The 56,919-nt window shown below is 70.0% G+C and carries 52 protein-coding genes and 1 pseudogene (2 of these 53 cut by a window edge); 36 read left to right on the top strand and 17 right to left on the bottom strand.

The annotated features are described in order from the left end of the window. The 4 genes from metH to ACLLJJ_RS05725 all read left to right on the top strand — a co-directional run. On the top strand, positions 1-125 hold the end of the coding sequence (gene metH, locus ACLLJJ_RS05740) for a methionine synthase (RefSeq protein WP_434588168.1). The gene continues 3,391 nt to the left of window position 1, outside the view; the window shows 125 of its 3,516 coding nt (coding positions 3,392-3,516); the start codon falls outside the window, past its left edge; it ends in the stop codon at positions 123-125. A 97-nt stretch (positions 126-222) separates the two neighbouring features. Continuing rightward, complete coding sequence (locus tag ACLLJJ_RS05735) at positions 223-924, top strand: HAD family hydrolase (RefSeq protein WP_434588167.1); 702 nt, start codon at positions 223-225, stop codon at positions 922-924. Between the two features lie 500 nt (positions 925-1,424). Beyond that, a complete protein-coding gene (locus ACLLJJ_RS05730; RefSeq protein WP_434588165.1) occupies positions 1,425-3,023 on the top strand; it encodes an ABC transporter substrate-binding protein in 1,599 nt (532 codons plus the stop codon). Positions 3,024-3,109: 86 nt separating this feature from the next. Further along, complete coding sequence (locus ACLLJJ_RS05725; protein WP_434588164.1) at positions 3,110-4,699, top strand: ABC transporter substrate-binding protein; 1,590 nt, start codon at positions 3,110-3,112, stop codon at positions 4,697-4,699. A gap of 80 nt (positions 4,700-4,779) precedes the next feature. Here the strand turns inward: ACLLJJ_RS05725 and ACLLJJ_RS05720 are convergent, their stop codons facing one another. Together ACLLJJ_RS05720 and ACLLJJ_RS05715 are read right to left on the bottom strand one after the other, a co-directional pair. Continuing rightward, on the bottom strand, positions 4,780-5,451 hold the full coding sequence (locus ACLLJJ_RS05720) for a response regulator (RefSeq protein WP_434588163.1): 672 nt from the start codon (positions 5,449-5,451) through the stop codon (positions 4,780-4,782). Positions 5,452-5,464: 13 nt separating this feature from the next. Further along, the gene (locus ACLLJJ_RS05715; protein ID WP_434588162.1) at positions 5,465-6,346 is read right to left on the bottom strand and encodes a RecB family exonuclease; all 882 of its coding nucleotides are present in this window, start codon (positions 6,344-6,346) and stop codon (positions 5,465-5,467) included. A gap of 154 nt (positions 6,347-6,500) precedes the next feature. On the opposite strand from ACLLJJ_RS05715, the gene ACLLJJ_RS05710 reads away from it, so the two are divergent. The 3 genes from ACLLJJ_RS05710 (at position 6,501) to ACLLJJ_RS05700 (ending at position 9,507) form a co-directional block, all read left to right on the top strand. Further along, on the top strand, positions 6,501-7,751 hold the full coding sequence (locus ACLLJJ_RS05710; protein WP_434588161.1) for a site-2 protease family protein: 1,251 nt from the start codon (positions 6,501-6,503) through the stop codon (positions 7,749-7,751). A gap of 77 nt (positions 7,752-7,828) precedes the next feature. Next, a complete protein-coding gene (locus ACLLJJ_RS05705; RefSeq protein WP_283519011.1) occupies positions 7,829-8,737 on the top strand; it encodes a tRNA (adenine-N1)-methyltransferase in 909 nt (302 codons plus the stop codon). A gap of 203 nt (positions 8,738-8,940) precedes the next feature. Continuing rightward, positions 8,941-9,507: a hypothetical protein gene (locus ACLLJJ_RS05700; protein WP_434588160.1), complete on the top strand. Its 567-nt coding sequence runs from the start codon at positions 8,941-8,943 to the stop codon at positions 9,505-9,507. A gap of 4 nt (positions 9,508-9,511) precedes the next feature. Here the strand turns inward: ACLLJJ_RS05700 and ACLLJJ_RS05695 are convergent, their stop codons facing one another. Next, positions 9,512-9,832: a ferredoxin gene (locus ACLLJJ_RS05695; RefSeq protein ID WP_434588159.1), complete on the bottom strand. Its 321-nt coding sequence runs from the start codon at positions 9,830-9,832 to the stop codon at positions 9,512-9,514. A gap of 242 nt (positions 9,833-10,074) precedes the next feature. Between ACLLJJ_RS05695 and arc the strand changes: the two genes are divergently transcribed. From arc to prcA, 6 genes are all read left to right on the top strand, one after another. Then, positions 10,075-11,841 carry a proteasome ATPase gene (gene arc, locus ACLLJJ_RS05690; RefSeq protein ID WP_434588158.1) on the top strand — a complete coding sequence of 589 codons (1,767 nt, stop codon included), beginning with the start codon at positions 10,075-10,077 and terminating at the stop codon, positions 11,839-11,841. Between the two features lie 247 nt (positions 11,842-12,088). Further along, positions 12,089-13,600 (top strand): depupylase/deamidase Dop, encoded by a 1,512-nt coding sequence (gene dop / locus ACLLJJ_RS05685; protein ID WP_434588157.1) that lies wholly within the window; start codon positions 12,089-12,091, stop codon positions 13,598-13,600. A 125-nt stretch (positions 13,601-13,725) separates the two neighbouring features. After that, positions 13,726-13,944, top strand: coding sequence for a ubiquitin-like protein Pup (locus tag ACLLJJ_RS05680; RefSeq protein WP_434588156.1), 219 nt, complete (start codon positions 13,726-13,728; stop codon positions 13,942-13,944). An 8-nt stretch (positions 13,945-13,952) separates the two neighbouring features. Continuing rightward, a complete protein-coding gene (locus ACLLJJ_RS05675; protein WP_434588155.1) occupies positions 13,953-14,537 on the top strand; it encodes an endonuclease VII domain-containing protein in 585 nt (194 codons plus the stop codon). Continuing rightward, positions 14,489-15,334 carry a proteasome subunit beta gene (gene prcB, locus ACLLJJ_RS05670; RefSeq protein ID WP_434588154.1) on the top strand — a complete coding sequence of 282 codons (846 nt, stop codon included), beginning with the start codon at positions 14,489-14,491 and terminating at the stop codon, positions 15,332-15,334. Before ACLLJJ_RS05675 ends, prcB begins: the two co-directional genes overlap by 49 nt. A 51-nt stretch (positions 15,335-15,385) precedes the next feature. Continuing rightward, positions 15,386-16,135 carry a proteasome subunit alpha gene (gene prcA / locus ACLLJJ_RS05665; RefSeq protein WP_434588153.1) on the top strand — a complete coding sequence of 250 codons (750 nt, stop codon included), beginning with the start codon at positions 15,386-15,388 and terminating at the stop codon, positions 16,133-16,135. A gap of 91 nt (positions 16,136-16,226) precedes the next feature. On the opposite strand, the gene ACLLJJ_RS05660 is transcribed toward prcA, so the two are convergent. Then, complete coding sequence (locus ACLLJJ_RS05660; RefSeq protein WP_434600315.1) at positions 16,227-17,198, bottom strand: LacI family DNA-binding transcriptional regulator; 972 nt, start codon at positions 17,196-17,198, stop codon at positions 16,227-16,229. Positions 17,199-17,411: 213 nt separating this feature from the next. On the opposite strand from ACLLJJ_RS05660, the gene ACLLJJ_RS05655 reads away from it, so the two are divergent. The 12 genes from ACLLJJ_RS05655 (at position 17,412) to ACLLJJ_RS05600 (ending at position 30,257) form a co-directional block, all read left to right on the top strand. Beyond that, positions 17,412-18,671, top strand: coding sequence for an MFS transporter (locus tag ACLLJJ_RS05655; RefSeq protein WP_434588152.1), 1,260 nt, complete (start codon positions 17,412-17,414; stop codon positions 18,669-18,671). A gap of 9 nt (positions 18,672-18,680) precedes the next feature. After that, a complete protein-coding gene (pafA, locus tag ACLLJJ_RS05650) occupies positions 18,681-20,042 on the top strand; it encodes a Pup--protein ligase (protein WP_434588151.1) in 1,362 nt (453 codons plus the stop codon). 186 nt (positions 20,043-20,228) lie between these two features. Then, positions 20,229-21,221: an FKBP-type peptidyl-prolyl cis-trans isomerase gene (locus ACLLJJ_RS05645; RefSeq protein WP_434588150.1), complete on the top strand. Its 993-nt coding sequence runs from the start codon at positions 20,229-20,231 to the stop codon at positions 21,219-21,221. 95 nt (positions 21,222-21,316) lie between these two features. Continuing rightward, positions 21,317-21,691, top strand: a complete 375-nt coding sequence (locus ACLLJJ_RS05640) for an FKBP-type peptidyl-prolyl cis-trans isomerase (protein ID WP_434588149.1) — start codon at positions 21,317-21,319, stop codon at positions 21,689-21,691. Positions 21,692-21,802: 111 nt separating this feature from the next. After that, the gene (locus tag ACLLJJ_RS05635) at positions 21,803-22,759 is read left to right on the top strand and encodes a helix-turn-helix transcriptional regulator (RefSeq protein WP_434588148.1); all 957 of its coding nucleotides are present in this window, start codon (positions 21,803-21,805) and stop codon (positions 22,757-22,759) included. A 26-nt stretch (positions 22,760-22,785) separates the two neighbouring features. Continuing rightward, a complete protein-coding gene (locus tag ACLLJJ_RS05630) occupies positions 22,786-23,742 on the top strand; it encodes a helix-turn-helix transcriptional regulator (protein ID WP_434588147.1) in 957 nt (318 codons plus the stop codon). 42 nt (positions 23,743-23,784) lie between these two features. After that, positions 23,785-24,039 (top strand): hypothetical protein, encoded by a 255-nt coding sequence (locus ACLLJJ_RS05625; protein WP_434588146.1) that lies wholly within the window; start codon positions 23,785-23,787, stop codon positions 24,037-24,039. 17 nt (positions 24,040-24,056) lie between these two features. Then, the gene (locus ACLLJJ_RS05620) at positions 24,057-24,254 is read left to right on the top strand and encodes a hypothetical protein (RefSeq protein WP_434588145.1); all 198 of its coding nucleotides are present in this window, start codon (positions 24,057-24,059) and stop codon (positions 24,252-24,254) included. A 210-nt stretch (positions 24,255-24,464) separates the two neighbouring features. Further along, the gene (gene tatA, locus ACLLJJ_RS05615) at positions 24,465-24,761 is read left to right on the top strand and encodes a Sec-independent protein translocase subunit TatA (protein WP_434588144.1); all 297 of its coding nucleotides are present in this window, start codon (positions 24,465-24,467) and stop codon (positions 24,759-24,761) included. Positions 24,762-24,868: 107 nt separating this feature from the next. Further along, entirely contained in the window at positions 24,869-25,780 is a 912-nt protein-coding gene (gene tatC / locus ACLLJJ_RS05610; RefSeq protein ID WP_434600314.1) for a twin-arginine translocase subunit TatC, read from the top strand. A gap of 82 nt (positions 25,781-25,862) precedes the next feature. Then, positions 25,863-28,679 carry a DEAD/DEAH box helicase gene (locus ACLLJJ_RS05605; RefSeq protein ID WP_434600313.1) on the top strand — a complete coding sequence of 939 codons (2,817 nt, stop codon included), beginning with the start codon at positions 25,863-25,865 and terminating at the stop codon, positions 28,677-28,679. 210 nt (positions 28,680-28,889) lie between these two features. Further along, the gene (locus tag ACLLJJ_RS05600) at positions 28,890-30,257 is read left to right on the top strand and encodes a cytochrome P450 (RefSeq protein WP_434588142.1); all 1,368 of its coding nucleotides are present in this window, start codon (positions 28,890-28,892) and stop codon (positions 30,255-30,257) included. Positions 30,258-30,599: 342 nt separating this feature from the next. On the opposite strand, the gene ACLLJJ_RS05595 is transcribed toward ACLLJJ_RS05600, so the two are convergent. The 5 genes and pseudogenes from ACLLJJ_RS05595 to ACLLJJ_RS05575 all read right to left on the bottom strand — a co-directional run. After that, positions 30,600-31,244 (bottom strand): fasciclin domain-containing protein, encoded by a 645-nt coding sequence (locus ACLLJJ_RS05595; protein ID WP_434588140.1) that lies wholly within the window; start codon positions 31,242-31,244, stop codon positions 30,600-30,602. A 397-nt stretch (positions 31,245-31,641) separates the two neighbouring features. Further along, positions 31,642-33,003, bottom strand: coding sequence for a cryptochrome/photolyase family protein (locus ACLLJJ_RS05590; RefSeq protein WP_434588139.1), 1,362 nt, complete (start codon positions 33,001-33,003; stop codon positions 31,642-31,644). Between the two features lie 63 nt (positions 33,004-33,066). Next, positions 33,067-33,816, bottom strand: a complete 750-nt coding sequence (locus ACLLJJ_RS05585; protein ID WP_434588138.1) for an anti-sigma factor — start codon at positions 33,814-33,816, stop codon at positions 33,067-33,069. Then, positions 33,813-34,397 carry a sigma-70 family RNA polymerase sigma factor gene (locus ACLLJJ_RS05580; RefSeq protein ID WP_434588137.1) on the bottom strand — a complete coding sequence of 195 codons (585 nt, stop codon included), beginning with the start codon at positions 34,395-34,397 and terminating at the stop codon, positions 33,813-33,815. Before ACLLJJ_RS05580 ends, ACLLJJ_RS05585 begins: the two co-directional genes overlap by 4 nt. Before the next feature lie 202 nt (positions 34,398-34,599). Beyond that, positions 34,600-35,445 (bottom strand): annotated as a pseudogene (locus ACLLJJ_RS05575) (hypothetical protein); the annotation flags it as partial. Between ACLLJJ_RS05575 and ACLLJJ_RS05570 the strand changes: the two are divergent. Continuing rightward, positions 35,438-35,887 carry a MerR family transcriptional regulator gene (locus ACLLJJ_RS05570; protein ID WP_434600686.1) on the top strand — a complete coding sequence of 150 codons (450 nt, stop codon included), beginning with the start codon at positions 35,438-35,440 and terminating at the stop codon, positions 35,885-35,887. The pseudogene ACLLJJ_RS05575 and the gene ACLLJJ_RS05570 overlap by 8 nt on opposite strands. 37 nt (positions 35,888-35,924) lie before the next feature. Here ACLLJJ_RS05570 and ACLLJJ_RS05565 read toward each other — a convergent pair whose 3' ends face one another. Continuing rightward, positions 35,925-36,767: a siderophore-interacting protein gene (locus ACLLJJ_RS05565; protein WP_434588136.1), complete on the bottom strand. Its 843-nt coding sequence runs from the start codon at positions 36,765-36,767 to the stop codon at positions 35,925-35,927. A gap of 50 nt (positions 36,768-36,817) precedes the next feature. Next, on the bottom strand, positions 36,818-37,723 hold the full coding sequence (locus ACLLJJ_RS05560) for a 5'-3' exonuclease (protein ID WP_434600312.1): 906 nt from the start codon (positions 37,721-37,723) through the stop codon (positions 36,818-36,820). Between the two features lie 227 nt (positions 37,724-37,950). Here ACLLJJ_RS05560 and ACLLJJ_RS05555 point away from each other — a divergent pair, with 227 nt between their 5' ends. The 4 genes from ACLLJJ_RS05555 (at position 37,951) to ACLLJJ_RS05540 (ending at position 43,216) form a co-directional block, all read left to right on the top strand. After that, complete coding sequence (locus tag ACLLJJ_RS05555) at positions 37,951-39,102, top strand: quaternary amine ABC transporter ATP-binding protein (RefSeq protein ID WP_434588135.1); 1,152 nt, start codon at positions 37,951-37,953, stop codon at positions 39,100-39,102. After that, positions 39,095-41,722, top strand: coding sequence for an ABC transporter permease/substrate binding protein (locus tag ACLLJJ_RS05550; protein ID WP_434588133.1), 2,628 nt, complete (start codon positions 39,095-39,097; stop codon positions 41,720-41,722). The genes ACLLJJ_RS05555 and ACLLJJ_RS05550 overlap by 8 nt, the downstream gene beginning before the upstream one ends. Before the next feature lie 185 nt (positions 41,723-41,907). Continuing rightward, positions 41,908-42,453 carry a helix-turn-helix domain-containing protein gene (locus ACLLJJ_RS05545; RefSeq protein ID WP_434588132.1) on the top strand — a complete coding sequence of 182 codons (546 nt, stop codon included), beginning with the start codon at positions 41,908-41,910 and terminating at the stop codon, positions 42,451-42,453. A 10-nt stretch (positions 42,454-42,463) separates the two neighbouring features. Continuing rightward, positions 42,464-43,216 carry a helical backbone metal receptor gene (locus ACLLJJ_RS05540; RefSeq protein ID WP_434588131.1) on the top strand — a complete coding sequence of 251 codons (753 nt, stop codon included), beginning with the start codon at positions 42,464-42,466 and terminating at the stop codon, positions 43,214-43,216. On the opposite strand, the gene ACLLJJ_RS05535 is transcribed toward ACLLJJ_RS05540, so the two are convergent. After that, positions 43,110-44,252, bottom strand: a complete 1,143-nt coding sequence (locus ACLLJJ_RS05535) for a TDT family transporter (protein ID WP_434588130.1) — start codon at positions 44,250-44,252, stop codon at positions 43,110-43,112. The two genes, ACLLJJ_RS05540 and ACLLJJ_RS05535, sit on opposite strands and share 107 nt — an antisense overlap. A 328-nt stretch (positions 44,253-44,580) precedes the next feature. On the opposite strand from ACLLJJ_RS05535, the gene ACLLJJ_RS05530 reads away from it, so the two are divergent. Further along, entirely contained in the window at positions 44,581-45,459 is an 879-nt protein-coding gene (locus ACLLJJ_RS05530) for a LysR family transcriptional regulator (RefSeq protein WP_434600311.1), read from the top strand. A 36-nt stretch (positions 45,460-45,495) separates the two neighbouring features. After that, complete coding sequence (locus ACLLJJ_RS05525) at positions 45,496-45,852, top strand: hypothetical protein (RefSeq protein ID WP_434588129.1); 357 nt, start codon at positions 45,496-45,498, stop codon at positions 45,850-45,852. A 328-nt stretch (positions 45,853-46,180) separates the two neighbouring features. Here ACLLJJ_RS05525 and ACLLJJ_RS05520 read toward each other — a convergent pair whose 3' ends face one another. The 4 genes from ACLLJJ_RS05520 to ACLLJJ_RS05505 form a co-directional block, all read right to left on the bottom strand. Further along, entirely contained in the window at positions 46,181-47,671 is a 1,491-nt protein-coding gene (locus ACLLJJ_RS05520) for an SDR family oxidoreductase (RefSeq protein ID WP_434588128.1), read from the bottom strand. A gap of 106 nt (positions 47,672-47,777) precedes the next feature. Then, the gene (locus ACLLJJ_RS05515) at positions 47,778-48,482 is read right to left on the bottom strand and encodes a gamma-glutamyl-gamma-aminobutyrate hydrolase family protein (protein ID WP_434588127.1); all 705 of its coding nucleotides are present in this window, start codon (positions 48,480-48,482) and stop codon (positions 47,778-47,780) included. A 38-nt stretch (positions 48,483-48,520) separates the two neighbouring features. Further along, positions 48,521-49,993: an ethanolamine permease gene (eat, locus tag ACLLJJ_RS05510; protein ID WP_434588126.1), complete on the bottom strand. Its 1,473-nt coding sequence runs from the start codon at positions 49,991-49,993 to the stop codon at positions 48,521-48,523. Between the two features lie 141 nt (positions 49,994-50,134). Further along, positions 50,135-50,875: a FadR/GntR family transcriptional regulator gene (locus ACLLJJ_RS05505; RefSeq protein WP_434588125.1), complete on the bottom strand. Its 741-nt coding sequence runs from the start codon at positions 50,873-50,875 to the stop codon at positions 50,135-50,137. 77 nt (positions 50,876-50,952) lie between these two features. Here ACLLJJ_RS05505 and ACLLJJ_RS05500 point away from each other — a divergent pair, with 77 nt between their 5' ends. The 4 genes from ACLLJJ_RS05500 (at position 50,953) to ACLLJJ_RS05485 (ending at position 55,897) form a co-directional block, all read left to right on the top strand. Continuing rightward, positions 50,953-52,326, top strand: coding sequence for a glutamine synthetase family protein (locus ACLLJJ_RS05500; protein WP_434588124.1), 1,374 nt, complete (start codon positions 50,953-50,955; stop codon positions 52,324-52,326). Positions 52,327-52,334: 8 nt separating this feature from the next. Then, positions 52,335-53,711, top strand: a complete 1,377-nt coding sequence (locus ACLLJJ_RS05495) for an aldehyde dehydrogenase family protein (RefSeq protein ID WP_434588123.1) — start codon at positions 52,335-52,337, stop codon at positions 53,709-53,711. Positions 53,712-53,717: 6 nt separating this feature from the next. Continuing rightward, entirely contained in the window at positions 53,718-54,515 is a 798-nt protein-coding gene (locus ACLLJJ_RS05490; protein WP_434588122.1) for a 3-oxoacyl-ACP reductase, read from the top strand. Between the two features lie 110 nt (positions 54,516-54,625). Beyond that, positions 54,626-55,897, top strand: a complete 1,272-nt coding sequence (locus ACLLJJ_RS05485) for a haloacid dehalogenase-like hydrolase (RefSeq protein WP_434588121.1) — start codon at positions 54,626-54,628, stop codon at positions 55,895-55,897. A gap of 41 nt (positions 55,898-55,938) precedes the next feature. On the opposite strand, the gene ACLLJJ_RS05480 is transcribed toward ACLLJJ_RS05485, so the two are convergent. Next, positions 55,939-56,919, bottom strand: the 3' portion of a protein-coding gene (locus ACLLJJ_RS05480; protein WP_434588120.1) for an amino acid deaminase/aldolase. The gene runs 222 nt beyond the window's last position; the window shows 981 of its 1,203 coding nt (coding positions 223-1,203); the start codon falls outside the window, past its right edge — the gene reads right to left on this strand; its stop codon occupies positions 55,939-55,941.

The raw sequence follows: 56,919 nt of genomic DNA, 5'->3' as shown, positions 1-56,919 counted from the left end.
CCGACCTGCTGAAGCCCGAGCGGATCGGCGTCGAACTCTCCGAGGAGTTCCAGCTGCACCCCGAGCAGTCCACCGACGCCATCGTCATTCACCACCCCGAGGCGAAATACTTCAACGCGCGCTGAGCCGTCGAGTCGTACACTGGTCCGTCCAGTGCAGGCCGGCCGCCCTCCCCACCAGGAGGGTGACCGGCCTTCTCGTCCCTCAAGGAGGTGTGCCCGGATGACCAGTACGGTTCCCGCGCCCAGTACCCGTTTGGCCGAAGGCTCCGCCCTGCAGGCCGTCTTCCTCGACATGGACGGAACCCTGGTCGACACCGAGGGCTTCTGGTGGGACGCCGAAGTGGCGGTCTTCGCCGACCTCGGGCACGTGCTGGACGAGGCGTGGCGCGACGTGGTGGTCGGCGGGCCCATGACCCGTAGCGTCGGCTATCTCATCGAGGCCACCGGCGCCGACATCACGCTCCCCGAAATCACCGTGCTCCTCAACGACCGCTTCGAGTCCCGCATCGACCACGGGGTGCCGCTGATGCCGGGAGCGGCCCGCCTCCTGGCCGAGCTGGCCGCGCACTCCATGCCCACCGCCCTGGTCTCCGCCTCGCACCGGCGCATCATCGACCGGGTCCTTGAGTCCCTGGGGCCGGACAAGTTCACCCTCACCGTCGCGGGCGACGAGGTGACGCGCACCAAGCCGCACCCCGACCCGTATCTGCACGCGGCGCTGCGGCTGGGAGCCGACCCGACGCGGTGCGCGGTCATCGAGGACACCGCGACCGGTGTGGCCGCCGCCGAGGCGGCCGGCTGCCGTGTGGTGGCCGTGCCGTCCGTCGCCCCGATCGCGCCCGCTTTCGGCCGGGTGGTCGTGGGCTCGCTCGAAGAAGTCGACCTCGCTTTTCTCAGCACACTGATTACGGGAATGCACTGACCGTTCACCGAGCGTGTTTTCCTGAAAGGCGTCGAGAACTCCCGGCATTGAAATGTGCTTTTTCCCCGCCGGATGGAGCGCGCGAAAAGGCCGCCGATCAATAGCCCGCCCGGCGTGATGTTCATCACGGGCGGGTCGGCCGGTGCGGGCGTGCGCGAGCCCTCGATCGCCGCCGTGAGGCCGATTCCGGCACCCTTGTGTCCGCATTGGTGGAGCGGTGTACGAATCATTCCCGCACCCCGGCGGCGGCATCCCGCCAATCATGATCACCGGCCCATAACAGTCCGGCCGTGCATCGGTCCTGCTTCCTGGGCGATTCCCACTAATCTCGTCGTGAGTACTTCGCCGCATCAATGCGTGCCTCAGCGCTCGACCAGTTGCTGACACCACGGAACCGATCGCACTGCATCCGGCCCGATCGCCCCGCCCAGACCGGGTGGCGGCGGCGGAGTGTCCCGCAATCGCTCAAACTCAGTGCCGGATGAGGGAGAACGTCCAGGATGAACCGCAAGACTCTGGTGCTGCCGGCCGTGATCGGTCTGCTCGCCCCCGTGCTGGCCGCGTGTGGCGCGACGGACAGTGGGGGCAAGGGCGGCGACGCCATTGTTGTGGGTACCACGGACCAGTTCGCCGCTACCAAGGACACCCCGGCACCCTTTGACCCCGCGTTCACGTATGACGCGGGTGTCTGGAACATCCTGCGCCAGACCGTCCAGACGCTGATGCACATCCCGCGCGGCGGCGGTGAGCCGGTGCCGGAAGCGGCCTCCAAGTGCGGCTTCACCGACACCCAGAACGAGAGCTTCCGCTGCAAGCTGCGCAGCGGACTCAAGTTCGCCGGCGGCGAGGCCATGACCGCCGACGACGTGAAGTTCTCGCTCGAGCGCGTGGTGAAGATCAAGGACAGCAGCGGCCCGAGCGGCCTGCTGACCAACATCGACACCATCGAGACCAACGGCGACAGCGAGATCGTCTTCCACCTGAAGACGTCCGACGCCACGTTCCCGTACAAGCTCTCGACGCCCGCCGCGGGGATCGTCGACCCCAAGGCGTACGCGGCCAACAAGCTCCGCGACGGCTTCGAGATCAACGGCTCAGGACCGTACTCCATGAAGGCCGAGACCAAGGGCAACAAGGTCACCAGCGCCGTCTTCACCAAGAACCCCGACTACAAGGGCGACTTGAAGCTGCGCAACGACAAGGTCGAGCTGCGCTCGTTCCCGGACGCCGACGCGATGGAGAAGGCGCTCAAGGACGGCGAGATCGGCATGATGACCCGCACCCTGACGCCCGAGCAGATCGAGCGGATGTCGGAGAACCCGCAGGAGGGCATCGACCTCGTCGAGATGCCCGGCCTGGAGATCCGCTACCTGGGCTTCACCACCGACGACGCCACGGTGAAGGACAAGGCAGTGCGCCAGGCGATGGCCGCCGTCATCGACCGAGGCGAACTCGCGGGCAAGGTCTACCCGGCCACCGCAGAGCCGCTGTACTCCCTCATCCCGGCCAGCATCGCCGGCCACCAGAACTCGTTCTTCAACAAGTACGGCGAGCCGAACCGCAAAAAGGCCGCGAACATGCTGAGCACGGCCGGCATCAGCACGCCGGTCAAGCTCACCCTGAACTACACCACCGACCACTACGGTGCGGCCACGGAGAAGGAGTTCGAGGTGCTCAAGGAGCAGCTCAACGCCACCGGGCTCTTCGATGTCGACACCAAGGGCACCGAGTGGACGAAGTTCCGCGAGAACCAGAACCGCGGTGACTACGCCGTCTACGGCATGGGCTGGTTCCCCGACTTCCCGGACGCCGACAGCTATGTCGCACCGTTCCTGGACGCGGACAACTTCCTCAACAGCCCGTACGCGAACACGGAAATCCGCACCAAGCTCATCCCCGAGTCACGGCGCGCCGCGGACCGGGGCGCGGCGTCCGCGCCGTTCGAGCGGATCCAGGAAATCGTCGCCGACGACGTGCCGCTGCTGCCGCTGTGGCAGGGCAAGCAGTACGTCGCCGCGCGCGACGACATCACCGGGGTCGAGTGGTCGGTCACCAGCTCCGCGGACCTGCAGCTGTGGGAGTTGGGCCGCGGCGTCTGACGACGCCGGCAGTACCCGGCCGCGTCGAGCACGCGGCCGGTGGGCAATTCGGTAAAGGCATTCGGTAAATCAGTGAGGCAAGTTCTGTGAAAACGCGTAACCAGTGGCTGACGGCCCCGCTCGCGGTGGGCCTGGCAGCGGGTCTGCTCGGCGGCTGCGGCTCCGATGAGGGCGGCTCCGGGAGCTCCGGCGGCGAGGTCGTCATGGGAATGTCGGACGAGGTGCTGGCCACCGACCCCGCCTCGGGTTACGACCCGGGATCCTGGCTGCTGTTCAACAACGTCTTCCAGTCCTTGCTCAGCTTCCCCAAGGGCAGCTCGGTTCCGCAGCCCGAGGCCGCCGAGAAGTGCGGCTTCGACAACGGCAGCAGCACCATCTTCCGCTGCACACTGCGCGACGGACTGAAGTTCAGCAACGGCAACACGCTGGCCGCCAAGGACGTCAAGTACTCCTTCGAGCGCGCCCTGAAGATCAACGACAAGGCCGGCCCCGCGCCGGTCATGCTGTCCACGATCGACACGATCAAGACGCCCGACGAGAAGACCGTCGTCTTCAACCTCAAGGTCCCGGACGCCACCTTCCCGAGCAAGATCGCCTCGGGTGCCGGATCCATCGTCGACCACACCGAGTACCCCTCCGACGAGCTGCGCACCGACCACAAGGCCGTCGGCTCGGGCCCGTACAAGCTGGACTCCTTCAGCGAGGCAGGGGCCGGCTTCTCGGTCAACGAGAGCTACCGGGGCACCGCCGAGACGAAGAACAGCGGCGTCACCATGAAGTTCTTCCACGGTGACCAGAAGGCGCTGGCCGCGTCCTTCAAGAAGCGCGACATCGACCTCGCCTACCGAGGCCTCACCGCCGGGGACATCGCGGAGCTCGAACGCTCGAAGGACAGCAGTGACAACGACGTCGAGATCGTCGAGGGCACCAGCGCCGAGGTCCAGCACCTGGTCTTCAATGTGAACGACCCGGTCGTCGGCAAGCTCGGCGTGCGCAAGGCCATCGCCTACCTCGTCGACCGCGACGCACTGGTACGGGACGTCTACCAGTCCACCGCCACCCCGCTGTACTCGATCGTCCCGGCCGGCATCGGCGCCCACAACACGGCGTTCTTCGACACCTACGGCGGCAGCCCGCAGCCGGCCAAGGCCGCCAAGGCGCTGCGGACCGCGGGCATCAACGGCAAGGTCAAGCTCACCCTCTGGGCCACCCCGAGCCGCTACGGCCCCGCCACGGTGCAGGAGTTCGAGGCGATAGCCAAGCAGCTCAACACGAGCGGGCTCTTCGACGCGACGGTCAAGTCGGTCGAGACGGAGCAGTACGAGAAGGACATCGCGGCCGGCCGCTACGGCGTGTACGTGAAGGGCTGGGTCCCCGACTATCCGGACCCGGACAACTTCACCCAGCCGTTCTTCGACAAGGACAACGTCCTCGGCAACAACTTCGAGAACGAAGAGATCACTGGCCGGATCATCCCGGACACCGCCGCCGCCGCGGACCGCACCACGGTCGAGGAGGACTTCGGCAAGCTCCAGGACATCGTCGCCGCCGAACTGCCGCTCCTCCCGCTGTGGCAGGGCAAGCAGTACGCCGTGGCGCACGACGGAATCGCGGGCCTCGAATGGACTCTGGACGCCTCGACCGTCTTCCGCTTCTGGGAAATCAGCAAGGCCTGACAGAACCGGCAGCGGGGACCGACACCGTCGGCCCCCGCTGCTGATCTGCTGCCGAACCCGCTCTCCGGGCCCGGCGTCCGCTACTGGGCGCCGGGCCTGACCAGTCCGCTCTCGTACGCGTACACCGCGGCCTGCACACGGTCGCGCAGACCCAGCTTGGTCAGCACATGACCGACATGGGTCTTGACCGTGGTCTCGCTGACGAACAGATCCGCGGCGATCTCCGCATTGGACAGGCCGCGGGCCACCAGCTTGAGCACCTCGACCTCGCGATCGGTCAGCGTGTGCAGCGTGTCGGGCATCTGCTCCTCGCCCGACGGCAGATGATCGGCGTACTTGTCGAGCAGCCGACGCGTGATGCTCGGCGCCAGCATCGCCTCACCGGCCGCGACCACCCGGATCGCCTGGACGAGCTCATTGGCGGGCGCGTCTTTCAGCAGGAACCCACTGGCGCCCGCCCGCAACGCCTCCACCACATACTCGTCGAGGTCGAAGGTGGTCAGCACCAGCACCTTCGCCGGGCCGTCGCGGCCCGGCCCGGTGATCTGACGGGTCGCCTCGACCCCGTCCATCCGCGGCATCCGGATGTCCATCAGGACCACATCGGGCTGCAGCGCCCGGACCTGGTCGAGCGCCTGCAGACCGTCTCCGGCCTCGCCGACGACCGCGAGGTCCTGCTCGGCCTCCAGAATCATCCGGAAGCCGGTGCGCAGCAGCGGCTGGTCGTCGACCAGTAGGACGCGGATAGCCACAGGTTCTCCTTCTCTAGACCGGGCCCATTCTGCCCTGGTCCTCCCCGGCCGATTCGGCCGGGCGCACCGACAGCGGATACACCGGGGGAGTGCCACCGAATTCCGGACATACCGCTTGGTAGTCGCACCACCCGCACAGCTTCGTCCGGCGCGGCAGCCACTCACCCGTCTCGGTGGCCTCCTTGATCGCGTCCCACAGCGCGAGCAGCTTGCGCTCCACCCGCTCCAGGTCCTCCTCGACCGGGTCGTACGTCAGCACATCACCGCTGCCCAGATACACCAGCTGGAGCCGGCGCGGCACCAGCCCCTTCCACCGCCAGATCACCAGCGCGTAGAACTTCATCTGGAACAGCGCACCCTCGGCATACTCCGGCCTCGGCGCCTTGCCCGTCTTGTAGTCGACGACCCGGACATCGCCCGAGGGCGTCACATCCACCCGGTCGATGATGCCGCGCAGCCGCAGACCCGACTGCAGCTCCGTCTCCACGAACAGCTCACGCTCCGCCGGCTCCAGGCGCGTCGGGTCCTCCAGCGTGAACCAACGCTCCACCAGCTCCTCGGCCTGCTCCAGCCAGTGCGACAACCGCTCGCCCCGCGGATCCTCCGCGAACAGCTCGACCAGCTCGGGCTTGGACTCCAGCAGCCGGTCCCACTGCCCGGGAACCATCGCCCTGGCCCTCGGCGCCGTGCGCTCGGTCGCCGGATCGTCGAACAGCCGCTCAAGCACCGCGTGCACCAGCGTGCCGCGGGTCGCCGCCTCACTCGGTTTCTCGGGCAGCTTGTCGATCACCCGGAACCGGTAGAGCAGCGGGCACCGCATGAAGTCGCTCGCCCGCGAGGGGGACAACGACATGGGGCGTTGGGCGGCATCGGCCCGACCGGTACTCGTAGTCATGACTCAGACCCTACGACCCGCCACTGACAGCGAGCCGCATACCATCGACGACAGACGCATCCGACCCGCATGATCGTAGGGCCGACCGCCCCGGCGGGAGGCGAAGCACCGAGCGGTCCGCACATGAAGCACGACGACCGAACGAAGGGACACCGTGGACGAGAGCGGCGAGAGCGGACAGCCGCAGTCCGGCGCAGGGGACAAGAGCCCCGGCGCCCCGCCCGACGGCGGCAAGCCGCAACGCCCCCGCGAACCGGGCGGCGGACTTCTGATGGGCCGCCCCTTCGGCGTTCCGGTGTACGTCGCACCCAGCTGGTTCCTCGTCGCCGCCCTCATCACCTGGGTCTTCGGCGGCCAGCTCGACCGCGTACTCCCCGAGTTGGGAAACCTCCGCTACCTGGTCGCTCTCTTCTTCGCCGTCGCCTTCTACGCCTCGGTGCTCGTCCATGAACTGGCCCACACCGTCGCGGCCCTGCGCTTCAAACTGCCGGTGCGCCGCATCCAGCTCCAGTTCTTCGGCGGCGTCTCGGAGATCGAGAAGGAGTCCGAGACGCCGGGACGCGAATTCATCCTCGCCTTCGTCGGCCCCCTCCTCTCCCTCGTACTGTCCGGCATCTTCTACGGAGGCATGAAGGCGGTCGAGGCAAGCACCGTCCCGGGCGTCCTGCTGGCCGGCCTGATGATCTCCAACCTGATCGTGGCCGCCTTCAACCTGCTCCCCGGCCTGCCCCTCGACGGCGGCCGGATGCTCCGCGCCGTGATCTGGAAGATCACCGGAAACCCGATGAGCGGTACCGTCGCCGCCGCCTGGGTCGGCAGGGCCCTCGCCGTGACCGTCCTCATCGGCCTCCCGCTGCTCACCCACACCGGCGCCCTCGGAAACTCCACCGCGGACATCGGCGGCATGGAAACCGTGACCGACGCGCTGCTCGCCGCCATCCTCGCGGCCATCATCTGGACCGGCGCGGGCAACAGCCTGCGCATGGCCCGGCTCCGCGAACACCTCCCCGACCTGCGCGCCCGCACCCTCACCCGGCGCGCGGTCCCCGTCGAGTCCGCCACTCCGCTCTCCGAGGCACTGCGCCGCGCAAACGAGTCCGGCGCCCGCGCCCTGGTGGTCGTCGACGGCCAGGGCGAGCCGACCGCGGTCGTCCGCGAGGCGGCCATCGCCGGCGTACCCGAACACCGCCGCCCCTGGGTGGCGGTGAGCGGCCTCGCGCAGGACCTCACCGACGACATGCTCGTCCCCGCCGAACTGGCGGGCGAAGCCCTCCTGGAACGCCTCCGGGCCTCCCCGGCCACCGAGTACCTCGTCATCGAGGAGAACGGCGAGATCTACGGCGTCCTGTCCACCACCGACGTGGAACGCGCCTTCGTCGCGGCCATGGCGAGGCCACAGTCCTGAAGGACCCCAGGTCCGCCCGGCGGTGCGGCGGGCGGCCGGGGTGAACGGGGCCTCAAAAAGGCCGGTAGTCTGGTCACATGTCCGAACCGACCGGTGCCGCCCGCCGACGCGGCCCCTTCAAGGTCGGGGACCAGGTCCAGCTCACAGACCCCAAGGGACGCCACTACACGTTCACGCTCGAAGCCGGGAAGAATTTCCACACCCACAAGGGTTCCTTCTCCCACGACGAGCTGATCGGCCTCCCCGAGGGCAATGTTGTCCGTACCACGGGGAACGTCGCCTACCTTGCGCTGCGCCCCCTGCTCCCCGACTATGTCCTGTCCATGCCCCGCGGCGCCGCCGTGGTCTACCCCAAGGACGCGGGGCAGATCCTGGCCTTCGCCGACATCTTCGCCGGCGCCCGCGTCGTCGAGGCCGGTGTGGGCTCCGGCTCGCTCAGCAGCTTCCTGCTGCGCGCCGTCGGCGACCAGGGCATGCTGCACTCCTACGAGCGCCGCGAGGACTTCGCCCAGATCGCCACGCAGAACGTCGAGCGCTACTTCGGCGGCCCGCACCCCGCCTGGCAGCTCACTGTCGGCGACCTCCAGGACAACCTCTCCGACACCGAGGTCGACCGGGTAATCCTCGACATGCTCGCTCCTTGGGAATGTCTTGATGTCGTCTCCAAGGCGCTCGTCCCCGGCGGCATCCTCTGCGCCTATGTCGCGACCACCACCCAGCTCGCCCGGACCGTCGAGTCGATCCGTGAGCACGGCACGTTCAACGAACCGGCCGCCTGGGAATCGATGGTCCGCAACTGGCACGTCGAGGGCCTCGCCGTCCGTCCGGACCACCGGATGATCGGCCACACCGGCTTCCTGCTCACCGCCCGCCGCCTCGCGGACGGCGTGGAGCCCCCGCTGCGCCGCCGCCGTCCCTCGAAGGGTTCGTACGGCGACGACTACACGGGTCCCGGAAGCGAAAGCGGGTCGGCCTCCAAGGGCTGATCCGCCAACAAGCAAGCGCCGCCGCTGAGTTCTCCGACCGACCGGGGAACTGGGCGGCGGCGCTTTTCCGTTGCCCGGCGATCCACTGCCGGATCCTCCGTCAGCAGCCCCGGAAATCGCTGTGACCCCGCCGCTGCGCCGCGCTGTGACATGTGGCACGATGCTCGCCACCCCACCGGACTGCCCCACAGGAGACATCCCGCGTGCAGACCTCCGTCGTCCCGGACCTCGCGCACACCCGGCCCCGCCCCGTGCACTGGCTGGCCACGGCCGCAGCGATGTGCGCGGTCCTCACGGCGGCCGGACTGCTGCAGCCCGGCGCCGCCACCGCCTCCCAGACCGCGCCAGGCCCCGGACCGGTGAGCGGCGGAGCGCCCGAAGCCGCACCCGACGCCTCCGCCGCCGTCTATCCGCTGGAATGCGGGGGAGCCAAGAGCGTCGTGGTGAAACAGGGCTCGGCCGACCTCGACGGCGACCGCAGGCCCGAGACCGTGGCGGTCGTGCGCTGCGCGTCGGGCTCCGGCACCCCGCCGAGCGGCGTCTACGTTCTGACCCGGCCCGCCCGCGTCGTGGCGACCCTGGTCGACCCGGCGGACCGGCAGAGCATCACGGACTTCGCCGTACGGGACGGGATGGTCTCCGCGACCCTGCTCGGCTACTCGTCGCCCGACGTGCCCCGCTGCTGCCCGGACGAGCAGGAAAAGGTCAAGTGGCAGTGGCAGGGAGACAAGTTCGTACGGGCCGGCCGACCGGCCGCGCAGAGTATGTGAACCGCTACGGGGCGTCGGGGCCGAACACCTCGACGCTGTCCGAAACCCGACGTACATGAATGCAGTCGCCGGGGCACTCCTTGGCCGAGTCGACCACGTCCTGCAGAAGCGTCAGCGGCACGGGCGCGGTGGCTCCCGGGTTCTGCAGCAGCTCGTCCTCGGGGCTCTTCACGTAGGCCAGACCGTCGATGTCCAGCTCGAAGACATCGGGGGCGTACTGCGCGCAGATGCCGTCGCCGGTGCAGAGGTCCTGGTCGATCCACACCTCTAGCGGGTCGCCGGTCTGCGCACCGTCGTCGGTGGGAGCCTCTTGCTGCACGGTCATTTCTCCTGCCGTTTCCTGCGCGGTTGTAGCAATTGGAGCCACCCTTGGCGGGTGTTGAACACTTCGACGATACAACCGGCCGCTTTCCGATGCTGATGGGTGGGTATTCCTCAGACGTGAGGGAGTACGCAAGGGTGAAGATCGGACACGCCCCGACCGTCTTTGTGATCTAGGGGTTTCAACCAGCACCCGCCCAGGTAGGGTCAGGAAGCGTCCAGCTCCCCTTGGAGGAGGTGAGGACCGTGGCAGCCCACGACGACGACATCAACCGCGGCATCCGGTCCGCGCGAGGGTCCGAGGACCCCGCCGGACAGGTTGCCTATCTCGAGCAGGAAATCGCCGTCCTGCGCCGCAAGCTCGCCGACTCTCCGCGTCATACGAGGATTCTCGAAGAGCGGATCGTCGAGCTGCAGACAAATCTGGCAGGCGTGTCCGCGCAGAACGAGCGGCTCGCCAACACGCTGAGAGAGGCCCGCGACCAGATCGTGGCCCTCAAGGAGGAAGTCGACCGGCTCGCGCAGCCGCCGGCCGGCTTCGGTGTCTTCCTGCTCGCCAACGAGGACGGCACCGCCGACATTTTCACCGGTGGCCGAAAGCTCCGGGTCAATGTCAGTCCCAGTGTGGAGCTCGAAGAGCTCCGGCGTGGCCAGGAGCTCATGCTCAATGAGGCGCTCAACGTGGTCGAGGCCATGGAATACGAGCGCGCCGGCGACATCGTCACCCTCAAGGAAGTCCTTGAGGACGGCGAGCGCGCCCTGGTGGTCGGGCACACCGACGAGGAGAGGGTGGTGCGGCTCGCCGAGCCGCTGCTGGACGTAACCATCCGCCCCGGCGACGCCCTGCTGCTGGAACCCAGGTCCGGCTATGTCTATGAAGTGATCCCGAAGAGCGAGGTCGAGGAGCTTGTCCTCGAAGAGGTACCGGACGTCGACTACACCAAGATCGGCGGCCTGGGCAACCAGATCGAGTTGATCCGCGACGCGGTCGAGCTGCCCTACCTCTACCCCGACCTCTTCAAGGAGCACGAACTGCGCCCCCCGAAGGGCATCCTGCTCTACGGTCCGCCCGGCTGCGGCAAGACGCTCATCGCCAAGGCCGTCGCCAACTCCCTTGCCAAGAAGGTCGCCGAGGTGACCGGCCAGCCCACGGGGAAGAGCTACTTCCTCAACATCAAGGGCCCCGAGCTCCTCAACAAGTACGTCGGTGAGACCGAGCGGCACATTCGCCTGGTCTTCCAGCGTGCGCGGGAGAAGGCGAGCGAGGGTACCCCCGTCATCATCTTCTTCGACGAGATGGAATCGCTCTTCCGCACCCGTGGCTCCGGTGTCAGCTCGGACGTGGAGAACACCATCGTCCCGCAGCTGCTCGCCGAGATCGACGGCGTGGAAGGCCTGGAGAACGTCATCGTCATTGGCGCCTCCAACCGCGAGGACATGATCGACCCGGCGATCCTGCGTCCTGGCCGGCTCGACGTGAAGATCAAGATCGAACGTCCCGACGCCGAGGCGGCAAGGGACATCTTCGCCAAGTACCTCAGGTCCCACCTCCCGCTGCACTCCGACGACCTGGCCGAGCACACGGGCTCCAGGGAAGGCGCCGTGCACGGCATGATCCAGACCGTCGTGGAGCAGATGTACGCCGAAACCGAGGAGAACCGCTTCCTCGAGGTCACGTACGCCAACGGCGACAAGGAAGTCCTGTACTTCAAGGACTTCAACTCGGGCGCGATGATCCAGAACATCGTCGACCGGGCCAAGAAGATGGCCATCAAGGCCTTCCTCGACCAGAACCAGAAGGGCCTTCGGGTCTCCCACCTCCTCCAGGCATGCGTGGACGAGTTCAAGGAGAACGAGGACCTGCCGAACACCACGAACCCGGACGACTGGGCCCGGATCTCCGGCAAGAAGGGCGAGCGGATCGTATTCATCCGCACGCTCGTCACCGGAAAGCAGGGCGCGGACACCGGACGCTCCATCGACACGGTGGCAAACACCGGGCAGTACCTGTAGATCACAGACCGGCTGCGGGTGCCCGCTCGGGCATCCGCAGCCGGTTGCTTTCTCCGACACGGCGACCCGCGCCTCGACCACAGCAAGCAATGACGGAATTGATCTCCCCACCAGCGCATGGGGGTTCTAGGCTCTTCGGTACCGCCGGGTCGCGCAGTGCGGGGACGGGCACCGCACACGCACCGGACAACCAGCGGTACTTGAGCGTCGCCTCCGTCCGGGGGCGACGCCGGGCAAGGAGGGCCGCATGACCGTACGGCGAGTAATGGGCATTGAGACGGAGTACGGCATCTCTGTCCCCGGCCACCCCAACGCCAATGCCATGCTCACCTCGTCCCAGATCGTCAACGCCTACGCGGCGGCGATGCACCGGGCGCGACGCGCCCGCTGGGACTTCGAGGAGGAGAACCCGCTGCGGGACGCACGGGGCTTCGACCTCGCACGCGAGTCCGCCGACTCCAGCCAGCTCACCGACGAGGACATCGGCCTGGCCAACGTCATCCTCACCAACGGCGCGCGGTTGTACGTCGACCACGCGCATCCCGAGTTCAGCTCACCGGAAGTCACCAACCCGCGGGACGCGGTGCTCTGGGACAAGGCCGGCGAGCGCATCATGGCGGAGGCCGCGGAGCGCGCGGCGCAGCTTCCCGGGGCCCAGCCGATCCACCTGTACAAGAACAACACCGACAACAAGGGCGCCTCCTACGGCACCCACGAGAACTATCTGATGAAGCGGGAGACCCCCTTCTCGGACATCGTGCGTCACCTGACGCCGTTCTTCGTGTCCCGGCAGGTCATCACCGGCGCCGGCCGTGTCGGCATCGGCCAGGACGGCCACGAGCACGGGTTCCAGATCAGCCAGCGCGCCGACTATTTCGAGGTCGAGGTCGGTCTCGAAACCACCCTCAAGCGACCCATCATCAATACGCGCGACGAGCCGCACTCGGACGCCGAGAAGTACCGCAGGCTGCATGTGATCATCGGCGACGCCAACCTCTCCGAGATCTCCACGTACCTGAAGCTGGGTATGACGGCCCTGGTGCTCTCGATGATCGAGGACGGCTTCATCAATGTGGACCTCGCGATCGAGCAGCCGGTGCGCACCTTGCACCAGGTCTCGCACGACCCGACGCTGAAGCAGCTGATCACGCTCCGCAGCGGCCGGACCCTCACCGCCGTACAGCTTCAGATGGAGTACTTCGAGCTGGCGCGCAAGTACACCGAGGAGCGGTACGGCGCCGACGCCGACGAGCAGACCAAGGACGTCCTGGTCCGCTGGGAGGACGTGCTGAACCGGCTGGAGAACGACCCGATGAGCCTGTCGGGAGAGCTGGACTGGATCGCCAAGCGGGAGCTCCTTGAGGGCTACCGCCGCCGCGACAGCCTGGACTGGGACGCGGCCAGGCTGCATCTGGTGGACCTCCAGTACGCCGACGTACGCCCCGAGAAGGGCCTCTACAACCGGCTGGTGGCCCGCGGCAAGATGAAGCGGCTGCTGGGCGAGGACGCGGTCGAACGGGCCGAGACGAAGCCCCCTGAGGACACCCGAGCCTACTTCCGCGGACGCTGCCTGGAGCAGTACGCGGACGACGTCGCGGCGGCCTCCTGGGACTCGGTCATCTTCGACCTGCCGGGCAGGGACTCACTCCAGCGGGTACCCACCCTGGAACCGTTGCGTGGTACACGCAATCACGTCAAGGAGCTCCTTGACCGGTGCCGGACGGCCGAGGATCTGGTCCGGGTGCTCTCGGGCGGCTGAAAGAGCCGGCGGGTGGGAATCATTGAGGTGGTGACCGCGCGTTGTGGAAGTACGGCGCGAATGTCGGACCCCACTTGTAGGGTCTGATCAAGGACATCGAACCGAGCGAGCGGGGTGAGGTAGAGATGGCGACCAAGGACAGCGACGGCGGGCAGCAGAAGGCGACACGTTCCACCGAGGAGGCCGAGGAGACCGCGCAGGAAGCGCAGGGCTCGGAGGATCTCAAGGAGCGGCAGGAAAAGCTGAGCGACGATGTCGACTCGGTGCTGGACGAAATTGACGACGTACTCGAAGAGAATGCGGAGGATTTCGTGAGGTCCTTCGTTCAGAAGGGCGGACAATAATCACGAATGTGAACGAATATAAGCGATGCTCTCGATGTCAGCGGACATTGCAGCGCGAGGTATTCGCGAGCAATCGCTCGACGAGTGACGGTCTTCAGGGTTACTGCAAGGAGTGCGCCGCCGAGTACTACCGGCAGCGCCAGGAGGCGAAGGGGCGTGCGGTGCGGGCGAAGGTGCCCGTGCCGCGTGGAAGCAAGCGTTGCCCCCAATGTGGCGAGATCAAAGCCCACTCGGAGTGGGAACTGAACTCGACCACGCCGGACGGCTATGCGAGCTACTGCAAGGTGGGCCGGGCAGGGCGGAACCAGCAGAGCTACTTCAAGCGGAAGTACGGCATCACCATGGCCGAGCGTGACGACATGATCTCGTCGCAGATGGGCATCTGCTCGATCTGCCTGTCTGCGCCCGCAGTTCATGTGGATCACTGCCACACGACGGGTAGTGTCCAAGGCGTACTTTGCTTCAACTGCAATTCGGCCATCGGCAAGTTGAGGGACGACCCCGACACCTTGCGTCGGGCCGCCGCATACCTGGAGGGAAACGCGTGGAAGCCAACACTCGTAGCACCGGGCGTCTACCAGCTGCCTTCCTGACGCCGGGCTCGTCATCGTTCATGGACTTCCTGGGCGACCACTCGCCCGAGATGCTGCCCGGTCGGCGCGTCCTGCCGCCCGTCAAGGGCGTCATCGAGGCGCCGCACGGCACGACGATCGTCGCGGCGACGTTCCCCGGCGGCGTGGTGCTCGCCGGTGACCGCAGGGCCACCATGGGCAACATGATCGCGCAGCGCGACATCGAGAAGGTCTTCCCGGCCGACGAGTACTCCGCGGTGGGCATCGCCGGCACCGCCGGGCTCGCCGTCGAGATGGTCAAGCTCTTCCAGCTGGAGCTGGAGCACTTCGAGAAGGTCGAGGGCGCCACGCTCTCCCTGGAGGGCAAGGCGAACCGGCTCTCCACGATGATCCGCAGCAACCTGGGCATGGCGATGCAGGGCCTGGCCGTGGTCCCGCTCTTCGCGGGGTACGACGTCGACCGCGAGAAGGGACGCATCTTCTCGTACGACGTCACAGGCGGCCGTTCCGAGGAGAACGGCTACGCGGCCACCGGCTCGGGCTCCGTCTTCGCCCGCGGTTCGATGAAGAAGCTCTTCCGTGAGGATCTGACGGAGCAGCAGACCATCACGCTGGTCATCCAGGCGCTCTACGACGCGGCCGACGACGACTCGGCGACCGGCGGCCCGGACGTGGCCCGCAGGATCTACCCGATCGTCACCATCATCACCGAGGACGGTTTCCGCAGGCTCACCGAGGCGGAGTCCTCCGAGGTGGCCCGGGCGATCCTGGAGCGGCGCATGGAACAGCCCGACGGTCCGCGCGCCGCGCTGCTCTGAGTCTGTGCCTCTCCGATGCATTCGCCACTGACAGAAAGGGACGGATAGCCGGTGTCGACGCCGTTCTATGTCTCACCCCAGCAGGCCATGGCCGACCGGGCGGAATACGCCCGCAAGGGCATCGCCCGTGGTCGCAGCCTTGTTGTGCTGCAGTTCGCCGACGGCATCGTGTTCGTCGGCGAGAACCCGTCCCGTGCCCTGCACAAGTTCAGCGAGATCTATGACCGGATCGGCTTCGCCGCCGCCGGCAAGTACAACGAGTACGAGAACCTGCGCATTGGCGGTGTCCGGTACGCCGATCTGCGTGGATACACCTACGACCGCGACGATGTGACGGCCCGTGGCCTCGCCAACGTCTACGCGCAGACGCTGGGCACGATTTTCTCCAGCAACGCGGAGAAGCCGTACGAGGTGGAGCTGGTCGTCGCCGAGGTCGGTGCCGAGGCCGAGGGTGACCAGATCTACCGGCTGCCGCACGACGGTTCGATCGTGGACGAGCACGGCTCGGTCGCGGTCGGCGGCAACGCGGAGCAGATCAGCACCTTCCTCGATCAGCGTCACCGCGACGGAATGACGCTCGCGGAGGCGCTCAAGCTCGCCGTGCAGGCGCTGTCGCGGGACACCAACGGCAGCGAGCGGGAGATCCCCGCTGAGCGCCTGGAGGTTGCGGTCCTGGACCGTACGAGGCCGCAGAAGCGCAAGTTCAAGCGCATTGTCGGCCGCCAGCTGACCCGCCTCCTGGAGGCGGACGGCAACGCGGCCGAGCCGACCGAGGTGCCTTCGGACACCGAGGAGGAGTAGCCCGGCCGCTCTCCGGGCGCCTCAGCCGATCCCCGGCCCGCCCAGCGGCGCCGGGGATCAGGCGTGTACGGGCCGCGAGGGCCGCGGGGCCTCAGGCGCGGGCTGTGGAGCCGCGGGCGACCAGTTCCACCGGCAGGTCGCCCCCCTCGGGCTCCCGGCCGTCCAGGACGGCCAGCAGCGCCGCCATGCCGCGTTCGCCGACCCGCTCGGCTGGCAGCCGGACAGTGGTGAGTTCGGGCTCCACGGCGGTCGCCAGGGCCAGGTCGTCGAAGCCGGTGACCGAGACGTCCTCGGGCACCCGCAGACCGAGGCGCCGCACGGCCTTGCAGGCACCGGCCGCGATGATGTCGTCGTCACAGACGAGCGCCGTGGGCCGGGGGCCGGGCCCGGTGAGTGCCAGCTCCGCGGCCCGCCGGCCGCTGTGCACGTCCAGCGCCGTGGGCACGGTACGCAGAACGACGTCCGGAACCCCGCGCAGTGCCTCGCCGATCGCCCGTGCCCGCACCTCGAAGGTCCAGGAGTCCACGGCCGACGCGAGGTGGGCGAACCTGCGATGGCCCAGCGCGAGCAGATGCTCCGTCACCTGACGCATGCCGTCGGCGATGTCGAGGTTCACATGGGCGGCGGCGTCGGGTTCCGCCGGGTCGCTGTCGAGCATGACCAGGGGCAGGGCGGCGCCCCGGATCGCGCCGAGCGCCCCGGCCGCCATGGACGAGGCGATGACGCCGTCCAGCGCGGCCCGTGCCGAGGCGAAGGGGTCCCTGGCGGGCCCTGTGCCGTCGGGGGAGGGGTAGAGCACCACGCCGAAGTCGTGCTCGGCGGCGGTGCGGGCGGCGCCCGTGTAGACCCGGGCGAAGAATTCGTTGGTGAGGGCGGGGACGACGAGCAGTGCGGTCCTGGTCCGGCCGAGCCGCAGACTGCGGGCGGCGAGATTGGGCCGGTACCCCAGCTCCCGCGCGGCCCCGCGCACCAGTTCCGCGGTGCGCTCCGAGACGCGTCCGCGCCACTTGTCGCCGAGGACCAGCGACACGGTGGCCTGCGACACCCCGGCGGCCCGCCCCACGTCCCTGCTGGTCGGGGCCGCGTCGGCGGCCGGCTCGCGCCTCGCCCGGCGGGGCGCGGCGGCGCCGTGGGTGTCGTCCGGGCTGGTCACTCGTGCCTCCGCGCGTCAACGGTTCCGCCGTCGCGGGGTGGACCCGCGATGTCGCCCCATGGTACGTATGACCCTGGAAGTTATACGTAAAACTCCGGGTCGTGCCGGGGGAGAGGGACGGACATGGCTGCGGGATACGCGGAACTGCTCAGAACCAGGCACGCCGCCCGCCTGCTGGCCGGGACCCTGGTGGGGCGTCTGCCGAACGCCACCGCGCCGATCGCGATCGTGCTCTTCGTCCGGGCCGAGGGCGGCAGTTACTCCCTGGCAGGCGCTCTGGCGGCCATCTACGGACTCTCCAACGCGGTCGGCCAGCCACTCCTCGGCCGCGCCGTGGACCTGTACGGACAGCCCCGCGTCCAGCTCCCCTCCGCCGTCCTCTCGGCCCTGGGCATGGTCCTGCTCACGCTCGCCGGCATCGATCCGCTGCTCCTCGCGTACGCCGCCGTGATCGTGGCCGGCCTCTTCACCCCGCCGCTCGAAGGGGGCCTTCGGGCGCTGTGGACCGACGTACTGGGCCGCGAGGACCGGGTGCACCGGGCGTACGCCATGGACGCCGTGGCGCAGGAGATCATGTTCACCGTCGGCCCGCTGCTCGTCACCCTGCTCGTGTCGCTCCGGTCCCCGGCCGCCGCGCTGCTGGTGATCAACGCGATAGGTGTGCTCGGCGCGCTCTCCGTCGTCCTGTCGAAGCCCTCGCGCGCGTGGCGCTCCGCACCCCGCGAGGCGCACTGGCTCGGCGCGCTGCGCTCACCCGCTCTGCTCGCACTCCTCGGCGCCTTCTTCTTCGTCGGCCTCGCCCTGGGCTCGATCACGGTCGCCGGAGTCGCGTACGCCGACGACCACGGCCGGGAGTCGGTGTACGGCCTGCTGATGGCCGCACTCGGCCTCGGCGCGCTGTTCGGCGGCCTGTTGTACGGCGCCCGCCAGTGGGCCGGCGCTCCTGAGCGGAGGCTGCGGGTCATCGTGGCGCTGCTCGCGCTCGGCTACCTGCCGCTGATGCTCACCCCGGGCGTCGCCGCGATGACCGTGCTCGTCGGGGTCGCCGGTGTCTTCCTGGCGCCCGCGCTCGCCTGCGCGTTCATCGTCGTCGACCGGCACGCCCCGCGCGGCACCGTAACCGAGGCGTTCTCCTGGCTCGTCACCACCTTCGGCGTAGGCGCGGCGGTCGGTACGGGAGCCGCGGGACCGGCCGTGGAACACGGGGGCGCCGCCGCGAGTTTCGCCGTCGCCTCGATCGCCGGAGTCGCGGCGTTGGTGGTGCTGCTGAGCACCCAACGGGTTCTCACTCCGCCCGTTGCCGTCGACTCCGTGTTTAACCCTTCGGGAAATGATCGAATCCGTGCGGCCGAACCCGGTTTCAGGACAGGCCATAAGGCGTAATGTTCAGTCATGGACCGCCGCATTTTCGGGCTGGAGAACGAGTACGGCGTCACATGCACGTTCAGGGGACAGCGCCGACTGTCTCCCGACGAAGTGGCGCGCTACCTCTTCCGCCGTGTTGTGTCATGGGGCCGCAGTAGCAACGTCTTCCTGCGGAACGGCGCCCGCCTCTACCTCGACGTGGGATCGCATCCGGAATACGCAACTCCCGAGTGCGACAACCTGACCGAGTTGGTTACGCACGACAAGGCAGGCGAGCGCATTCTCGAAGGCCTTCTCGTCGACGCCGAACGCCGCCTGCACGAGGAGGGAATCGCGGGCGACGTCTATCTCTTCAAGAACAACACCGACTCTGCGGGGAACTCCTACGGCTGCCACGAGAACTATCTGGTGGCCCGCCACGGAGAGTTCTCCCGGCTCGCGGACATCCTCATCCCGTTCCTTGTCACACGGCAGATGATCTGCGGTGCCGGCAAGGTACTGCAGACGCCACGTGGCGCGGTCTTCTGCGTCAGCCAGCGTGCCGAGCACATCTGGGAGGGCGTCAGTTCCGCGACCACCCGCTCCCGGCCGATCATCAACACCCGCGACGAGCCGCACGCGGACGCCGAGCGCTACCGCAGGCTCCACGTCATCGTCGGCGACTCGAACATGTCCGAGACGACCATGCTGCTCAAGGTCGGAGCCACCGACCTGGTGCTGCGCATGATCGAGGCGGGCACGGTGATGCGTGACCTCACCCTGGAGAACCCGATCCGGGCCATCCGCGAGGTCAGCCACGACATCACCGGCCAGCGCAAGGTGCGGCTGGCGAGCGGGCGCGAGGCATCGGCCCTCGAAGTACAGCGCGAGTACTACGAGAAGGCTGTGGACTTCGTCGACCGGCGAGGCATCCGCACCGGCAATGTCGCGCAGGTCCTCGAACTGTGGGGCCGCACCCTGGACGCGATCGAGGCCGAGGACCTCGACCGGATCGGTACCGAGATCGACTGGGTGATGAAGTACAAGCTCATCGAGCGGTACCGGGCCAAGCACAACATGACGATGTCGAATCCGCGGGTCGCGCAGATCGACCTGGCGTACCACGACATCCATCGCCGCCGCGGGCTCTACTACCTCTTGGAGAAGAGGGGGCAGGCCGCCCGTATCTGCAACGACCTGAAGATCTTCGAGGGCAAATCGGTGCCCCCTCAGACCACCAGGGCGCGGCTGCGCGGCGACTTCATCCGCAGGGCCCAGGAGCAGCGCCGGGACTTCACCGTCGACTGGGTGCACCTCAAGCTCAATGACCAGGCGCAGCGCACCGTGTTGTGCAAGGACCCCTTCAGGTCGGTGGACGACCGCGTCGAGAAGCTGATCGCCGGTATGTGAGTGGCACCGGTGGATGAGCCGTAAACGCTGTCAACACCGGACAGCAGCAGACAACAGTTGACACGCCTGCGCGCCGGGACGTACATGTTCCGGCGCGCAGCCGTGTCAGTACCCGTGGTGCTGCTGGGGCGAAGTCGTAGAGTGGCAGGCAGTGCCCGGACCCCCTCTACTCGCGAGTTGGACTGAATGAACCCCACGAAGACTGTCCGCCGTGCCGCTGCGGTACTGGTAGTTCCCACCTTGTTGCTGACCGCGGCCTGCGGGTCCGACTCAGGTTCCGAGGACGGCGAGGCGAAGAAGAGCAGCGCCGCCACGGTGACCGGAAAGTTCGGCGACGAGCCCAAGATCGAGATTGCCAAGGACGCGAAGCCCTCCGAAAAGATCGTCGTCAGCACCGTCAGTGACGGTGACGGCAGCGCGGTGAAGAAGGGCGACTTCGTACGCGTCGATCACAGCGGCAAGGCGATGAAGGACTCCAAGCCCCTCGGCAGCAGCTGGACCAAGGCTCCGGGAGCCGACCCGAAGGCGCCGCGCACCCAGGTCGTGCAGGAGATCGGCGCGCAGAGCCAGATGCTGCCCGCCAAGGTGCTCGATTCCCTGGTAGGCCAGAAGGTCGGCAGCCGGGTCGAGATCGAGGGCACCGCCGACGCGATCATCGGCCAGCAGCTGAACCCGCAGTCCGGGATCAAGCCGACGGACGGCCTGGTCTGGGTCGTCGACGTGGTCGCTGCCAAGAAGGTCGACAAGAAGGCCGAGGCCAAGGGTGAGCAGGCGGCGTCCGAAGCCGGCCTGCCCGAGGTGAAGGCCAACCCGCGGAAGGCTGCGACGATCACCATTCCCAAGGGTGAGAAGGCCCCCAAGGACCTCAAGGACCAGGTCCTGATCAAGGGCTCCGGCGCCGAGGTCAAGGCGGGCCAGGGCCTCGTCGCGCAGTACACCGGCGTCAAGTGGGAGGACGGCAAGAAGTTCGACTCCTCCTGGGACCACGGTGGCGCCACCGGCTTCCAGATCGGCGCCGGCGCGGTCATCCCGGGCTGGGACAAGGGCCTGGTCGGCAAGCACATCGGCGACCGTGTCCTGCTGAGCATCCCGGCCGCCCAGGCGTACGGCTCGAACCCGCAGAGCGAGCTGGCCAAGAACAACCTGCTCTTCGTCGTCGACATCATCGACACCGTCTGAGCCGGTCCTCCCCGATCCCGTCCGACCCGTGCCGTCCGTCCGCCCGTGGCAGACTGGCGCGGTTGTCCACAAGATTCATTCGTAGGAGCACTTTCGTGAGCATCGACAAGCCCGAGATCGACTTCCCGGAAGGTCAGCCGCCGGCCGACCTCGAGATCAAGGAAATCTGGGAGGGTGACGGCGCGGAGGCCAAGGCGGGCGCCACCATCAAGGTCCATTACGTGGGTGTCGCCTTCTCCACCGGTGAAGAGTTCGACGCCAGCTGGAACCGCGGCACGCCGCTGCAGTTCCAGCTCGGTGCCGGCCAGGTCATCGCCGGCTGGGACCAGGGCATGCAGGGCATGAAGGTCGGCGGCCGTCGCAAGCTGACCATCCCCGCGCACCTCGCGTACGGCGACCGCGGCGCCGGCGGCGGCGTCATCGCCCCGGGCGAGACGCTGATCTTCGTCTGCGACCTCATCGAGGCCTGATCAACCGGTAGCAGAACGAGGGCCCACGCCTTGTGTCGTGGGCCCTCGGCTTTTGCCGCGACACCCCGGGGCGGTACGGTCAACGGTCGTAGAGCAAGAGAGAGGGTGCCGATGGCGATTGCCAAGGCCGAACGGTTGATGAACCTGGCGCTGTGCCTGCTCGGGACCCGGCGCCCGCTCAGCAAGCGGGAACTGCGGGGGTCCATCGAGGCCTACCTGGAAGCCAGTACGGACGACTCCTTCAACCGGATGTTCGAGCGCGACAAGGACGATCTGCGCGAACTCGGTCTGGTCATCGACACGGTCGAGAATCTCGACGGCGACACCGGCTACCTCGCCCGCCGGGACAGCAACAGGCTGCCCGCCATCACCCTCGACGCCGAAGAGGCCGCCGCGCTGGGCCTGGCCGCGAAGGTCTGGCAGCAGGCCCGGCTGGCCGGCGCCGCCAGCGGCGCCCTGCAGAAGCTGCGTGCCGCCGGGATGCCGGAGGCGGACGACCCGTACGAGGTCCACCACAGCGCCCTCGAACCGCGGATCCCCGTGCACGAGGCGGCTTTCGAGCCGCTGATGCTCGCCTGCCGCGACCGCCGCCCCGTCGTCTTCGACTACCGCAAGGCCACCGCGGCCCGCCCCGAGACCCGGCAGGTGGAGCCGTGGACACTGGAGTGCTGGCGCGGCCACTGGTACCTCGCCGGCTGGGACCGCGACCGCAGTGCCGAGCGCGTCTTCAGGCTCTCGCGGATCACCGGCAAGGTGCGCTCGCGCACCGGGGCGTTCACCGCGCCCGTGCCGGACGTGGTGACGGTCCGCGAGACCGTCGAGAGCTGGGCGGGGGAGACGGCGACCCGCACGGCCCTGATCAAGCTCCGCTCCGGCTCCGGCTACCCCCTGCGCGCCCGCGCCACGGCCGTGCGCGACCTGGGCGGCGGCTGGGACGAGCTGGCCATCCCGTACGGGCACGGGCTCGACGCCTGGCTCGTCGAATTCGGCCCGGACGTGGTCGTACTTGAGCCCGCTGATCTGCGGGCCGACGTCGTGGACCGGCTGCGCGCCGTGGCCAAGGACTGAGAAGGACTGAGGGGGACCCGTACTTCATGGCCACGAACGCGATCGACCAGACGCGCCGGATGCTCTCGCTGGTGACCTATTTGCGCGAGCGCCCCGGCGCCCACGTCACCGACGTCGCCCGTGCCTTCGGGATCACCGAGGACGAGCTGATCTCCGACCTGGATGTGCTGCCCATGTGCGGCACCAGCTTCCGGGGCGGTGACCTGCTCGACATCGACACCGACGGCGACCGCATCTGGTGGCACAACCCCGACGACGTCGCCGAGCCGCTGAAGCTCGCCGCCGACGAGGCCACGGCGCTGCTCGTCGCCGCCCGCGCCGTCTCCACCCTGCCCGGACTGCGCGAGGGTGACCGCCAGGCCCTGCTGCGCGCCACCGCGAAGCTGGAGGCCGCGGCGGGGGAGGAGGCGAGCGCCAGCTCCCGCCTCTCGGTGACCTTCGAGTCCGAGGGCGGGGTCTTCGCCGACGTCGACCGCGCGATCTCCGAGCGGCGCCGGCTGTGGCTGCGCTACTACTCACCGGCGCGCGACGAGCTGACCGAGCGCGAGGTCGACCCGATCCGGCTCTTCGCCGTGGGCCACACGTACATGGAGGCCTGGTGCAGGCTCTCCGAGGCACGGCGTACGTTCCGCCTCGACCGGGTCGCCGAGATCAGGCTGCTCGACGAACCGTCGGTGCCGCCCGAGATCGAGCTGCGTGACCTCTCGGAGGGGCTCGTGCAGCCCGCGGCTGACGACCCGGAGGTCGTGGTGCAGGTCGGCCCCGGAGGCCGCTGGGTGGCCGAGTACTACCCGCACGACAGCGCCGAGGAGCTGCCCGACGGTGGCCTGCGGATCACGCTGCGCACCCCCGACCCGGCCTCGCTGCGGCGGCTCGCACTGCGGCTCGGCAGGGACGGGCACATCGTGGCGCCCGGATATCTGGCCGTGAGCGCACGGCAGGCGGCGCGCGAGGCGCTCACCGCCTACGACGGGCAGGCCTAGCGGACGCGGGCCGGGTAAGAAGGTTTAAGGAGATATGGAGAGATGTCGATGGTGCCCGGAACGACCACCGCGGTGGGCCCGGTCCTCTTCAGGGCGGCGTGCCCGGACTGCCGCGCCGGCTTCGAGCTGTCGGCGGGCTCGCTGCGGCTGGCCATCGGCGCCAGCAGACGCAAGACCTTCTACTCCTTCACCTGCCCGGAGTGCGGCTCCGCGGTGCGCAAGCCGGCCGATGAGCGCATCGTGGAGCTCCTCACGGTGGGCGGCGTACGGACGCTGCGCCTCCACACCACCTTCTGAGCGTCTAGGCTCTGCCCATGCTCTGGCCGATGCTCGCAATCGCTCTTGGATTCCTTGGTCTCGCCGTACTCGGTGTCCTGGCGGTCAAGGTCTTCCTCGAAGTCCAGCGCCTCGGCACCCAGGTCGCCGACACCTCGCTGCGGATCAACCGGGCCGCCGAGAATCTGGAGCGGGCGGCGGAGGATCTGGCCCGCACGGGTGAGACCCTTCGGTAGCGGATCCGCTCTCCACCGGCCCCGACCCGGGCGGTATCCTGCAGATGGCGGCCTTGCCAGCGAGGCGCGGGCCGCAATCCGTAGTACGCGCGGGCATTGCCCTGTGTTTACCCCTACGGGTTACGATCGCTGCCAGCGCGGCGACCGGACACGCGTCCGGCCGGTCGAGCACCAGACCCCCTGTCGCCTCGGTGAAGAAGGTAATCAGCTATGGGTAGGCTCGGCCCCACCGAGATCATCCTCATCCTCGTCATCATCATCCTGCTGTTCGGTGCCAAGAAGCTTCCGGACATGGCGCGCTCGCTGGGCAAGTCGGCCCGCATCCTCAAGAGCGAGGCCAAGGCGATGAAGAAGGACGACGACCAGAGCGCCCCGGCCGACCCGCCGGCCCCGGGTGCCACCCCGGACCAGACCGCCCAGACTCCGCCGCGCACGATCCAGGCCGCTCCCGGCGACGTGACCAGCTCGCGTCCCGTGAACGAGCCGACCGACACCAGCAAGCGCTGAGACCTGGGCCGCCGCAGGCACCTTGACCGGTGACCCCCTGCCGCACGAGATGAGGACGTGGGTTGCTCAAGACTGCCCGCAAGCCGGAGAAGGATCCCGAGGGCCGCATGCCTCTCGTGGAGCACCTGCGTGAACTCCGCAACCGGCTTGCCAAGGGTCTGCTCGCGATCATGGCGGTCACAATTGTGGCCCTCGTGTACAGCGAGGACCTCATGAAGTTCCTGACGGATTCGGTGCCGAAGTGCGGTCCGAACGTCACGAGCGACGGTGGTAACTGCGCGATCGTCTCCTTCAATACGCTGATGGCTCCCTTCAGCGTGACGATCCAGCTCAGCCTCACGGCCGGTCTCGTCGTCGCGAGTCCGGTCTGGCTCTACCAGCTCTGGGCCTTCGTGGCGCCCGGACTGCACAAGACCGAGAAGAAGTACACGTACGCCTTCGTCGGCGCCGCCGTGCCGCTCTTCTCGGCAGGCGCCTACCTCGCCTATCTCATCCTCCCGGTCAGCGTGAAGGTGCTCATCAGCCTCACTCCGGAGGGCTCGGCGAACATCCTGTCGCTCGGCGACGTACTCGACTTCACGCTGCGCATGGTGCTCGTCTTCGGGCTCGCCTTCGAGCTTCCGCTGGTCCTGGTGATGCTCAACATCACCGGCATCCTCAGCGGCCGTCGCATGGTCCGCTGGTGGCGCGGCGTCATCATGGGCGTCTTCGTCTTCGGCGCGGTGATCACCCCCACCACCGACCCGATCGGCATGCTCGCCCTGGCTGGTCCGATCACCGTCCTGTACTTCATGGCTGTCGCGTTCTCGCTGGCCAACGACCGGCGCCGCAGGCGCAACAACCCCGACGCGGAGCTGGACGACGACAAGGCGTCCGACCTCGATCTCACGCCCGAGGCCGTCGACGGCCTCGAGGCGGTCGAGACCGTGCCCGCGTCGCGCGGGCTGCCGGAACAGGCGGGCGCGCAGAGCGGCGGGACCCGTCCCAAGCAACTGAACGGGTACGACGACGCCACCTGATCCAGTGGTCGTGAAGGGTGCCTCAGCCCGTCGATAAAGATCGGGCTGAGTGTCATACCTGGCGGGTAGGCTCTTGAACAAGATGACAGAGGACCTCTCCCCAGCTGAGCGGTACGCCGCAGCTCGAGCGCGCACCGCCGAGCAGGCCACCGCGCTCGCACCCTTCCGTGAGCTGTACGACTTCGACCTGGATCCGTTCCAGATCGAGGCGTGCAAGGCCCTTGAGTCAGGCAAGGGTGTGCTCGTCGCCGCCCCGACCGGCTCGGGCAAGACGATCGTCGGCGAGTTCGCCGTGCACCTGGCGCTCGCCGAGGGCCGCAAGTGCTTCTACACCACGCCCATCAAGGCGCTTTCCAACCAGAAGTTCCAGGACCTCGTCAGGCGGTACGGGGCCGACAAGGTCGGCCTGCTGACCGGTGACAACAGCGTCAACTCCGATGCCCCGGTGGTCGTGATGACCACCGAGGTCCTGCGGAACATGCTGTACGCGGGCTCGCAGTCGCTGCGTGGGCTCGGCTATGTGGTGATGGACGAGGTGCACTACCTCTCCGACCGCTTCCGCGGAGCCGTGTGGGAGGAGGTGATCATCCACCTGCCCGAGTCGGTGACGCTGGTCTCGCTTTCGGCGACCGTGTCCAACGCCGAGGAGTTCGGCGACTGGCTGGACACCGTCCGCGGCGACACCGAGGTGGTCGTCTCCGAGCACCGGCCCGTGCCGCTGTGGCAGCACGTGCTCGCCGGACGCAAGATGTACGACCTCTTCGAGGAGTCCGACGACGGCAGGGGTGGCCGGCGCGAGGTCAATCCCGACCTGGTGCGCATGGCGCGGATGGAGAACAGCACCTCCTTCCACGCGCGCGGTCGCCGTGGCAGGGAGCCGCGCGAGGCCGACCGGGAGCGGGAGCGCAGAGCGCGCGGTCGCATCTGGACGCCCGCCAGGCCCGAGGTCATCGAGCGGCTCGACTCCGCCGGGCTGCTGCCCGCGATCACCTTCATCTTCAGCCGCGCGGGCTGCGAGGCCGCGGTACAGCAGTGCCTGTTCGCGGGCCTGCGGCTCAACGACGAGGACGGGCGCCGGCGGGTGCGCGAGATCGTCGAGGAGCGCACGGCGTCGATCCCCAACGAGGACCTGCACGTCCTCGGGTATTACGACTGGCTCGAAGGCCTGGAGCGGGGCATCGCCGCACACCACGCGGGCATGCTGCCGACCTTCAAGGAGGTGGTCGAGGAGCTGTTCGTCAAGAACCTGGTCAAGGCCGTCTTCGCGACGGAGACCCTGGCGCTCGGCATCAACATGCCCGCCAGATCAGTGGTGTTGGAGAAGCTCGTCAAGTGGAACGGCGAGCAGCACGCCGACATCACCCCCGGTGAGTACACCCAGTTGACGGGCCGCGCGGGACGTCGCGGCATCGACGTCGAGGGCCATGCGGTCGTGCTGTGGCAGCGCGGCATGGACCCGGGCGCGCTGGCCGGCCTCGCCGGGACGCGCACCTACCCGCTGCGGTCCAGCTTCAAGCCGTCGTACAACATGGCGGTGAACCTGGTCCGGCAGTTCGGGCAGCACCGCTCGCGAGAGCTGCTGGAGACGTCGTTCGCGCAGTTCCAGGCGGACAAGTCGGTCGTCGGGATCTCGAAGCAGGTCCAGAAGAACGAAGAGGGCATCGAGGGTTACCGGGCGGGCATGACCTGCCACCTGGGGGACTTCGAGGAGTACGCGCGGATGCGCCGCGAGCTCAAGGACCGCGAGACCGAGCTGGCCAAGCAGGGCGTGGCGCAGCGCAGGGCCGCCGCGGCGAACTCGCTGGAGAAGCTCAAGATCGGTGACGTCATCCATGTGCCGACCGGCAAGTTCGCCGGACTGGCGCTGGTGCTCGATCCGGGGCTGCCCGCCGGGCGCGCCAACGGGCACCGCGGGATGGAGCACCACGACGGCCCCCGGCCCCTGGTGATCACCGCCGAGCGGCAGGTCAAGCGGCTCGCGTCGATCGACTTCCCGGTGCCCGTCGAGCCGCTGGAGCGGATGCGGATCCCCAAGTCCTTCAACGCGCGCAGCCCGCAGTCGCGCCGCGACCTGGCGTCCGCGCTGCGCACCAAGGCCGGGCACATCGACCCCGACCGGCACCGCAAGCCGCGGGCCGCCGCGGCCGACGACCGTGAGATCGCCCGGCTGCGTACGGCCCTGCGGGCGCACCCCTGCCACGGCTGCGACGAGCGCGAGGACCACGCCCGGTGGGCCGAGCGCTTCTACCGGCTGCAGCGGGACACCCGGCAGCTGGAGCGGCGCATCGAGGGCCGGACGAACACCATCGCCCGCACCTTCGACCGGATCTACGCCCTGTTGACCGAGCTCGACTACCTGCGCGGCGACAAGGCCACCGAGCACGGCAAGCGGCTCGCCAGGCTGTACGGCGAGCTCGATCTGCTGGCTTCGGAGTGCCTGCGCGAGGGTGTGTGGGAGGGGCTCAGCCCCGCCGAACTGGCAGCGTGCGTCTCGGCCCTGGTCTTCGAGGCGAGGCAGTCGGACGACGCGGTCGCGCCCAAGCTGCCCACCGGGCCCGCGAAGACCGCCATGGCCGAAATGGTCCGCATCTGGGGCAGGCTCGACGCCCTGGAGGAGGACTTCGAGATCAACCAGACGGAGGGGGTCGGGCAGCGCGAACCCGATCTCGGCTTCGCCTGGGCGGTGTTCATGTGGGCCTCCGGGAAGGGGCTCGACGAGGTGCTGCGCGAGGCCGAGATGCCGGCCGGTGACTTCGTCCGCTGGTGCAAGCAGGTCATCGATGTGCTGGGCCAGGTCGCGGCGGCCGCGCCGCACGACGGCAGCACGGTCGCGAAGAACGCCCGCAAGGCGGTCGAAGCCGTATTGCGCGGCGTCGTCGCGTACTCGTCGGTGGGCTGAAGGCCGGCCGGGCAGTCATGGAGTGCCGGTGCGCCACCCCTGATTTCAGGGGTGGCGCACCGGCGTTTTCGTGAGGCGACAGGCGTCAACCAGCCATTCGGCCGGTGCGGTTGTCCACAGGGGCTGGTGGAGTGTCCGACCCGTCGGCTTCGATGGGGTCAGTCGCGCGCAGCACCCGATGCGCGCCGCCCGAGCAGGGGAGAGCCCATCATGACCACGGATGCCGGTGCGGCCGTCGACGTACAGCCGCAGGAGTACCGGTCCGTGCCCGGGCCGCGCGGGCTGCCCTTCCTCGGCAACCTGCCGCAGTTCGGTAGGAACCCGCTGGCGTTCTTCGAGCGGCTGCGAGGGTACGGGGACCTGGTGCGGTGGCGGTTCGGCCCGTCGCGGTGTCTCTTTGTCGCCGATCCCCAGCTCGTCGGTGAGCTGATCACCGAGGTCGAGCGGAGCTTCGACCAGCCCGAACTGGGCATCGCCTTCCGGACGTTGATGGGCAACGGAGTGATCGTGGCCCGGGGTCCCGACTGGCGTCGCAAGCGGTCGTTGGTGCAGCCGTCGGTCCGTCCCAAGCAGGTACGGTCCTACGCGACCACCATGACGGAGTGCGCCGCCCAGCTCGCCGACGGATGGTCCGACGGTGAACGCGTCGACATCAAGCGCGAGATGGCCGTCCTGACCCAGCGGATCGCTGTGCGCACCATCTTCGGGGCGGGCACCGCGGCGGACGCCGAGGCGATCGGCCGGGCGATGGATGTGGCGCAGCGGGAAATAGGCGTGGAGTTCAGCGGGATCGGGGCCCTGCTGCCCGACTGGGTGCCGACGCCGGGGCGGGCTCGTATCAGGCGGGCCGCGGCGGTCATCGACGCGGAGGTCGCCCAGGTGGTCGAGCAGCACCGGAGCGGCGACGGTGAACGGCCCGACCTGCTGAGCCGGTTGCTCGCCGCGCAGGACGAGACCGGGGCCCGTCTCTCGGACGACGAGATTCGCGACGAGACCGTCACGCTGTACATCGCCGGGCACGAGACGACCAGCAGCACCCTGGTGTGGGCCTGGTACCTGCTCGCGCGCAATCCGCGGGTGCGCTCCGCACTCGCGGAGGAGCTGGAGCGGGTGCTCGGTGACCGGGAGCCCGGCTTCGACGACTACGCGAAGCTCACCTACGCCCAGGCGGTGGTGAAGGAGACGCTGCGGCTGTATCCGACGATCTGGCTGCTCACCGGGGTCGCCAAGGAGGGCGCCCGGATCGGCGGGCTGCCGGTGGAGCCGGGGACCCGGGTGTGGTGCAGCCAGTGGGTCACGCAGCGGGACGCGCGGTGGTTCCCGGAGCCCGAGGAGTTCCGGCCGGAGCGCTGGGACGCCGAGAGCGGCGAGGAGATACCGGAGTACGCGTGGTTCCCGTTCGGCGGCGGCCCGCGGGTCTGCCTCGGCGCGCGCTTCGCCATGGTGGAGGCGGTGCTGATTCTGGCCGTCCTCGCGCGGCGGTTCGACCTGGACGTCGACCCCGGTGAGATACGGCCCGTACCGTCGCTCACGCTTCAGCCGGACCGGGAGGTACGGGCCACGGTGCGGTCGCGGTAGGCGCCGGGCCGCCGGGGCGGGTGTCCCGCGAGGCGGAGCTCGACGGTCGGGGCCTTCGGCAGGTGACGCCGTCGGATTCGGTGGCGTCGCCGGGGTCCCGGCCACCGGCCCCCGCACAGCGTGTCGGCGGCGTCGGGAAAGCGCGGAGGGCGCACCCGCGAGTCCGAACCCGAAGGGTGCGCCCTTCGGGTTCCCGACCGCCGGACGGACGACTGTCCCCACCACCCGGCCCCGCCCGGTCCGTCAGGTCACCGGGGGGAAGGGGAGTGGGGACAGAGGTGCCTCGTGTGCCGGTTGTCCCGGCACCGGGGTCGCGTCGAACCAGCGCCTGAGCGCCGGGTACTACTTCTTGGGCATCAGGACGGTGTCGACGATGTGGACCGTGGCGTTGGCGGTGGGGACGTTGCCGCAGACGACCTTGGAGGTGTCGTTGACGGTGTAGGACTCGCCGGAGCCGGCGGTGGTGAGGGTGCTCTTCTCCAGGGTCGGGTAGGTGCCCTTTTCGAGCTGCTTGGGGGCGAGCTTCTCACCGACGACGTGGTAGGTGAGGATCTTGGTGAGGGTGGCCTTGTCGGCGAGGACCTTGTCCAGGTCGGCCTTCGGGATCTTCGCGAAGGCGGCGTTGGTCGGGGCGAACACCGTGATGTTCTCGGCGTTGTTGAGCGTGTCGACGAGGCCGGCCTTCTTGACGGCGGTGACCAGGGTGGACAGCTCGGGGTTGTTGGACGCGGCGGTGGCGACCGGGTCCTTGGCCATGCCGTCGAAGCTGCCGGCGCCGTCGGCCGGGACGCTCGCACACGCCGGGCCGAAGGGCTTGTCCGTCATGGCGTCGTCGGCGGGGGGAGTGGACTTCTCCTCGGCGGCCGTCGGGGTGGAGTCGGCCTTGGTGTCCTTGCCGTCATCGCTGGAGCAGGCCGTGAGCGACAGCGGAAGAACTGCTGCGCCGACGACGGCGAGGGCGACGCGCTGGAAGCGTGTGGTGTTCATGGCGTACTCCTTGAGGGGGGTGGTGTGTGTACGGAACGTGCGGGGTGCGGTGGCGCGTGACCGGTGGGCCTATGTCACGGGGGACCACCTGCTGCCGGCCCGCACCTGTGTCTCGCTCGCGCCGTGCACCGAGCGGGTGTCCGGCTGGTCGGCCGGTCGCCCTGCGAGGACGGCTTCGTGCCGGTCCTCGCGCAGCTGAAGTCCGCGGCTGATCCGCCCGGAGCGGCGGGGCGGACACGCGCCGGTGGCGCGGTCCTGCCCGGGGCGCCGCCCCGTGCTGCCGGAACTTCCTGATCTTGGCTCACACCCGTTATTCGGGGCCGGGCCGCCCGCGGATTGGTCGTTCCCTCGAAGGAATTACTTCTCGTACCGCCGAGCGAAAAATTCGCCCGTGGAGTCAGCCCAGGCCGCGTGCCTGCTCGAACCTGCTGCGGCCGTCCGCGAGGTCCACGATCGGCTCCGGATAGTCGAGGCGGGCGCGGTCGGGCGCGGGAAGTTTCCACGGCTGGTGGACGGCGGCGTCCGCGAGCTCGGCCAGCTCGGGTACCCAGCGCCGCACGTAGTCGCCCCGGGGGTCGAAACGCTTGGCCTGGGCGAGCGGATTGAGGATGCGATTGGGTCGGGTGTCGGTGCCGGTGCCCGCCGCCCACTGCCAGTTGAGCTGGTTGTTGGCCAGGTCCCCGTCCACCAGGAGGTCCAGGAAGTGCCGGGCGCCGATCCGCCAGTCCACATACAGGGTCTTGGTCAGGAAGCTCGCCACCAGCAGACGGCCCCGGTTGTGCATCCAGCCCTCGTGCAGCAACTGGCGCATGGCCGCGTCCACGACCGGATACCCGGTGCGGCCCTCCTGCCAGGCGGTGATCTCCTCCTTGTCCGCGCGCCAGTGGTCGCCGCGGGTGCGGTAGTCGGCCCACGAAGCGGCCGGACGGGCCGCGAGGACCTGGTGGTGGAAGTCCCGCCAGGCCAGCTGCCGTACGAAGGCGTCCGCGCCCGGACCGCCCTTGCTCCGCGTCCGGTGGATCAGCTCGGCCGCCGACAGGCACCCGAAGTGCAGATAGGGCGAGAGCCGTGAGGTGGCGTCGCCTGGCAGGTCGTCGTGGCGCTCCTCGTACGCCGTGACGGCGTCCGCCAGCCAGCCGCGCAGCAGAGCGCGGCCCTGACGCTCACCGCCCAGCACGAGCCCCGGGGAGACCCCGGTGACGGAGTCGCGGCTGGGCAGCGGGCGGCCGGCGATCTCCGGCACCCGCACGGTGCGCGGAGCGGCCAGGGCCTCGCGGGCTCCGGCCGCCTCCCACTTGCGGAAGTACGGCGTGAACACCGCGAAGTGGTCACGGCCCGCCGGGGCGACCCGCCCCGGCGGCAGCGCCGTGATCACCGCGTCGTGCACATGGAGCGCGCACCGCAGGGGCTCCAGGGCGGTGCGCAGCGCCTCCTCCCGGCGCAGCGCGTAGCCACTCACGCCGGCCGCGACGTGGACCTCCCGCGCCCCACTCTCGGTGACCACCCGGCAGACCTGCTCCACCGCGTCGCCCGCCCGGACCACCAGCCGTCCGCCCCGCTCACGCAGTGCGGCGTCCAGGCCGGCCAGGCAATCGGCCAGGAAGGCGCGGCGGTTGGGGGCGTCGAAGCCCGCCTTGTGCACGCCCGGGTCCAGGACGAAGAGGGGGACGATCTCGTCCGCGGCGCGCAGGCCTGCCCGCAGTACCGGTTGGTCGTGCACGCGCAGGTCGGAGGTGAAGAGCACCACGGCGACACTCATGAGCGGGTTCCTTTTCGTTCTTCGCGCTGTTCTGTCGTGCCGCTCCGCGGGCGGGTCGGCCGGTTACGCGGGGAAGTTCATCAGGGCCAGCGGGTCTGAGGTCGGTTCGGGCGAGCCGCCCGCGGGCTCGACCGTGATGCCCATGCCGGATGCCGCGTCGACGGGCCCCTCCATCAGCACGCCGCCGGAGGTGGACGCGAGGTCCATCAGGCCTGCCGAGCGCATGGTGCCCTTGTCGTTGAACCACAGCTGGTAGACCTTGCCGCTGGGCGGCTTGGGCATCCCGGAGGCCAGGAAGGCCGCCTTGTTGCGGTCGCGGGAGACGACCACGGTGCCGGTCGCGCCGTCCGTCAGCTTTCCGGTGCTGACCTTGGCGTCCGGTGCGGCGAGCACCGTGGCCAGCGCCTCGGCCTGCTGCTGTGTCTGCTGGGCCTGGTCCCGCGCGTCCCTTGCCTCCTGGTTCTGCCACACCGCGACCCCGCCGAACGCGGCGGCAGCGGCCAGGCAGGCGGCCAGCGCGAAGCGCGGCAGTGCGCGCGCCCGGCGTATGCCGGGCGCCGGCACGGGCCTCGGGACTCTGGGGGGCTCCTGGCGCTCGCTGGAGATCTGCCGCATCACCTGGTCCTTGAGCGCGGCGGGCGGCGTCCGGGTCATGGCCAGCCCCAACCGGGCCGCCGTGGCGGTCAGTTCGGCGACCTCCTGGGCGCAGGCCGGGCAGTCCTCCAGGTGCCGCTCGAATTCCGCGCGCTCGTCGGGAGCCAGTGCGTGCAGCGCGTACGCGCCGGTCAGCGTATGCAGTTCCGCCGTACTCATGTGCCGACCCCCAGGCAGTCGCGCAGCCGGATGAGTCCGTCGCGCAGTCGTGTCTTGACCGTGCCGAGTGGTACGGCCAGCAGTTCGGCGACTTCCCTGTAGGCCAGCCCCCGGTAATACGCGAGCGTCACCGACTGCCGTTGCAGTTCGGTGAGAGTACGCAGGCAGCGCCGCACCTGTTCACGTTCGAGGCGGCTCTCGACCTCTTCGGTGACCTCGTCGAAGGCCGGCGTGCGGTCCAGCAGCGCCGCCCGGTGCTCGCGGTCCGACGACGCCTGCGCCGAGCGGACCCGGTCCACGGCCCGCCGGTGGGCGAGGGTGAGCACCCAGGTCATGGCGGAGCCCCGGGTGGGCTGGAAGCGGGCGGCGGTACGCCACAGCTCGATCAGCACCTCCTGGGTGACTTCCTCCGACTGGGCGGGGTCGCGGAGCACGGCGCGCACCAGGCCCATGACGGGCCCGGAGACCGCGTCGTAGACCTCGCTGAAGGCATCGCGGTCACCGCGTGCCACCATGCCGAGCAATTCCTGCAGATCAGGCCCCGCCGAGGCGATGCCCCCGATGTGCACGGCTTCTTTCACGCGATGTTCCTCCAGGTACGGACCCTGCCCAGGACAGGCTTCACGACGTGTTCGGAGCCGTGGCCGCCCTGGATTGGTCCGGGTTCGGATTGTTGTGGAGATGGTTCCACAGCGCGTGGGCCTCGCGACACGCCGGTGTTCGCCGCGGGGCGGCGTGTCGCGAGGCTCGATGGCGGAGCGGGCTCGGCCGCGCGGGGGATTGTCAGGCTCGCCCGGCGCGTGAAGACGCGACCGTGGGCCGCTCGTCCCGAGGGCCGGGGAGGGGGAGGGGCCGGGCGGGGGAAGTGCCGGCCTTCCCCGTGCGCAGCGCGGCGTACGTCCCGACAGCCGCGCAGGCGAGGATCGCTGCCGCCGTGGTGAGCGTCGCGCCGTCCGGATGGATCAGGGCCTGTCCCCGCAGTGCCTGCCAGGTGAGGAGCGCCAGGACCGCGGCGTACGCCAGTACCAGCCGCAGCCGCACGCGCTCGTCGCGCAGCCGGGCGATGCGCGGCGCCAGCGCGACGAGGACGAGCAGGAACAGCGGCAGCAGTTGCAGGGCGTGCATGCCGACGAAGTGCGGGATGCGCAGATCGCCGCCGGTCGTCGACCAGCCGGTGAGTGGCATCGACGGGCCGCCGTCCGGTACGCCGACGCTGTGCGCGCCGACCACCTTGGCGTTGTCGAAGTCGCCCGCCGCCAGCTGCTGGGCGGTGGGCTGCGTCATCAGAAAGCCCAGGGCGGCGCCGATCAGCGCGATGAGGGCGCCGGAGCGGATCGACCAGGCCGCGGCCCGGTCGGTGAGCCGCGAGCGCAGCAGCAGCACGGCGATGACCAGCGCGCCGAGCCACAGGACGACGACGCTGATGGCCATCAGGTTGTACAGCTGCGAGTCGAGGGGCGACTCGTGGTTGAAGTGGCTGCGCCTGCCGCGGACCACCTGGGTGGTGATGAGCACCATCTCGGCCAGGCTCGTCACGGCGACGACCGTCCCCGCCCACCAGCCGGTCCGCCGGCCGTGGGTGAGGAGGGAGAGCATCCAGGCCAGCGCGGGGCTGTACAGCATGAAGGTGCTGGAGGCGGTCGACGATCCCGCGCAGCCGGTGCACAAGGTGCTCGGCGTGGCCGCGAAATCCCTCGCGCCGCGCTACGGCGAGGAGGACGACGACGCGGCGGCGGCGGCGCGGGAACAGGTGGTGGAGCTGATCGCCCGGCGCGGCTGGCGGGTGGCGGCGAAGGGCGCGGCGTCCGAGGCGCTGGCGGCGGCGCTGGCCGCACTGGACAGGGTGGGGCACGGCGCGTTCGCCGGGGTGCTTGACGACTACGCGGACGCGGCCGAGACGGTCGCCCACGCCGATCTCGCGTACGTCGCGGGCCGGGGGGCGCGGGACGACGTGGTGGAAGGGGTGGTGGTCGGCACGGTGCTGGGCGACGCGATGCTCGCCTCGATGCGCAGGATGGCGCAGACGAACGAGTCCGCCCGTCTCTACGGCGGCGAACGGACCCCCGGCTGAGCAGCCGGGGGTCCGTGGGCGGGCGGGTGGGCCGGGTTCAGGCCGCGCTCTCCTGCTCGCGCTCCACCTGCTCGTTCCACTCGCGCTTCGCCGCGCGCCAGGCGTCGTCGTCCTGGCCGAGGCGCCAGTAGCCGGAGATCGAGAGGCGCTCGCGCGGGATCGCCCGGTCGATGCGCAGATGGCGGCGGAGGTCCTTCACGAAGCCCGCCTCGCCGTGCACGAAGGCCTGGACGTCCCCCGCGGGGAAGTCGAGGCCGCGCACGGCGGCGATCAGGCTGTCGCCCACCGGGTTGCCGGCGCGGTGCAGCCAGGTGACCTCGACGCCGTCGGGCGTGACGATCTTCTGCTCCTCCTCGGCGTCCGCCACCTCCACGAAGGCGTGCACCAGGGCTCCGGCGGGCATCCGCTCCAGCGAGGCGGCGATCGCGGGCAGCGCGCTCTCGTCGCCGACCAGCAGGTGCCAATCGGCCGCCGCGTCCGGGACGTAGCCGCCGCCCGGGCCGAGGAAACGTACCGTCTCACCGGGCTGGACCAGCGCGGCCCACGGCCCCGCGAGACCCTCGTCGCCGTGCACCACGAAGTCGACGGCCAGCTCGCGCGCGGCCGGGTCCCAGCTCCGCACGGTGTACGCGCGGGTGGCCGGCCACTGCTCCGACGGGAATTCCTCCCGGATGCGGGCCATGTCGAAGGGCTCCGGGTACGTCACGTCCTCGGCCGGGAACAGCACCTTGATGTAGTGGTCGGTGAACTCGCCCACGGTGAAGCCGGACAGGCCCTCACCGCCGAGGACGACCCGCACCATGTGCGGGGTGAGCCGCTCGGTGCGCGTCACCTGTGCCTCGTGAACCTGCGCTGTCTTGCGGGCCGGTCGCTCTGCCACGGTGGTTCTCCCCTGACGCTGGTCTGGTTAGGCTTGCCTAACTTAGCACTCTACTTCCGCAGAGTGGAGAGCAGTCGCTGCAGGGCGCCACCGAGCCCCCACCGGTCCGCCAGCGCGTCGAGCAACTCCGGATCGAGCGGCTCGGAGGGCAGCGCCGGGTCGAAGCCGGGCAGCGGCACGTCGGGGGCGACGCGCACCACCTTGGGCGCGACCGCGACATAGTCCCGCGACTCGTCCAGCCGCTTGCGCTGCGACGGCGTCAGCTTCGACGCCGGGTCGCCGACGGCGGCCATGATTCCGGCCAGGTCGCCGTACGCGTCGAGCAGCTTGGCCGCGGTCTTCTCGCCGATGCCGGGGACGCCGGGCAGTCCGTCGCTCGGGTCGCCGCGCAGCAGGGCGAAGTCGACGTACCCCGAGGCGTTCACCCCGTACTTCTCGCGGAGCCACGCCTCGTCGGTGACCTGGAGTTGGCCGACTCCCTTGAGCGGGTACAGCACTCGCACCCCGCGGGCGTCGTCGACCAGCTGATAGAGATCGCGGTCGCCGGTGACGATGTCCACCGGTCCCGTCGCGCGGCCCGCGAGCGTGCCGATCACGTCGTCCGCCTCGTACGAGGCGACACCGACCCGGGCGATGCCGACCGCGTCGAGCACCGCCTCGATGATCGGCACCTGAGGGGCGAGGGTGTCCGGAGTGGCCTCCTCATCGGGGCCGGTCTCGGTCTCCACGGCCACCCGGTGCGCCTTGTAGGACGGGATCAGCTCGACCCGCCAGTTCGGCCGCCAGTCGGCGTCCATGCAGGCCACGAGGTCGTCGGGGTGGTGGTCCTGGACGAGTCGGGTGATGAAGTCGAGCAGTCCGCGCACGGCGTTGACGGGTGTGCCGTCGGGGGCGCGGACGGTGTCGGGAACCCCGAAATAGGCCCGGTAGTAGAGGGAAGCGGTGTCGAGGAGCATCAGGCGTCGCGTCACCCTCAGATGATGCCGTACGCGGCACAAGTGGCGACGGCGTGAAGTGGATCACTCTTGTGTTTGGCCTGTGTAAGCACGGGAAGGTGCCGCGTCGGAGCGGACCCCATTTTGGTTTCAACTTCTTGATGGGTGAAACGGGCCGAAGCCGTGCTGCTCCACGGCCTGCCGAGCGGGGGTGGTGGGCCGTTTTCAGTTCAACGCGTGAGGTGTATGTGTCCAGGCTGCAGGCTGAGCACTTGTACAAGGTGTTCGGCAAACGACCCGAAGACGCGGTTCAGAAGCTCGGAAGTGGAGCCGACCGTGACGAGCTGCGGGCCGACGGGACGACCGCCGCGGTGATCGATGCCACGTTCACCGTGGAGCCGGGGCAGATATTCGTCGTCATGGGTCTGTCCGGATCGGGCAAGTCCACGTTGCTGCGGATGCTCAACGGACTGCTTGAGCCGACCGCCGGACGGGTGCTCTTCGACGATCAGGACCTCACCGCGCTGAGCCCCTCGGAGCTGCGCGGCGTTCGTTCCTCGAAGATCAGCATGGTCTTCCAGCACTTCGCGCTCTTCCCGCACCGCAGCGTCCTGGAGAACGTCGGCTACGGCCTCGAAGTACAGGGCATACCCCGCCAGGAGCGCCTGAAGCGCGCCACCGAGGCCCTGGAACTCGCCGGCCTCAAGGGCTGGGAGAAGTCCTGGCCCGACGAGCTGTCCGGCGGGATGCAGCAGCGCGTGGGCCTCGCCCGCGCGCTGGCCACCGACGCCGACCTGCTGCTCATGGACGAGTCGTTCAGCGCCCTCGACCCGTTGATCCGCCGTGACATGCAGGACCAGCTCCTCGAACTCCAGAAGCGGCTGAAGAAGACCATCGTCTTCATCACCCACGACCTCAACGAGGCCATGCGCCTCGGCGACCGAATCGCGGTCATGCGCGACGGCCGAATAGTCCAGATGGGCACTGCCGAGGACATCCTCGTCACCCCCGCCAACGACTACGTCGCCTCCTTCACCCAGGACGTGGACCGCTCCCGGGTCCTCACCGCGGGCGCCATCATGGCCGACCCCGACACCGCCTTCGGTACGAAGACCGACGAGGGCGTGGAACTGCTCACCGCCGACGACGTCCTGAAGGCCGCCGCCGCCACCGTCACCGCGGACACCCCGATCATCGAACTCTTCACCCCCTGCTCCACCAGCGGCGCGCCCGTCGCCGTCGTCGACGCCAAGGGGAGGCTGACCGGCGTCGTACCGCGGTCGCGGCTGCTCGCCGTACTCGGGGAGCCGATGACTCCGGGCGACGCGCCGAAGGCCGCCGCCGAGACCATCGTCCCGATGAGCGTCAACTCCGTGAGCAAGGTGATCGCCGGTGCCTAGGTTCCCCCTGGGTGAGTGGGTCGACAGTGGTGTCGAGTGGCTCATCGAGAACTTCACCTGGCTGTTCGACGCGATCACCGCCGTGGTCGGCGGTCTGCACGACGTCGTGTCCGGCGCGCTCACCGCGCCCGAGCCGCTGATCCTCGCGGGCATCTTCGCCGTCATCGCCTGGTGGCTGCGCGGCCTGATCGCCGGTGTGCTGGCCTTCGCCGGATTCGCGCTGATCGACTCGGTCGAACTGTGGGACGACGCCATGTCGACCCTGTCGCTCGTGCTCGTCTCCACCGTGATCATCCTGGCGATCTCGATCCCGCTCGGGATCTGGTCCTCGCGGTCCAAGACCGTCAGCGCCGTGACCCGGCCCGTCATGGACTTCATGCAGACCATGCCGGCCATGGTGTATCTGATCCCCGGCGTCATCTTCTTCGGCGTCGGCGCGGTCCCCGGCATCGTCGCGACGATCATCTTCGCGCTGCCCCCCGGCGTCCGGATGACCGAGCTCGGCATCCGCCAGGTCGACGGTGACCTCGTCGAGGCCGCCGAGGCCTTCGGTACGACGCCGCGCAACACCCTGCTGCGCGTCCAGCTCCCGCTCGCCCTGCCGACGATCATGGCCGGCATCAACCAGGTCATCATGCTGGGCCTGTCCATGGTGGTCATCGCCGGCATGGTCGGCGGCGGCGGCCTCGGTGGCGCCGTCTACCGCGCGCTCGGCAACATCGACGTGGGTCTCGGCTTCGAGGCCGGTCTGTCCATCGTCATCATGGCCATGTACCTCGACCGGATGACCGGCGCGCTCGGCAACCAGGTCTCCCCGCTCGGCCGCCGCGCGCTCGCCAAGGCGCAGGCCATGTCCAGCGGTTCGAAGATCTGGAGCCACCGGCCGCAGCCGGTCGTCGCCGTCGCCGGTGTGGTCGTCCTCGCGCTGGTCGCGGGTGGCATGGGCCTCTTCGGCGGCTCAGCCACCAAGTCCGTCGCCGACTCCTCAAACGTCGGCCAGGGCAAGAAGATCTCCATGGGTTACATCCCGTGGGACGAGGGCATCGCCTCCACCTTCCTCTGGAAGGAAATGCTGGAGCAGCGCGGCTACGAGGTCGACACGAAGCAGTACGAGGCGGGCTCGCTCTACACGGGCCAGGCGGCCGGCCAGATCGACCTGCAGACCGACTCGTGGCTGCCGGTCACCCACGAGAAGTACTGGAAGAAGTACCAGGACAAGCTGGAGGACATGGGCTCGTGGTTCGGCCCTACCTCGCTGGAGCTGAGCGTCCCCTCGTACGTGAAGGGCGTCGACTCCCTGGCGGACCTCAAGGGCAAGTCCGGCAAGTTCAAGGGCAAGATCATCGGCATTGAGCCGAGCGCCGGAATGATGGGGCTCCTCAAGGACAAGGTCCTCAAGGACTACGGCCTGGAGGGCGAGTTCGAGGTCGTCGACGGCTCCACGCCCGCGATGCTGGCCGAGCTCAAGCGCGCGTACGCCAAGAAGGAGCCCATCGTCACCACGCTGTGGTCGCCGCACTGGGCGTACAGCGACTTCGACCTGAAGAAGCTCAAGGACCCCAAGGGCAGCTGGGGCAAGGGCGACGGTGTGCACACCCTCGCGCGCAAGGGCTTCTCCCAGGAGAACCCCGCGGTCGCCAAGTGGATCAAGAACTTCAAGATGACCGAGGAGCAGCTCACCGGCCTTGAATCGAAGATCCAGACGACCGGCAAGGGCAAGGAGCAGGAGGCCGTCCGCGCCTGGCTCAAGGACAACCCCGAGCTGCTCGACACGTGGGTCCCGGTCGCCAAGACGCCCAAGGCCGCGAACGGCGAGGACGAGCGTGACCGCGCCGTCGAGATGGCCTGGTTCCCCTGGGAGGAGGACATCGCCGCCACGTACCTGTGGAAGGCGGTCCTGGAGGAGCGCGGCTACAAGATCAACCTCAAGCAGTTCGAGGTCGGTCCGATGTACGAGGCGATGTCACGCGGCCAGCTCGACGTCCAGCTGGACGGCTGGCTGCCGTACACGCAGAAGAACTACTGGGACAAGTACGGCGACAAGCTGACCGACATCGGGTCCTGGTACGGGCCGACATCGATCGAGGTCGCCGTCCCGTCGTACGTCAAGGACGTCAAGACGCTCGAGGACCTCAAGGGCAAGGGCGACAAGTTCAAGGGCCGGATCATCGGCATCGAGCCCGGCACCGCGACGATGGAGAACCTCAAGACCAACGTCCTGCCCGGCTACGGCCTGGACAAGGAGTACAAGGTCGTCGACGGCTCCACGCCCGGCATGCTGGCCGAGCTGAAGCGTTCGTACGCCAAGAAGGAGCCCGTCGCGGTGCTCCTGTGGACCCCGCACTGGGCGTACAACGAGTTCAAGATGACCAAGCTCAAGGACTCGAAGAAGCTCTTCGGCGAAGGTGACCGGCTGCACATCATCGGCAACAAGGACTTCCCGAAGAACTACCCGCGGCTGACCGAGTGGTTCAAGAAGTTCAAGCTGTCCGAGGAGCAGCTCGGCGGCCTGGAGAACGAGATCCAGAAGCGCGGCGCGGGGCACGAGGAAGAAGCCGTGAAGGCCTGGATGAAGGAAAATCCGGGCATCGCGGAGAAGATGACGCCGGCGACCGGCTGACCGTTCGCCGCCTTGCGCGACACCACGAAGGGGTGGCATCACCACAGGGTGATGCCACCCCTTCGTGTTCTTCGTCCGGCCCGATGGGAGAAACCTTCCCTGACGTATGTACGAAACCGTCGCGTGAAGCTGCGTAGGCTTCACTCAGCCGGTTCGGACCACGAGCCAGGGAGGGAGCCGGAGCCATGGACGACAAGGAAACCCTTCGGGTCGGTACGGCCGTCCGGAGGCGTCGCAAAGCCCTGGAACTCACCCTGGCCACGGTCTCGGCCCGCAGCGGACTCTCGGTGCCGTTCCTCAGCCAGGTCGAGAACGAGCGGGCCCGCCCCAGCACCCGCTCGCTGGAGCGGGTGGCCGAGGCGCTGAAGACCACGGTGGGCGAGCTGACCGCGGCGGCCGACTCAGGGCTGATGGTCGATGTCGTACGGGCCACCGACGACGTCGGGGACTCCGACGGCGTGCGGTGCGTGGTGCGCGGCCGGCATCAGCTGAAGGCCACCGAATACACCGGCGAACAGGACACCCGCCGCGAATTCCAGCACCACGGCGACGAGCTCATGTACATCGCCGACGGCGCCGCCGAGGTGGAGGCGGAAGGCCGGGCGTACCGGCTGGAGCGCGGCGACACGCTGTTCCTGTCCGGCGGTGTACGGCACCGCTGGCGCGCCACCGAGCCGGGCACCCGCATCCTCATCGTCGCCGCGGCCGGCACCGTCGGTCACAGCGGCTGACGGGCCCGCCGTGCGCGTCGTCTCGCTGGTGCCGTCGCTGACCGAGGCCGTCGCCGTGAGCGCGCCGGGCCTGCTCGTCGGGGCCACCGACTGGTGCAGCCACCCGGCCGACCTCGATGTCGTACGCATCGGGGGCACCAAGAACCCGGACGTCGAAGCGATCGTGCGACTCGCCCCCGACCTCGTCATCGCCAACGAGGAGGAGAACCGGGAGCCGGATCTCGCCGCCCTGCGGCAGGCGGGCCTCACCGTCATGGTCACCGTCGTCCGCGACCTGCCCGAGGCCCTCGACGAGCTGGCACGGGTACTGGTCGCGGGCTGCGGACTGCGCTCCCGCCCGGACTGGCTCGACGCCGCACGCGACGCGTGGGCCGAAGCGCCCCCGGTGCGGCGGCTGACGGCGGTCGTACCGATCTGGCGCAGGCCGTGGATGGTCCTGGGCCGCGACACCTTCGCAGGGGACCTGCTGGCCCGCCTCGGCGTCGACCACCGCTACGCCCGGCACGCCGAGCGATACCCACGCATCCCGCTCGACGAGCTGCGCGCCGCCGGGGCCGACCTGGTGGTGCTGCCGGACGAGCCCTACCGCTTCACGGCCGACGACGGGCCCGAGGCCTTTCCCGGGCTGCCCGCGGCGCTCGTCAGCGGCCGGCACCTCACGTGGTACGGGCCGTCATTGGCCGAGGCGCCGACGGTGCTGCGAGCAGCGCTCCGCCGAGCAGACCGCGCAGCGTACGGACCGCAGCCACCGCCCACGCCGTGACGAGCACGGCATACAGTGCGACGGCCAGCCAGCTGAAGGCGTCGAGCCCGGTGTGGCGGGCGAGACCCGTGGCGCCCGTCACGCACGTACCGACGGGGAAGGTGAAGGCCCACCAGGTCATCGCGAAGGTCATCCCGTTGCGGACCGCGCGGACCACCAGAGCCACGGCGAGCGCCAGCCACAGCAGCGCGAACCCCATCACCGGCACCCCGTAGAGGACGGCGAACGCGCCGAAAGCGTGCGCGTACGGCGCCCCGATCGCGCCGGGCGCGACGTCCGCGAGCGCGTTGACGGCGGTGGTGGACTGGCCGAGCGGCCCCAGGACGAGAAAGAGCGTCGGCGTCAGAACGAGCGGCAGCGGGCCGTGATGGACGAGACGGGCGAATATCAGCGGCAGCATCAGCAGGGTGGCCAGCAGACTCAGCCCGAACATCGCGTAGCAGCCGAGCAGCATCGCCTCGCGCCACTGGCCCTCCGGCAGATGCGGGATCAGCTGCGGGCCGAGCGCCGCGGAGACCATCGGCGAGACCACCGGCAGGAGCCACACCGGTGAGGCGGCGGCGGGGTCGACCCGGTGACGTACGACCATCAGATACGGGATCGCGACGGCGGTGACCAGCCCGACGGCCGTTCCCGCGCACCACAGCGCCGCGGCGGCGGCCAGGGCCGCCCCGGCGCCGACGACGTCACCGCCGACCGCCGCCGTACCGCCGCCGACCGCGAGCAGCGCCATCGCCAGACACCCGTAGAACGGGGCGACGGCCGGGTCGAGGAGGTGCGTCCTGGCCTGGTCCCGGTGCTGGGCCCAGTGGCCGGCGCGGGCCGCGAGGAGACCGGTGAGCATCAGGACGGACAGCGCCCAGACCGTCGTGTACGCCGCGCGCAGGCCGGGGGCGTCGACCGGCAGCGCGGCGCCGGCGTTGGCGACGATGGCGGTGCCCATGACGGTGGCGTACCAGTTCGGGCCGAGGTGGCGCAGGGCCGGGCGGCGCGGGGTGGCCGTGAGGAGGGGATGCGGCTGCGCGGAGATGGCCATACGACCACTCTCCCCGGCGGAAGCGGCCCCCACCAGGGACGATCCTTCTATGGGGTCATAAGCTGGCTTTATGACACACCCAGGCTTCGGCGAATACCAGGACGTCGGCGACGCTGTGGAATCGGAGTCGGCGCCGGAGGCGGAGACGGGCCCCGGCCTCGCCGCCGGTTCCGGCTCGGGCATGGCCTCGGGCCCCGGCGCAGCTCCCGGCTCCGGGTCGGGCCCCGGCAGTGTGCGCCCGTCGTCCGGATCGCCGGACGGGGCGGAGAACCACCCGGGCCCCGGCGACCGGCCGCCACTCGCGCACCGGGTGCCCGATCTCGGCTCCATGGAGCTGCTGCTCGCCGTCGCCCGGCTCGGCAGCCTCGGGCGGGCCGCGCGGGAGCTCGGCATCACCCAGCCCGCCGCGAGCAGCCGTATCCGCTCGATGGAACGCCGGCTCGGCGTCGCCCTGGTGGACCGCTCGCCCCGCGGCTCGCGGCTCACCGACGCGGGCGCCCTCGTCACCGACTGGGCCCGCCAGGTCGTGGAGGCGGCCGAGGCCTTCGACGCGGGCGCGCAGGCGCTGCGCGGCCGGCGGGACTCGCGGCTGCGGGTCGCTGCCAGCATGACGATCGCCGAGTACCTGCTGCCCGGCTGGCTGATCGCGCTGAGCGGCCAGCGCCCCGGCACCGCGGTCTCGCTGCTCGCGGGCAACTCCGCGGCGGTCGCGCAGCGGCTGCTGAGCGGTGAGGCGGACCTGGGCTTCGTCGAGGGCCTGGCCGTGCCGGACGGGCTCGACGGCGTCGTCATCGGCCACGACCGGCTCGTGGTGGTCGCGGCCCCGACCCACCCCTGGGCCCGCCGCCGCCGCCCGGTGGCCGCGCGGGAACTGGCCGAGGCGCATCTCATCCTCCGCGAACGCGGCTCGGGCACCCGCCAGGTCCTGGACGCCGCCCTCGCCGGGCACGGCGGCCTCGCGGACCCTCTCCTGGAGCTGTCCTCCACCACCGCGGTGAAGGCCGCCGCGGTCAGCGGGGCGGGCCCCAGCGTGCTGAGCGAGCTGGCGCTGGGGGAGGAGCTGGCCTCGCGCCGCCTCGTCAAGATCCCGGTCGACGGCGTCCGGCTCAGCCGCGACCTGCGCGCGGTCTGGCCGACCGGGCCCCGCCCCACGGGCCCCGCCCGGGACCTGCTGACGCTCACCCGTCCGGCAAGGGAGGACAGCTGACGGTTTGCGGCGGCCCCGAGCGGATACCCGCAGGCCATGACTGAAGACAGCAACACCAGGACCACCGTTTCCAGTGCCGCCGCGAAGGTCGACGCCGACGCTGCGGTCTCGAAGGCCAAGGACGCCGCGGGAAAGGCCGTGGACGCGGCCGAGAGCGCGAAGCTGTCCGGACTGAAGGGCGTCCAGGCGGGCCGGCGCGCCCTGGAGTCGGCATCGGGCAAGGTCGCGTCGACCGCGACCACCGCATGGACGGCGATGCAGACGCGCAAGGGGATCGTGGCGGGCGCCGGTGCGGGCGTGGTGGCCATTGGCGCCGTGTCGTTCGCAGCGGGCCGCAAGCTGGAGCAGCGCCACCAGGGCCCGATCACCCGCCTCCTCGCCGGCCGCATCTGACCCGGTCCGGGGCCGCGCGGTACGCCGGCAGGCGTCCGCCGACCGGCAGCACGACATGGGCGGGCAGGCACGTGCGAAGCCACGGGCCCTGCCCGCCCCGTCGTGGTTTCGGGCCGGGCCCCCGAGTCACCCGGAGGCGCCGGACCCGCGCGACTCCGCGCTCAAGCGCCCGCGCGCCCCGCGTTCAAGCGCCCGCGTGACGTGACCCCGTGACCCCGTGACCCCGTGACCGCACGAGCGAAGTGACGGGACGGACTCAAGTGACGGGACGGGCCAGGTTCCGCAACGGGGCACGTGGCCGAACGGGCCAGGTGCCCCCGCCCCTCCCTCACCGCACCGCGGCCGCCGCGATGTTGCGGGCCATCCCGCCGAACACCACGCCGTGGAACGGTGCGACGCTCCACCAGTACGCGTGCCCCGCCAGCCCGTGCGGATGGAACAGCGCACGCTGCCGGTACACCGTCCGGCCCTTCTCGTCCGTCTCGACCCGCAGTTCCAGCCAGGCCAGCCCCGGCACCCGCATTTCCGCCCGCAGCCTGAGCAGCCGGCCCTGCTCGACCTCCTCCACGCGCCAGAAGTCGAGCGAGTCGCCCACCCGCAGCCGGGACGCGTCCCGTCGGCCGCGGCGCAGGCCGACGCCGCCGACCAGGCGGTCCAGCCAGCCCCGTACGGCCCAGGCGAGCGGGAAGGAGTACCAGCCGTTCTCGCCGCCGATGCCCTCGACCACCCGCCACAGCTTCTCGGGCGTCGCGTCCACGGTCTGCTCACGGGAGTCCTTGTAGAGGCTGCCGCCCGCCCAGTCGGGGTCGGTGGGCAACGGGTCGCTCGGCGCGCCGGCCACCGACGCGGAGGACCAGCGGGTGGTGACATCCGCCTCCTGCACGCGCTTGAGGGCCAGCTCGACCGCGCGGTCGAAGCCGATCGGGCCGCCCGGCGGCTCGGGAACGTACTGCGCGATGTCGTTCTCGTGGCACACCACCTCGTGGCGCAACGACTCGGCCAGCGGGCGCGCGATGGAGCTGGGCACCGGCGTCACCAGCCCCACCCAGTGGCTGGAGAGCGCCGGTGTGAGCACCGGAACGGGGAAGATCAGCCTGCGCGGCAGGCCGGCCACCCGCGCGTACCGCTGCATCATGTCGCGGTACGTGAGGACGTCGGGGCCACCGAGGTCGAACATCCGGTTCAGCTCCTCCGGCAGCCGCGCGCAGCCCACCAGGCATCGCAGTACGTCGCGGACGGCGACCGGCTGGATCCGGGTCCGTACCCAGCTGGGGGTCACCATCAGCGGCAGCCGTTCCGTCAGATACCGCAGCATCTCGAAGGACGCCGAGCCCGACCCGAGAATGACCGCGGCCCGCAGCACGGCGGTCGGTACCCCGGAGTCCAGCAGGATCCGACCGACCTCGGTCCGGGAGCGCAGATGCGGGGACAGCGCGCGCTCCGGGATCCGGGCCGGGGTGAGCCCGCCCAGATAGACGATGCGCCGTACCCCCGCCGCCCGCGCCTGCTCCGCGAATACGTTGGCCGCTCTGCGGTCCCTGTCCTCGAAGCCGCGGCCGGTGCCGAGCGCGTGCACCAGGTAGTAGGCGACGTCGATGTCCTTGAGCGCGCTGCCCGTCGACTCCGGGTCGGTCACATCTCCCCGTACGGTCTCCACCTGCCCGGCCCACGGGAAGTCGCGCAGCTTCTCGGGTGTACGGGCCATGCAGCGCACCTGGTGCCCGGCCCCGAGCAGCTCGGGCACCAGCCGCCCGCCGATGTATCCGCTCGCTCCGGTCACCAGGCACCGCAAGGGCGACCGCGCCTCGTCCGTCGTCACACCGGTCTCCCTCCTGCCGTCGGACCCGCTCCTACCTCTCCACTGTGGCGGTTGGAAGGGGTGTGCGGGGCGTTGGCGCGGCCGGAGGAGTGGTGGCGGTTGCCGGTCAGGGCGTGGGCGGGCCCGCCGCGGCGGCCGTGACCAGGGCCCGCATCACCCGTAGGTCCTCGCCCATCTCCGGATGCCACTGGACGCCGAGCACCCAGGCGGCGCCGGGCAGTTCGACGGCCTCCGGGGTGCCGTCCGTCGCGTACGCCGACACCACCAGGCCCTCACCGGGTCGGTCGGCGGCCTGGTGGTGGTACGTCGGCACGTCGCAGTCCCGCGGCACGATCGACGCGTACAGCGTGCCCGGCACCGGCCGCACGGTGTGCGTGCCCAGGACACCGACGGACGCGATGTGCCCCTCCAGGTGCTGGACGAGCGTGCCGCCGAGCGCGACATTCAGCAGCTGCATGCCCCGGCAGATCCCCAGGAGCGGCGTACCGGACGCCAACGCGGCCTTGATCAGGGCGAGTTCCCACGCGTCCCGCTCCGGCGCGGGCGGCCCGGTACGCGGGTGGCGTTCGGCTCCGTACAGTACGGGCTCGACATCGGGCCCGCCCGCGACGACCACCGCGTCCAGCCGGGCCACCACTTCGGCGGCCGACGATGCCTCGTCGGGCGGCAGCATCACCGCGATTCCGCCCGCCGCCTGTACGAGCCGGGGGTATCCGGTCGGCAGCAGGGCGGCGGGCAGGTCCCACACGCCCCACTTGGCGGACGCTTCCAGATAGGTGCTGATGCCGATCAGCGGCTTGGGGGCAGGCACGTGCACGGTCCTCCGGTCGTTCGTGGGTCAGTCGTGGGTCACTTGCGTTCGAGTTCGGCCTCGGCGGCGGCCAGCGCCGCGAACTCCTCCTCGGGAGCCGCCGCGACCAGGCGGTGGCGACTGTAGAAGGCGAAGTAGGCGAGGGCGACCGCGTAGACGCCGAGTGCGATGAACGCCGCGTCCTTGTCCACCAGGAACGTCGCCACCAGCGCGGACAGCGCCAGCGCGAAGGCCACCGAAGAGGTGACGATGCCACCGGGCGTGCGGTAGGGGCGCGGCAGTTCGGGCTCCCGGCGGCGCAGCACGATGTGCGACAGGGCCATCAGGGCGTACGAGATCGTCGCGCCGAAGACGGCGACGTTGAGCATCCGCCCGCCGTTGCCCGATCCGGCGGCGAGGGCGAAGCCGATCGCGCCGGGAATGAGGAGCCCGAGGTAAGGGGCCTTGCGGCGGCTCGTCAGGGACAGGAAGCGGGGCAGATACCCGGCCCGGGAGAGCGCGAACAGCTGCCGGGACCCCGCGTAGATCAGTGAGAAGAAGGAGGCGACGAGACCCGCCAGGCCCGCGTAGTTCACGAACCGGCTGAGCGCCGTGGGTTCGCCGTCGCCCTGGAGCGCCACGACCAGCGGATTGCCCGCGTCCTGGATGGCCGCCGAGCCGCGCGCGCCGGTCGCGGCGAAGAACGTGACCAGGGCGAGCAGCGCCAGCACGGCCATGGAGATCGACAGGGCGCGCGGCATCGAGCGCACCGGGTCCTTGGCCTCCTCGGCGGCCAGTGGCACGCCCTCGACACCCAGGAAGAACCACATGCCGAACGGGAAGGCGGACCAGATGCCCAGCAGGCCGAACGGCAGCCAGGAGTTGGAGCCGAAGGCTTCCTTGTCGACCGGGATGTCGTTGAGGTGGGAGCCGCTGAACTCGGTGAACGCGCCCACCGCGAAGATCAGCAGCGCGGCCACCGCGATGGCGGTGACCACCAGGCTGAAGCGCAGCGCCTCGCCGACGCCCCACAGGTGGATGCCGATGAAGATCGCGAAGCAGGCGAGGTAGACCGGCCAGCCCGCGTCGAGGCCGAAGAGATTGAGCGACTCGACGTAGTCGCCGATGAAGATGGAGATGGCGGCCGGCGCCAGGATGTACTCGATGAGGATCGCGGTGCCGGTCAGGAAACCGCCCCAGGTGCCCAGGGCGCGTCGGGCGAAGCCGTAGCCGCCGCCCGCCGTGGGCAGGATCGCGGACAGCTCGGCGAGCGCGAAGACGAGGCAGGCGTACATCACGCCCATCAGCAGGGTGGCGATCGCGAGCCCGCCGAAGCCGCCCTCGGCCAGGCCGATGTTCCAGCCCGAGAAGTCGCCGGAGACGACGTACGCGACCCCGAGGCCGGTGAGCAGCAGCCAGCCGGCGCTGCCCCGGCGCAGTGCGCGCCGCTTCAGATAGAGGGCTTCGGGGGAGCCCCCGGAGCCGGCCGAGGACGCTGACGGTGGGGTACGCGATTCGGTGCTCTCGGCCATGAGCCGCTCCTGCCTCGGGTTCAATGGTGGGATGCCATACCTTTGTGGTTCGGCCGGTCCCAGCGCAAGACCTGTGCGTTAACCCGCTGTTACGGATGTCGCGGGGCGTGGCGGTGGCCGGTTCGGTTCGCGGCGGCCGGATCAGGTCAGGAAGCCCCGCAGGAGCGCCGCGGTGCCCCCGCAGTGCTCGCGCATCACCTCGCGCGCGCCGTCGGCGTCCCCGTCGAGCACCGCGTCCACCAGTGCGCTGTGCTGTTGCTGGGAGTGCTCCAGGTTGCGCACGAGCAGCGGGATGCAGTCCAGCAGGCCGTTCACGCCCGCGCGCACGGCGGCATACTGCGCGGTCAGCGTCGGCGACCCGGCGAGTTCGGCGAGCGTGAGGTGCAGCATCGTGTCGCGCCTGCGGTAGTCGTCCAGGGGCGCGTCGTGCGTGGCGGCGAGCGCCGCGCGCAGCCGCCGCGCGCCCCGCTCGGTCAGCCCGTGCGCCGCGCACAGCCCGGCCGCGCCGACCTCCAGCACCTCCCGGAAGCGCAGGACGTCCTCCACGTCGACGGACTCCAGGCGCCTGCGCAGCTCCGCCCCGGCGCCGCCGCCGGCCGGGGTGTCCGGGCGAGGCAGCACGAACGTTCCGCCGTAACGGCCGCGTCTGCTCTCCACCAGGCCCTGGTCCTGCAGCACCTTCAGGACCTCGCGCAGTGTGACCCGGCTTATCCGCAGGCGGTCCGCGAGGTCGCGCTCGGCGGGCAGCCGCTCGCCCGCCGGCACCAGGCCCAGGCGCAGCACCTGGAGGATCTGCTCCAGCGCCTCCTCGAAGCCATTGCCCGCCCGCACGGGCCGCAGCACGGGCGTCAGACGGTCCGCGGAATCGATTTCGCTTGCCACGTTGCGGTTTCCCCTTCCCAAGCAATGGTCTTCAGGAATACCTTATGGCTTCCGGCTGACCGAAGGAGGACTTTTCCGTGGCAGACCGCACACCACCGCTCGCACTCCAGGAACTGCGCGACCTGATCGTGAGCGGCGAAATAGACACAGTCGTCCTGGCCTTCCCTGACATGCAGGGACGGTTGCAGGGCAAGCGGTTCGCCGCCCAGTTCTTCCTCGACGACGTCCTGGAGAACGGCACGGAAGGCTGCAACTACCTGCTCGCCGTAGACACCGAGATGAACACCGTCGACGGTTACGCGATGTCCTCCTGGGACAGCGGATACGGCGACTTCGCCATGCGCCCCGACCTCTCGACGCTGCGCCGCGTCCCGTGGAACGACGGCACGGCCATGCTCATCGCCGACCTCGCCTGGCCCGCCGACGGCTCACCCGTCGTCGCCGCGCCCCGCCAGATCCTGCGCCGCCAGCTGGAACGGCTCGCCGAACGCGGCTACACCGCGCACGTCGGCACCGAGCTGGAATTCATCGTCTTCAAGGACACCTACGAGCAAGCCTGGGACCAGGGCTACCGCGATCTCGTCCCGGTCAACCAGTACAACGTCGACTACTCGGTGCTGGGCACCGGCCGGATCGAGCCCCTGCTGCGCCGCATCCGCAACGAGATGACGGCGGCGGGCCTGACCGTCGAGTCGGCCAAGGGCGAGTGCAACCCCGGCCAGCACGAGATCGTCTTCAAGTACGACGAGGCCCTCACCACCTGCGACCAGCACGCCATCTACAAGACCGGCGCCAAGGAGATCGCGGCCCAGGAGGGCGTCTCGCTCACCTTCATGGCCAAGTACAACGAGCGCGAGGGCAACTCCTGCCACATCCACCTCTCGCTCCAGTCCGTCGAAGAGGCCGGCCGCAACGTCATGGCGGGCGACGGACCCGGCGGCATGTCCCCGGTCATGCAGCACTTCCTCGCCGGACAACTCGCGGCGCTCAGGGACTTCTCCCTGCTCTACGCCCCGAACATCAACTCGTACAAGCGCTTCCAGCCCGGCTCGTTCGCCCCGACCGCCGTCGCCTGGGGCCACGACAACCGCACCTGTTCCCTGCGCGTCGTCGGCCACGGCCGCTCGATGCGCTTCGAGAACCGGCTGCCCGGCGGCGACGTCAACCCGCACCTCGCGGTCGCCGGCCTCGTCGCGGCCGGCCTGTACGGCATCGAGCACAAGCTCGAACTCCCCGAGGTGTGCACCGGCAACGCCTACACCGGCGACTACGAGCACGTCCCGCTGAGCCTGCGCGAGGCCGCCGAGCTCTGGGAGAACAGCCCCATCGCCAAGGCTGCCTTCGGCGACGAGGTCGTCGCGCACTACCGCAACATGGCGCGGGTCGAGCTGCAAGCCTTCGACACCGCGGTGACCGACTGGGAGCTCCGCCGCTCCTTCGAACGACTGTGAGGCCAGCCTTGCCCTTCGAGCACGCCACCGAGCACCACGTCCTCAACCCGGCCACCGAAGAGGTCATCGCCACCATCGCGGCCTCGACGGCCGCCGATGTCGACGCGGCCGTCGTGCGGGCCACCGGGGCGCAGCGCGCCTGGGCGGCCGCCGCCCCGGCGGACCGCGCCCGCCTGCTGCGCCGCTTCGCCAACGTGGTCGACGACCACGTCGAGGAGCTCGCCCACCTGGAGGTCGGTGAAGCCGGCCACACGCTGGGCAACGCGCGCTGGGAAGCGGGCAACGTACGCGATCTGCTCGACTACGCCGCCGGCGGAGTGGAGCGTCTCACCGGCCGGCAGATCCCCGTCGCGGGCGGCATCAACTTCACCCTCCTCGAACCCCTCGGCGTCATCGGCGTGATCGCGCCGTGGAACTTCCCGATGCCGATCGCCGCCTGGGGCGCGGCCCCCGCGCTCGCCGCGGGCAACGCCGTCATCCTCAAGCCCGCCGAGACCACCCCGCTGACCGCGCTGCGGCTGGCCGAGCTCGCCCTCGAAGCGGGGCTGCCCGAGGGCCTCTTCCAGGTGCTGCCCGGCGCGGGCGCCGTCGCGGGCGACGCGCTGGTCGAACACCCCGGCGTGGCGAAGATCGTCTTCACCGGCTCCACGCGCGTCGGCAAGAAGATCATGTCCAAGTGCGCCGACCGCGTGAAGCGCGTCACCCTCGAACTCGGCGGCAAGAGCCCCAACATCGTCTTCGCCGACTCCGACATCGAGGCCGCGGCGGCGGCCACCCCGATGTCCTTCCTGGACAACGCGGGCCAGGACTGCTGCGCCCGTACCCGCATCCTCGTCCAGCGCTCCGTGTACGACCGCTTCCTCGAACTCCTCACCCCCGCCATCGAGTCGGTGGTCGTAGGCGACCCGTCCGACGAGAAGACCCAGATGGGCCCGCTGATCTCGCGGTCCCAGCTGGAGCGCGTCCGGTCCTACGTCCCCGAGGGCGGCAGGGCGATCCGGGGCAGCGCCCCCCAGGGCCCCGGCTTCTGGTTCGCCCCGACCGTCCTCACCGACGCGGCACCCGGCTCCGACGTTGCCATGGAGGAGGTCTTCGGCCCGGTCGCCGTCGTCCTGCCCTTCGACGACGAACAGGACGCGGTCCGGCTCGCCAACGCCACCCCGTACGGCCTGTCGGGGTCGATCTGGACCCGTGACGTGGGCCGGGCGCTGCGCGTCGGCGGCGCCGTCGCCGCGGGCAACCTGTCGGTCAACTCGCACAGCAGCGTGCGCCATTCGACCCCGTTCGGCGGCTACAAGCAGTCCGGGCTCGGACGCGAGCTGGGCCCCGACGCCCTCACCGCTTTCACCGAAACCAAGAACATCTTCATCAGCACGGAGGCCTGAGCCCACATGAGCGAAACACCTGCACTTCCTGAGGGCACCTGCCGCCGCCTGGTCGGCCGCACCGCGGTCGTCACCGGAGCGGGCAGCGGCATCGGCCTCGCCACCGCCCGCCGCCTCGCCTCCGAGGGTGCGAACATCGTCTGCGGAGACATCGACGAAACCGCGGGCAAGGCGGCGGCCGAGCTGGTCGGCGGCACCTTCGTACGCGTCGACGTCACCAACCCCGAGCAGGTCGAAGCGCTGTTCAAGACTGCGTACGACACCTATGGCTCGGTCGACATCGCCTTCAACAACGCGGGCATCTCACCGCCCGACGACGACTCGATCCTCACCACGGGACTCGACGCGTGGAAGCGCGTCCAGGACGTCAACCTCACGTCCGTCTTCCTGTGCTGCAAGGCCGCCCTGCCCTACATGCGGCGCCAGGGCCGCGGCTCCATCATCAACACCGCCTCGTTCGTGGCGCGGATGGGCGCGGCGACCTCGCAGATCTCGTACACCGCGTCCAAGGGCGGCGTCCTGGCGATGTCCCGCGAGCTGGGCGTGCAGTTCGCCCGCGAGGGCATCCGGGTCAACGCGCTCTGCCCGGGGCCGGTCAACACCCCGCTGCTCCAGGAGCTGTTCGCCACGGACCCGGAGCGCGCCGCGCGCCGCCTGGTGCACATCCCGGTCGGCCGGTTCGCGGAGGCGGACGAGATCGCCGCCGCGGTGGCCTTCCTCGCCAGCGACGACTCCTCGTTCATCAACGCGACCGACTTCCTGGTCGACGGGGGCATCTCGGGGGCGTACGTCACCCCCGTGTAGCCCCGCGCGCACCACCCTCTCCGCACCGGCCGGGCCCCGACGGGCGCCCGGCCGGTGCGTGCCCCGAACCCGTGAATCCCGGGCCGGAACGCCGTACGTAAGGAGCGCCCATGCAGCACAGACGTCGGTGGCAGGCGGCCGTGGCGGCCCTCGCGATGGCGGGCGGCGGGCTCGTCGCCGCGCAGCCCGCGCAGGCGAGGCCCGAGAGGTGTCCGGCGCTCAGTGTCACGGCGGGCTGGTACGGCGCCAACCGGGCCAGCATCCAGCAGCTGATCGACACCTACGGCCGGTGCGGGCGCGCCGCTGAAGACCGCAGGCCGCCCGTCGCCGTCTTCGACTGGGACAACACGGTCATCAAGAACGACGTCGGTGACGCCACGATGTTCTGGCTGCTGCGCAACAGCAAGATCCGCCGTCCCGCGGACCGGGACTGGCGCTCCACCAGCCGCTATCTGACCGCCCCGGCCGCCGCCGACCTCTCCGCCGCCTGCGACGCGACCGCCCGGCCCGGCAGGCCGCTGCCCACCCGCACCGCCACCGGGTGCGCCGACGAGATACGCACCATCTACTCCGAGGGTGAGACCACCGGCGGCGAGGCCGCCTTCGTCGGCTTCGACCACCGCCGCATGGAGCCCCAGTACGCCTGGGCCGCCCAGCTCCTGCGGGGCTGGACCACCCGGCAGGCCGAGTCCTTCGCCGCCGCGGCCCGCGCCGAGAACCTGGCCGCGCCGGTCGGCGCCGTGCAGCGCGTCGGCTCGGCCGAGGTCACCGGCTGGGTCCGCTACTACGATCAGCAGCGCGACCTCGTCCGTACGCTCCAGAAGGCCGGCTTCGACGTCTGGATCACCTCGGCCTCACCGGAACCGGTCGTCGACGTCTGGGCGCGCGGCGCCGGAATCGACGCGGCCCACGCCCTCGGCATCCGCAATGCGACCGAACGCGGCCGGCTCACCGCGCACCTGGCGGGATGCGGCACCGTACGGGATGGCGAAGACTCGATGATCACGTACATCGACGGCAAGCGCTGCTGGATCAACAGGGAGATATTCGGCGTACGGGGCGCCGCGGCCGAGCGGATCCAGCCCGCGCACCGACGCCAGGTCTTCGCCGCGGGTGACTCCGACACCGACATCTCCTTCCTGCGCGACGCGACGGGACTGCGGCTCGTCCTCAACCGCAACAAGAGCGAGATCATGTGCCGGGCGTACGACAACGCCGACGGCCGCTGGATCGTCAACCCCATGTTCATCGAGCCGAAGGGCCGCCTGACCACCCCGTACCCCTGTGCGACCAGCGGTTATACGGACCCGAACGGCTCACCGGCGCCGGTGCGCCGCGCCGACGGCAGCGTCGTGCCCGACCAGGCGGACACGGTGTTCTGACGGCTTCCGGGTGCCTGGCCCGGCGGAGCTCCCGTGCGGCCCTACAGGAAGGTTTGGCCCTCGCCCCGGTACGTCGGTACGGTCGCCGTCACCCGGTCGCCCTCGATCAGCTGCAACTGGTCGAAGCGCTCACACATCTCGCCGGCCTTCGCGTGCCGGAACCACACCTTGTCGCCGATCAGCAGATCGTCGGCGGGGGAGCCGAGCAGCGGGGTCTGGACCTCGCCCGGCCCCTCCTGCGGGTCGTACCTCAGCCCCTCGGGCAGATAGGGGACGGGCAGCCGGTCCGGGCCCGCGACCCCGGAAGCGGGATAGCCGCCGCCCAGCACCGTCACGGTGCCGACGCCCGGCCTGCGCACGACGGGCTGCGCGAAGAGGGCGGCGGGGCGGCCGGTGAACGAGGAGTAGTTGTCGAAGAGCCGCGGTACGTAGAGCCCGGAGCCCGCCGCGATCTCCGTCACCGCCTGCTCGGCAGCCGTGTGCTGGACGCTACCGGTACCACCGCCGTTGACGAACTCCAGGTCGGGCGCCACGGCCCGGACCGCCGCCACGACGGCTGCCCGCCGGGTGGCCAGCTCCTTGCGGGCCGCCTTCTGCATCAGCCTGATCGCCCGGGACCGCACCGGCCGGCCCGCGACCGAGTCGCCCACCCCGGCGACATGGCCCTCGTACGCCATGATTCCCACCACCCGGAAGCCGCGACGACGCGCCACCGACCTGGCCAGCTCGGCCAGTTGGGCGGGCTCGCGCAGCGGTGAGCGCAGCGCGCCGACCCGCACCCGGCCGCCCAGCAGCTTGAGCGAGGTGTCCAGTTCCAGGCAGACCCGGACCTCCTCCGAGCCGCCGTCCCTGGCCCGGTCGATCAGCTCCAGCTGCGCCGGGTCGTCGACCATCACGGTCACCGCGGCGGCGAGCTTCGCATCACCGGCGAGCTCCGCGAAAGCGGCACGGTCCGCCGACGGATAGGCGAGCAGCACATCGTCGAACCCCGAGCGCGCCAGCCACAGGGACTCCGCGAGGGT

Origin of the sequence: Streptomyces sp. A5-4 (assembly GCF_051131715.1) — a bacterium.
In the GTDB taxonomy this organism is placed as follows: domain Bacteria; phylum Actinomycetota; class Actinomycetes; order Streptomycetales; family Streptomycetaceae; genus Streptomyces.
The sequence above is the reverse complement of the archived record's forward strand: the minus strand, read 5'-3'. Positions and strand labels throughout refer to the sequence as shown.

What these genes read in the sequence shown, in the direction of transcription:
- ACLLJJ_RS05735 (WP_434588167.1), top strand. Translation starts at nt 223, where the DNA reads ATGACCAGTACGGTTCCCGCGCCCAGTACCCGTTTGGCCGAAGGCTCC.
- ACLLJJ_RS05730 (WP_434588165.1), top strand. Translation starts at nt 1,425, where the DNA reads ATGAACCGCAAGACTCTGGTGCTGCCGGCCGTGATCGGTCTGCTCGCC.
- ACLLJJ_RS05715 (WP_434588162.1), bottom strand. Translation starts at nt 6,346, where the DNA reads ATGACTACGAGTACCGGTCGGGCCGATGCCGCCCAACGCCCCATGTCG.
- ACLLJJ_RS05705 (WP_283519011.1), top strand. Translation starts at nt 7,829, where the DNA reads ATGTCCGAACCGACCGGTGCCGCCCGCCGACGCGGCCCCTTCAAGGTC.
- ACLLJJ_RS05695 (WP_434588159.1), bottom strand. Translation starts at nt 9,832, where the DNA reads ATGACCGTGCAGCAAGAGGCTCCCACCGACGACGGTGCGCAGACCGGC.
- dop (WP_434588157.1), top strand. Translation starts at nt 12,089, where the DNA reads ATGACCGTACGGCGAGTAATGGGCATTGAGACGGAGTACGGCATCTCT.
- ACLLJJ_RS05680 (WP_434588156.1), top strand. Translation starts at nt 13,726, where the DNA reads ATGGCGACCAAGGACAGCGACGGCGGGCAGCAGAAGGCGACACGTTCC.
- ACLLJJ_RS05655 (WP_434588152.1), top strand. Translation starts at nt 17,412, where the DNA reads ATGGCTGCGGGATACGCGGAACTGCTCAGAACCAGGCACGCCGCCCGC.
- pafA (WP_434588151.1), top strand. Translation starts at nt 18,681, where the DNA reads ATGGACCGCCGCATTTTCGGGCTGGAGAACGAGTACGGCGTCACATGC.
- ACLLJJ_RS05645 (WP_434588150.1), top strand. Translation starts at nt 20,229, where the DNA reads ATGAACCCCACGAAGACTGTCCGCCGTGCCGCTGCGGTACTGGTAGTT.
- ACLLJJ_RS05635 (WP_434588148.1), top strand. Translation starts at nt 21,803, where the DNA reads ATGGCGATTGCCAAGGCCGAACGGTTGATGAACCTGGCGCTGTGCCTG.
- ACLLJJ_RS05630 (WP_434588147.1), top strand. Translation starts at nt 22,786, where the DNA reads ATGGCCACGAACGCGATCGACCAGACGCGCCGGATGCTCTCGCTGGTG.
- ACLLJJ_RS05625 (WP_434588146.1), top strand. Translation starts at nt 23,785, where the DNA reads ATGTCGATGGTGCCCGGAACGACCACCGCGGTGGGCCCGGTCCTCTTC.
- ACLLJJ_RS05620 (WP_434588145.1), top strand. Translation starts at nt 24,057, where the DNA reads ATGCTCTGGCCGATGCTCGCAATCGCTCTTGGATTCCTTGGTCTCGCC.
- tatA (WP_434588144.1), top strand. Translation starts at nt 24,465, where the DNA reads ATGGGTAGGCTCGGCCCCACCGAGATCATCCTCATCCTCGTCATCATC.
- tatC (WP_434600314.1), top strand. Translation starts at nt 24,869, where the DNA reads ATGCCTCTCGTGGAGCACCTGCGTGAACTCCGCAACCGGCTTGCCAAG.
- ACLLJJ_RS05605 (WP_434600313.1), top strand. Translation starts at nt 25,863, where the DNA reads ATGACAGAGGACCTCTCCCCAGCTGAGCGGTACGCCGCAGCTCGAGCG.
- ACLLJJ_RS05600 (WP_434588142.1), top strand. Translation starts at nt 28,890, where the DNA reads ATGACCACGGATGCCGGTGCGGCCGTCGACGTACAGCCGCAGGAGTAC.
- ACLLJJ_RS05595 (WP_434588140.1), bottom strand. Translation starts at nt 31,244, where the DNA reads ATGAACACCACACGCTTCCAGCGCGTCGCCCTCGCCGTCGTCGGCGCA.
- ACLLJJ_RS05590 (WP_434588139.1), bottom strand. Translation starts at nt 33,003, where the DNA reads ATGAGTGTCGCCGTGGTGCTCTTCACCTCCGACCTGCGCGTGCACGAC.
- ACLLJJ_RS05585 (WP_434588138.1), bottom strand. Translation starts at nt 33,816, where the DNA reads ATGAGTACGGCGGAACTGCATACGCTGACCGGCGCGTACGCGCTGCAC.
- ACLLJJ_RS05570 (WP_434600686.1), top strand. Translation starts at nt 35,438, where the DNA reads ATGAAGGTGCTGGAGGCGGTCGACGATCCCGCGCAGCCGGTGCACAAG.
- ACLLJJ_RS05560 (WP_434600312.1), bottom strand. Translation starts at nt 37,723, where the DNA reads ATGCTCCTCGACACCGCTTCCCTCTACTACCGGGCCTATTTCGGGGTT.
- ACLLJJ_RS05545 (WP_434588132.1), top strand. Translation starts at nt 41,908, where the DNA reads ATGGACGACAAGGAAACCCTTCGGGTCGGTACGGCCGTCCGGAGGCGT.
- ACLLJJ_RS05535 (WP_434588130.1), bottom strand. Translation starts at nt 44,252, where the DNA reads ATGGCCATCTCCGCGCAGCCGCATCCCCTCCTCACGGCCACCCCGCGC.
- ACLLJJ_RS05530 (WP_434600311.1), top strand. Translation starts at nt 44,581, where the DNA reads ATGGAGCTGCTGCTCGCCGTCGCCCGGCTCGGCAGCCTCGGGCGGGCC.
- ACLLJJ_RS05525 (WP_434588129.1), top strand. Translation starts at nt 45,496, where the DNA reads ATGACTGAAGACAGCAACACCAGGACCACCGTTTCCAGTGCCGCCGCG.
- eat (WP_434588126.1), bottom strand. Translation starts at nt 49,993, where the DNA reads ATGGCCGAGAGCACCGAATCGCGTACCCCACCGTCAGCGTCCTCGGCC.
- ACLLJJ_RS05490 (WP_434588122.1), top strand. Translation starts at nt 53,718, where the DNA reads ATGAGCGAAACACCTGCACTTCCTGAGGGCACCTGCCGCCGCCTGGTC.
- ACLLJJ_RS05485 (WP_434588121.1), top strand. Translation starts at nt 54,626, where the DNA reads ATGCAGCACAGACGTCGGTGGCAGGCGGCCGTGGCGGCCCTCGCGATG.